The organism is Macrococcus sp. GL_134, assembly GCF_057834705.1.
In genome coordinates this window covers 576,716-634,386 of record NZ_CM174409.1, presented here as the reverse complement: position 1 = coordinate 634,386, position 57,671 = coordinate 576,716, and the positions used below count along the sequence as shown (strand labels likewise).

The 57,671-nt window shown below is 40.3% G+C and carries 57 protein-coding genes and 1 pseudogene (2 of these 58 running past the window's edge); 17 read left to right on the top strand and 41 right to left on the bottom strand.

Annotated elements, in window-relative coordinates; all coding sequences use genetic code 11:
- The 4 genes from pepF to spxA all read right to left on the bottom strand — a co-directional run.
- Positions 1 to 1,319, bottom strand: partial view of an oligoendopeptidase F gene (pepF, locus tag AC3IPL_RS03375; RefSeq protein ID WP_489241759.1) — the 5' portion only. Its footprint begins 490 nt before the window's first position; only the first 1,319 of its 1,809 coding nucleotides appear in the window; it begins with the start codon at positions 1,317 to 1,319; its stop codon lies off the left edge, out of view.
- 47 nt (positions 1,320 to 1,366) lie between these two features.
- Positions 1,367 to 2,347 carry a competence protein CoiA gene (locus AC3IPL_RS03370; protein WP_489241757.1) on the bottom strand — a complete coding sequence of 327 codons (981 nt, stop codon included), beginning with the start codon at positions 2,345 to 2,347 and terminating at the stop codon, positions 1,367 to 1,369.
- A gap of 71 nt (positions 2,348 to 2,418) precedes the next feature.
- A complete protein-coding gene (gene mecA / locus AC3IPL_RS03365; RefSeq protein ID WP_489241755.1) occupies positions 2,419 to 3,096 on the bottom strand; it encodes an adaptor protein MecA in 678 nt (225 codons plus the stop codon).
- 125 nt (positions 3,097 to 3,221) lie between these two features.
- The gene (spxA, locus tag AC3IPL_RS03360) at positions 3,222 to 3,617 is read right to left on the bottom strand and encodes a transcriptional regulator SpxA (RefSeq protein WP_133443350.1); all 396 of its coding nucleotides are present in this window, start codon (positions 3,615 to 3,617) and stop codon (positions 3,222 to 3,224) included.
- Positions 3,618 to 3,925: 308 nt separating this feature from the next.
- Here spxA and trpS point away from each other — a divergent pair, with 308 nt between their 5' ends.
- Positions 3,926 to 4,918 (top strand): tryptophan--tRNA ligase, encoded by a 993-nt coding sequence (gene trpS, locus AC3IPL_RS03355; protein ID WP_489241753.1) that lies wholly within the window; start codon positions 3,926 to 3,928, stop codon positions 4,916 to 4,918.
- 30 nt (positions 4,919 to 4,948) lie between these two features.
- Here trpS and AC3IPL_RS03350 read toward each other — a convergent pair whose 3' ends face one another.
- From AC3IPL_RS03350 to opp3b, 5 genes are all read right to left on the bottom strand, one after another.
- The gene (locus AC3IPL_RS03350) at positions 4,949 to 6,613 is read right to left on the bottom strand and encodes a peptide ABC transporter substrate-binding protein (protein WP_489241751.1); all 1,665 of its coding nucleotides are present in this window, start codon (positions 6,611 to 6,613) and stop codon (positions 4,949 to 4,951) included.
- Between the two features lie 296 nt (positions 6,614 to 6,909).
- Positions 6,910 to 7,875, bottom strand: a complete 966-nt coding sequence (locus tag AC3IPL_RS03345) for an ABC transporter ATP-binding protein (protein WP_489242248.1) — start codon at positions 7,873 to 7,875, stop codon at positions 6,910 to 6,912.
- 269 nt (positions 7,876 to 8,144) lie between these two features.
- Positions 8,145 to 9,218: an ABC transporter ATP-binding protein gene (locus tag AC3IPL_RS03340; RefSeq protein WP_489241749.1), complete on the bottom strand. Its 1,074-nt coding sequence runs from the start codon at positions 9,216 to 9,218 to the stop codon at positions 8,145 to 8,147.
- A 13-nt stretch (positions 9,219 to 9,231) separates the two neighbouring features.
- Positions 9,232 to 10,293, bottom strand: coding sequence for an oligopeptide ABC transporter permease (opp3C, locus tag AC3IPL_RS03335; protein ID WP_489241747.1), 1,062 nt, complete (start codon positions 10,291 to 10,293; stop codon positions 9,232 to 9,234).
- Positions 10,293 to 11,219 carry an oligopeptide ABC transporter permease gene (gene opp3b, locus AC3IPL_RS03330; protein ID WP_489241746.1) on the bottom strand — a complete coding sequence of 309 codons (927 nt, stop codon included), beginning with the start codon at positions 11,217 to 11,219 and terminating at the stop codon, positions 10,293 to 10,295. The genes opp3C and opp3b overlap by 1 nt, the downstream gene beginning before the upstream one ends.
- Before the next feature lie 640 nt (positions 11,220 to 11,859).
- Here opp3b and AC3IPL_RS03325 point away from each other — a divergent pair.
- Positions 11,860 to 12,231 (top strand): DUF3899 domain-containing protein, encoded by a 372-nt coding sequence (locus tag AC3IPL_RS03325; RefSeq protein WP_489241744.1) that lies wholly within the window; start codon positions 11,860 to 11,862, stop codon positions 12,229 to 12,231.
- Between the two features lie 78 nt (positions 12,232 to 12,309).
- Here the strand turns inward: AC3IPL_RS03325 and fabF are convergent, their stop codons facing one another.
- The 3 genes from fabF to AC3IPL_RS03310 form a co-directional block, all read right to left on the bottom strand.
- On the bottom strand, positions 12,310 to 13,548 hold the full coding sequence (gene fabF / locus AC3IPL_RS03320; protein WP_489241742.1) for a beta-ketoacyl-ACP synthase II: 1,239 nt from the start codon (positions 13,546 to 13,548) through the stop codon (positions 12,310 to 12,312).
- A 9-nt stretch (positions 13,549 to 13,557) separates the two neighbouring features.
- Complete coding sequence (locus AC3IPL_RS03315; protein WP_489241740.1) at positions 13,558 to 14,499, bottom strand: beta-ketoacyl-ACP synthase III; 942 nt, start codon at positions 14,497 to 14,499, stop codon at positions 13,558 to 13,560.
- Between the two features lie 81 nt (positions 14,500 to 14,580).
- Positions 14,581 to 15,582: a BMP family ABC transporter substrate-binding protein gene (locus tag AC3IPL_RS03310; protein ID WP_489241738.1), complete on the bottom strand. Its 1,002-nt coding sequence runs from the start codon at positions 15,580 to 15,582 to the stop codon at positions 14,581 to 14,583.
- An 84-nt stretch (positions 15,583 to 15,666) separates the two neighbouring features.
- Here AC3IPL_RS03310 and AC3IPL_RS03305 point away from each other — a divergent pair, with 84 nt between their 5' ends.
- On the top strand, positions 15,667 to 15,861 hold the full coding sequence (locus tag AC3IPL_RS03305; RefSeq protein WP_489241736.1) for a YjzD family protein: 195 nt from the start codon (positions 15,667 to 15,669) through the stop codon (positions 15,859 to 15,861).
- Positions 15,862 to 15,896: 35 nt separating this feature from the next.
- Here AC3IPL_RS03305 and clpB read toward each other — a convergent pair whose 3' ends face one another.
- Both clpB and AC3IPL_RS03295 read right to left on the bottom strand, forming a co-directional pair.
- Entirely contained in the window at positions 15,897 to 18,485 is a 2,589-nt protein-coding gene (gene clpB / locus AC3IPL_RS03300) for an ATP-dependent chaperone ClpB (RefSeq protein WP_489241734.1), read from the bottom strand.
- 153 nt (positions 18,486 to 18,638) lie between these two features.
- Positions 18,639 to 18,950 (bottom strand): metal-sulfur cluster assembly factor, encoded by a 312-nt coding sequence (locus AC3IPL_RS03295; RefSeq protein WP_489241732.1) that lies wholly within the window; start codon positions 18,948 to 18,950, stop codon positions 18,639 to 18,641.
- 97 nt (positions 18,951 to 19,047) lie between these two features.
- Between AC3IPL_RS03295 and AC3IPL_RS03290 the strand changes: the two genes are divergently transcribed.
- Genes AC3IPL_RS03290 through AC3IPL_RS03280 form a run of 3 tightly spaced genes read left to right on the top strand, consistent with a single transcriptional unit; the run spans position 19,048 to position 22,054 of the window.
- Complete coding sequence (locus tag AC3IPL_RS03290; RefSeq protein ID WP_489241730.1) at positions 19,048 to 19,854, top strand: Cof-type HAD-IIB family hydrolase; 807 nt, start codon at positions 19,048 to 19,050, stop codon at positions 19,852 to 19,854.
- 17 nt (positions 19,855 to 19,871) lie between these two features.
- Positions 19,872 to 20,726: a DegV family protein gene (locus AC3IPL_RS03285; protein ID WP_489241728.1), complete on the top strand. Its 855-nt coding sequence runs from the start codon at positions 19,872 to 19,874 to the stop codon at positions 20,724 to 20,726.
- Positions 20,723 to 22,054, top strand: a complete 1,332-nt coding sequence (locus tag AC3IPL_RS03280; protein WP_489241726.1) for a CoA-disulfide reductase — start codon at positions 20,723 to 20,725, stop codon at positions 22,052 to 22,054. The genes AC3IPL_RS03285 and AC3IPL_RS03280 overlap by 4 nt, the downstream gene beginning before the upstream one ends.
- Before the next feature lie 27 nt (positions 22,055 to 22,081).
- Here the strand turns inward: AC3IPL_RS03280 and AC3IPL_RS03275 are convergent, their stop codons facing one another.
- The 18 genes from AC3IPL_RS03275 to AC3IPL_RS03190 form a co-directional block, all read right to left on the bottom strand.
- Positions 22,082 to 23,470 (bottom strand): alpha-amylase family glycosyl hydrolase, encoded by a 1,389-nt coding sequence (locus AC3IPL_RS03275; protein WP_489241724.1) that lies wholly within the window; start codon positions 23,468 to 23,470, stop codon positions 22,082 to 22,084.
- A 121-nt stretch (positions 23,471 to 23,591) separates the two neighbouring features.
- Entirely contained in the window at positions 23,592 to 23,966 is a 375-nt protein-coding gene (locus AC3IPL_RS03270) for a YisL family protein (protein WP_489242246.1), read from the bottom strand.
- A 108-nt stretch (positions 23,967 to 24,074) separates the two neighbouring features.
- Complete coding sequence (locus AC3IPL_RS03265) at positions 24,075 to 24,974, bottom strand: fumarylacetoacetate hydrolase family protein (protein WP_489241722.1); 900 nt, start codon at positions 24,972 to 24,974, stop codon at positions 24,075 to 24,077.
- A gap of 55 nt (positions 24,975 to 25,029) precedes the next feature.
- Positions 25,030 to 26,001: a hypothetical protein gene (locus tag AC3IPL_RS03260; protein ID WP_489241720.1), complete on the bottom strand. Its 972-nt coding sequence runs from the start codon at positions 25,999 to 26,001 to the stop codon at positions 25,030 to 25,032.
- Positions 26,002 to 26,003: 2 nt separating this feature from the next.
- Complete coding sequence (addA, locus tag AC3IPL_RS03255) at positions 26,004 to 29,492, bottom strand: helicase-exonuclease AddAB subunit AddA (protein WP_489241719.1); 3,489 nt, start codon at positions 29,490 to 29,492, stop codon at positions 26,004 to 26,006.
- The gene (gene addB, locus AC3IPL_RS03250; protein WP_489241717.1) at positions 29,446 to 32,847 is read right to left on the bottom strand and encodes a helicase-exonuclease AddAB subunit AddB; all 3,402 of its coding nucleotides are present in this window, start codon (positions 32,845 to 32,847) and stop codon (positions 29,446 to 29,448) included. Before addB ends, addA begins: the two co-directional genes overlap by 47 nt.
- Before the next feature lie 60 nt (positions 32,848 to 32,907).
- A complete protein-coding gene (lepB, locus tag AC3IPL_RS03245) occupies positions 32,908 to 33,477 on the bottom strand; it encodes a signal peptidase I (RefSeq protein ID WP_489241715.1) in 570 nt (189 codons plus the stop codon).
- A 13-nt stretch (positions 33,478 to 33,490) separates the two neighbouring features.
- Positions 33,491 to 33,985: a signal peptidase I gene (lepB, locus tag AC3IPL_RS03240; protein ID WP_489241713.1), complete on the bottom strand. Its 495-nt coding sequence runs from the start codon at positions 33,983 to 33,985 to the stop codon at positions 33,491 to 33,493.
- Positions 33,982 to 34,587, bottom strand: a complete 606-nt coding sequence (locus AC3IPL_RS03235; protein WP_489241711.1) for a TVP38/TMEM64 family protein — start codon at positions 34,585 to 34,587, stop codon at positions 33,982 to 33,984. Before AC3IPL_RS03235 ends, lepB (AC3IPL_RS03240) begins: the two co-directional genes overlap by 4 nt.
- A 101-nt stretch (positions 34,588 to 34,688) precedes the next feature.
- On the bottom strand, positions 34,689 to 36,035 hold the full coding sequence (locus AC3IPL_RS03230; RefSeq protein ID WP_489241709.1) for a glucose-6-phosphate isomerase: 1,347 nt from the start codon (positions 36,033 to 36,035) through the stop codon (positions 34,689 to 34,691).
- A gap of 117 nt (positions 36,036 to 36,152) precedes the next feature.
- Positions 36,153 to 37,313, bottom strand: coding sequence for an iron-containing alcohol dehydrogenase (locus AC3IPL_RS03225; protein WP_489241707.1), 1,161 nt, complete (start codon positions 37,311 to 37,313; stop codon positions 36,153 to 36,155).
- A 154-nt stretch (positions 37,314 to 37,467) separates the two neighbouring features.
- A complete protein-coding gene (locus AC3IPL_RS03220) occupies positions 37,468 to 38,712 on the bottom strand; it encodes a Glu/Leu/Phe/Val family dehydrogenase (protein WP_489241705.1) in 1,245 nt (414 codons plus the stop codon).
- Positions 38,713 to 38,818: 106 nt separating this feature from the next.
- Entirely contained in the window at positions 38,819 to 40,012 is a 1,194-nt protein-coding gene (locus tag AC3IPL_RS03215; RefSeq protein ID WP_489241703.1) for an ornithine--oxo-acid transaminase, read from the bottom strand.
- Between the two features lie 58 nt (positions 40,013 to 40,070).
- Complete coding sequence (gene pruA / locus AC3IPL_RS03210; protein WP_489241701.1) at positions 40,071 to 41,615, bottom strand: L-glutamate gamma-semialdehyde dehydrogenase; 1,545 nt, start codon at positions 41,613 to 41,615, stop codon at positions 40,071 to 40,073.
- A gap of 204 nt (positions 41,616 to 41,819) precedes the next feature.
- The gene (ygs, locus tag AC3IPL_RS03205) at positions 41,820 to 42,191 is read right to left on the bottom strand and encodes a S1 domain-containing post-transcriptional regulator Ygs (protein WP_489242245.1); all 372 of its coding nucleotides are present in this window, start codon (positions 42,189 to 42,191) and stop codon (positions 41,820 to 41,822) included.
- 65 nt (positions 42,192 to 42,256) lie between these two features.
- On the bottom strand, positions 42,257 to 42,511 hold the full coding sequence (locus AC3IPL_RS03200; protein ID WP_489241699.1) for a DUF1871 family protein: 255 nt from the start codon (positions 42,509 to 42,511) through the stop codon (positions 42,257 to 42,259).
- Entirely contained in the window at positions 42,501 to 42,701 is a 201-nt protein-coding gene (locus AC3IPL_RS03195) for a hypothetical protein (RefSeq protein WP_489241697.1), read from the bottom strand. The genes AC3IPL_RS03200 and AC3IPL_RS03195 overlap by 11 nt, the downstream gene beginning before the upstream one ends.
- Before the next feature lie 95 nt (positions 42,702 to 42,796).
- Positions 42,797 to 43,390 carry a peptidylprolyl isomerase gene (locus AC3IPL_RS03190; protein ID WP_489241696.1) on the bottom strand — a complete coding sequence of 198 codons (594 nt, stop codon included), beginning with the start codon at positions 43,388 to 43,390 and terminating at the stop codon, positions 42,797 to 42,799.
- 61 nt (positions 43,391 to 43,451) lie between these two features.
- On the opposite strand from AC3IPL_RS03190, the gene kapB reads away from it, so the two are divergent.
- The 8 genes from kapB (at position 43,452) to mnhG (ending at position 49,633) form a co-directional block, all read left to right on the top strand.
- On the top strand, positions 43,452 to 43,826 hold the full coding sequence (gene kapB / locus AC3IPL_RS03185) for a sporulation phosphorelay system protein KapB (protein ID WP_489241694.1): 375 nt from the start codon (positions 43,452 to 43,454) through the stop codon (positions 43,824 to 43,826).
- A 140-nt stretch (positions 43,827 to 43,966) separates the two neighbouring features.
- Positions 43,967 to 46,336, top strand: a complete 2,370-nt coding sequence (locus AC3IPL_RS03180; protein WP_489241693.1) for a Na+/H+ antiporter subunit A — start codon at positions 43,967 to 43,969, stop codon at positions 46,334 to 46,336.
- Positions 46,317 to 46,745, top strand: coding sequence for a Na(+)/H(+) antiporter subunit B (locus AC3IPL_RS03175; protein ID WP_489241691.1), 429 nt, complete (start codon positions 46,317 to 46,319; stop codon positions 46,743 to 46,745). Before AC3IPL_RS03180 ends, AC3IPL_RS03175 begins: the two co-directional genes overlap by 20 nt.
- Entirely contained in the window at positions 46,745 to 47,086 is a 342-nt protein-coding gene (locus tag AC3IPL_RS03170; protein WP_489241690.1) for a Na(+)/H(+) antiporter subunit C, read from the top strand. The genes AC3IPL_RS03175 and AC3IPL_RS03170 overlap by 1 nt, the downstream gene beginning before the upstream one ends.
- The gene (locus AC3IPL_RS03165; protein WP_489241689.1) at positions 47,079 to 48,551 is read left to right on the top strand and encodes a Na+/H+ antiporter subunit D; all 1,473 of its coding nucleotides are present in this window, start codon (positions 47,079 to 47,081) and stop codon (positions 48,549 to 48,551) included. Before AC3IPL_RS03170 ends, AC3IPL_RS03165 begins: the two co-directional genes overlap by 8 nt.
- Entirely contained in the window at positions 48,551 to 49,030 is a 480-nt protein-coding gene (locus AC3IPL_RS03160) for a Na+/H+ antiporter subunit E (protein WP_489241687.1), read from the top strand. Before AC3IPL_RS03165 ends, AC3IPL_RS03160 begins: the two co-directional genes overlap by 1 nt.
- On the top strand, positions 49,027 to 49,311 hold the full coding sequence (locus AC3IPL_RS03155) for a Na(+)/H(+) antiporter subunit F1 (protein WP_489241685.1): 285 nt from the start codon (positions 49,027 to 49,029) through the stop codon (positions 49,309 to 49,311). Before AC3IPL_RS03160 ends, AC3IPL_RS03155 begins: the two co-directional genes overlap by 4 nt.
- Positions 49,292 to 49,633 (top strand): monovalent cation/H(+) antiporter subunit G, encoded by a 342-nt coding sequence (gene mnhG / locus AC3IPL_RS03150; protein ID WP_489242243.1) that lies wholly within the window; start codon positions 49,292 to 49,294, stop codon positions 49,631 to 49,633. Before AC3IPL_RS03155 ends, mnhG begins: the two co-directional genes overlap by 20 nt.
- Before the next feature lie 79 nt (positions 49,634 to 49,712).
- Here mnhG and AC3IPL_RS03145 read toward each other — a convergent pair whose 3' ends face one another.
- The 8 genes and pseudogenes from AC3IPL_RS03145 to AC3IPL_RS03110 form a co-directional block, all read right to left on the bottom strand.
- The gene (locus AC3IPL_RS03145) at positions 49,713 to 50,111 is read right to left on the bottom strand and encodes a hotdog fold thioesterase (protein ID WP_489241683.1); all 399 of its coding nucleotides are present in this window, start codon (positions 50,109 to 50,111) and stop codon (positions 49,713 to 49,715) included.
- 20 nt (positions 50,112 to 50,131) lie between these two features.
- A complete protein-coding gene (locus AC3IPL_RS03140) occupies positions 50,132 to 51,445 on the bottom strand; it encodes a Na+/H+ antiporter family protein (protein WP_489241682.1) in 1,314 nt (437 codons plus the stop codon).
- Between the two features lie 68 nt (positions 51,446 to 51,513).
- The gene (locus AC3IPL_RS03135) at positions 51,514 to 52,620 is read right to left on the bottom strand and encodes a hypothetical protein (RefSeq protein WP_489241680.1); all 1,107 of its coding nucleotides are present in this window, start codon (positions 52,618 to 52,620) and stop codon (positions 51,514 to 51,516) included.
- Positions 52,621 to 52,630: 10 nt separating this feature from the next.
- Complete coding sequence (locus tag AC3IPL_RS03130; RefSeq protein ID WP_489241678.1) at positions 52,631 to 52,951, bottom strand: YuiB family protein; 321 nt, start codon at positions 52,949 to 52,951, stop codon at positions 52,631 to 52,633.
- 8 nt (positions 52,952 to 52,959) lie between these two features.
- Positions 52,960 to 53,442: an NUDIX domain-containing protein gene (locus AC3IPL_RS03125; protein ID WP_489241677.1), complete on the bottom strand. Its 483-nt coding sequence runs from the start codon at positions 53,440 to 53,442 to the stop codon at positions 52,960 to 52,962.
- A gap of 71 nt (positions 53,443 to 53,513) precedes the next feature.
- Positions 53,514 to 54,732, bottom strand: a pseudogene (locus AC3IPL_RS03120) (NAD(P)/FAD-dependent oxidoreductase).
- 116 nt (positions 54,733 to 54,848) lie between these two features.
- Positions 54,849 to 55,208 carry a HesB/IscA family protein gene (locus tag AC3IPL_RS03115; RefSeq protein WP_489241675.1) on the bottom strand — a complete coding sequence of 120 codons (360 nt, stop codon included), beginning with the start codon at positions 55,206 to 55,208 and terminating at the stop codon, positions 54,849 to 54,851.
- A 10-nt stretch (positions 55,209 to 55,218) separates the two neighbouring features.
- Positions 55,219 to 55,455 (bottom strand): YuzB family protein, encoded by a 237-nt coding sequence (locus AC3IPL_RS03110; RefSeq protein ID WP_489241674.1) that lies wholly within the window; start codon positions 55,453 to 55,455, stop codon positions 55,219 to 55,221.
- Between the two features lie 130 nt (positions 55,456 to 55,585).
- Between AC3IPL_RS03110 and AC3IPL_RS03105 the strand changes: the two genes are divergently transcribed.
- Positions 55,586 to 56,650 (top strand): NAD(P)/FAD-dependent oxidoreductase, encoded by a 1,065-nt coding sequence (locus tag AC3IPL_RS03105; RefSeq protein WP_489241673.1) that lies wholly within the window; start codon positions 55,586 to 55,588, stop codon positions 56,648 to 56,650.
- Positions 56,651 to 56,696: 46 nt separating this feature from the next.
- Here the strand turns inward: AC3IPL_RS03105 and AC3IPL_RS03100 are convergent, their stop codons facing one another.
- Positions 56,697 to 57,014, bottom strand: coding sequence for a YuzD family protein (locus tag AC3IPL_RS03100; protein WP_489241671.1), 318 nt, complete (start codon positions 57,012 to 57,014; stop codon positions 56,697 to 56,699).
- A gap of 80 nt (positions 57,015 to 57,094) precedes the next feature.
- On the opposite strand from AC3IPL_RS03100, the gene AC3IPL_RS03095 reads away from it, so the two are divergent.
- On the top strand, positions 57,095 to 57,337 hold the full coding sequence (locus AC3IPL_RS03095; RefSeq protein WP_489241670.1) for a NifU family protein: 243 nt from the start codon (positions 57,095 to 57,097) through the stop codon (positions 57,335 to 57,337).
- A gap of 139 nt (positions 57,338 to 57,476) precedes the next feature.
- A protein-coding gene (gene fdhF / locus AC3IPL_RS03090) for a formate dehydrogenase subunit alpha (protein WP_489241668.1) crosses the window boundary here: on the top strand, positions 57,477 to 57,671 show its start. 2,772 nt of this gene lie beyond the right edge of the window; the window shows 195 of its 2,967 coding nt (coding positions 1–195); the start codon lies at positions 57,477 to 57,479; its stop codon lies off the right edge, out of view.

Sequence of the window (57,671 nt, the reverse complement as noted above, 5' to 3'; positions counted from 1 at the left end):
TTCTTTTCATCTGTCAATGTATTATACATATGATGCGCCAGCAGTGCTTCATTACAAGTAGAGGCTACTTCTGCCACAAAGATAGAATAACCTGACATATTGGACGGTTGATTCTGTCTTGAAAAATAACTATGTGCTGAATGACCGAATTCGTGAGTCAAAGTGAATGTGTTATTCACATTATCAGTCCAGTTCATCAAAATATATGGATTTGTACCATATGTTCCTGATGAATAAGCACCGCTGCGTTTCCCTTTATTTTCATAGACATCTACCCAGCGATTATTCAATCCTTCTTTGATAACTGATGTATATTCTTCTCCCATCGGCTCAAGAGAATTCAAAACCCATTCTTTTGCTTGATCATAAGTCACTTCAAATGTCTCATCCTGGACAAGCGACGTATACATATCGTACATGTTCATCTCTTCGAGCCCAAGCAGCTCTTTACGCAGTGCTGTATAACGATGTAACAGCGGTAGATAGTCATGAATAGTTGAAATTAAGTTGTCATACACTGATTCCGGAATATCGTTGTTGGACAATGCCTGCTGACGAGGTGAATCATAGCCTCTCATTTTACTTGAGAATACAGCGGCTTTCACTTTCCCTGCCAGTGTCTGTGACAAAGTATTTTTAAACTGGCCATAGTTACGGTATATTTCTTTATAGGCATTTTCTCGCAGTACTCGGTCTGTAGACTCAAGATATTGAATATATGTGCCTTGAGATAGCGGGTGAAGATTGCCGTCTTTATCTTCTATATCATTAAATGTCAGATCAGCATTGTTGAACATGCCAAATACATTGCTCGGAGTGGATAGAGCTTCACCCGCTTCAGCAAGAATTTTTTCCTCTTTGTCAGATAACACGTGCGGTCTTTTCTTGTTGATACGTTCCAGATCAAAAGCGAAGCGTTTCAATCCCTCATTTTCCTCTACAAACTGATTCAGCTGTTTTTCATCGATTGCCATCAGTTCAGGAAGCATGAAGCTCCATGCGCTGCTGAACTGTGCTGCTAACGCCGCAGCACGCTGCTCCATCGCAGTATATTGGTCGTTGGACGTATCCTGATCATGCTTCAGATGGGCATAAACATATACTTTCCCTAATTTTTCATCAATTTCTGAATCAAGTAATAATGCTTTTAATAGATGATCAGCACTTTGGCCGATGGTTCCTTTAACTTCTTTTTCGCGTCCTAGATAGCTTTTGATTTCATTGAACGCCTCTTCAAAAGCTTCGTCGTCAGAAAATATTTTTGTGAGATCCCATGTATTTTCTTCAAGCTGCTGTTCTCTCGTCATCATTTCAGTCATAATTGCCTCCTAAATATATTGATTATTATAATTTTCTCACTTTTCAATCAAATTTGCACGTATAAGTTTCTGACCGCCGAACGGTACTCATTGATCAGCTGAAGCGCTATCGTTTGATGAGTCAATCCGTTTGTATAATAAGTATAAAATTCAAGTTCATCAGCAAAACGCGGCAATGAAAATCTTCCTTTATTGAGAAGTAGTCTTAAGTTGCTCTGCCACTGAATAGGATGTGTCCTGATATAAAACTGACTCGGAACGACGATGCCTATTTCCTTTGGCAGATGCCGCCAGTGAATCCCTAGTTGATACAAAGCACTGAGTGTTGGTTCCAGCACACTTTTCTTGCCAAGACAGCTGCTGATATACTTCGTGCGTTCTGCTTTGCTGATTGTCACAGCTTGAGTCACAGGACTTACTGTCCTCATGCACAGTATATCATCGACCGATTTGACGCATGTTCGTCTATAGCAAAGAGTCAGCCGATCAGTTAAGCCAATGATTTCATAACAGTAAAATTGAGTGGTGTCAGCATCAAACGTCACTAATAGACGTCTTGATGCATCAATCATGCTGCGTTGGAATAACGTCAATTTGAGCTGGCCATCTACTTTTTTTAGAGAAGTCTCAGATGCTATCCAGACGACAGATATTCCTAATGAGTGATAACCATAAGTCCTTGCCATAATGGTCTCTACTGGAATAACGGATAACTGCAGCTCCAGTGCGCTCTTATGATCAACCAGTATATCTGGTATTTGTTCAATTTCATGAATGTAACATTCCATGCTGACATGATGCTGTTGAGACAGCCGGTACAATTCATGTTTGCCGGCTAGATGAGCAGCTGATTCCTGCTTATATATCGATTGATAACAGTCTATGACACGCTGATGAGAAAAATGGGCGATCTTGTACTGTCCTTTCTTTAAAATGACAGGTTTCTGACAGACTGGACATGTAAACAATGACCCTACTGCTTGATCAGCGGACACATATCTCCCTTCATGATTGACTGCAATGAGCATAAAAACACCTCCTACTTAATAATCGTAGAAGGTAATTGTTTTAATTTATTAATTTTAGATAAACTTTGTAATTATATTTTGAAGTACCGCTTGATTTGATGTCGGACATTATGACTCATCACGACCTTACCATATTCTTCGAGCACGGCATGCTTCAGTTTTGTCTGATCGGCATATTCAAAGAGATGCGCAATGTAGCCATCGATGATATCTGATGGAACATTCTTATCAAACTGTACATAATAATAGTACTTACCTTCATACATATAGAGCAGATCTTCAAAATCGACTTGTTCAAATTCATGAGAATGGCTGAACTGTATCACTGTCTCAAGGTCCTTGAACTGAACTAATATGTCATCACTGAACAAATGACCAGCGGGCGCTTTGTCGCCTGTCAATAAATCTGCAAGTTCATGATCATTGTCGATGGCTTTGTTCAAAAACTCGTTGACCTGATATTCCAACTGATCATCTGATTCTTCCTCAGGCAGGTGCATAAATTCATCATTACGAGACTTCGTAACAACAAATTCAATCCCTTTGTCAAAAGCATGAACTTGAATCCATAATGGCCCTTCTATTACAAATTCTTCTTCCTGATTAACTTCTTCCATCATTGACCAGAAAAATTCTTCTCCCTTTTTGCGGTTAGTCCATAAATCATCCTGCTTAAAGCCGCGCTCTTCCAAATCGGTATATGTCAAATAAAATTTGATTGTCATTTCATTGATTCGTTCTATTCTCATTGTGTATCCCTCCATCTCTGAATGAATAGTAATCTCATTGTATTATAACGGGATAAAAAAACATAGTAATATGATTATGAGAACAAACAAAAGCAGCTGCCGGAATCGACAGCTGCAAAATATCATTAGTCTACCATACGTTGTGCTTCAAGCAGCTGGAATGTACGTACTTTACGAGGAAGGAATCGACGAATTTCGTCTTCGTTATAACCCACTTGTAAACGTTTCTCATCTAAAATGATGGGACGACGTAATAATCCTGGATGCTGCTGAATGATTTCGTATAAATCCTGTAATGGCATTGCATCAATATCAATATTTAATTTTTGGAATGTTTTAGAACGTGTAGAAATAATTTCATCCGTTCCATCTTCAGTCATTCTTAAAATCGCTTTAATTTCATCAATTGTTAAGTTATCAGAAAAAATATTGCGCTCCGTATACGGAATATCATGTTCTTGTAACCATGCTTTCGCTTTACGGCAAGATGTGCAACTTGGTGAAGTAAATAATGTTACCATACATCTCACTCTCCTATTTTATATATGTATTATATCGATCAATGTCTCATCAATACGTAATTAATATATTCCCTCTACAGTTAAGTATAAACCAAAAATGTCAAGAAATATGGTTATATCGATAATTATCAACCTGATATTATTATTATAATTTTCGAACATTAAAATTAAATGAGAAACGTCAAAGAAATTGAATATATTTAATTTATTTTTCAAATCGTCTACGACTAATCAATTACGTCCTGCTCCATTTTAACTCTTAATGAAATAGTGTACAATAGTAAATATCTATTCTTGGAGGAAAGACGATGAAAACATTATTCTCAGGCATACAACCGAGTGGTATTCCGACCATCGGAAACTATATCGGTGCATTAAAGCAATTTGTAGAAATCCAAAATGATTATGAGTGCTATTTCTGTATTGTTGATCAGCATGCAATCACAGTCCCTCAAGACAAAATGACATTAAGAAAAAACACACGGTCTCTCGCTGCTCTCTATCTTGCGAGTGGTCTTAATCCTGAAAAGATAACGCTGTTCATTCAATCAGAAGTGCCGGCTCATGCGCAGGCAGGATGGATGTTAACTTCTATTTCAACAATCGGTGAACTGGAGCGGATGACCCAGTTTAAAGACAAAGCAAAAAATAGAAAAGAAGGCATACCTGCCGGCCTGTTGACCTATCCACCTCTGATGGCTGCTGATATTCTCCTGTATGGCACTGACATTGTACCTGTCGGTGAAGATCAGAAGCAGCATATTGAATTGACGCGTGATTTAGCAATACGTTTTAATCAGCGTTACAACGATATCTTTACTTTACCAGAAGTTCAAATGCCTAAAGTCGGTGGTCGCGTGATGAGTCTGCAGGAACCGACAAAAAAAATGAGCAAATCAGATGATAACACTAAAGGATTCATTTCTTTGCTTGATCCTCCAGCTACTGTTGCGAAGAAAATTAAAAGCGCAGTGACGGATTCTGAAGGTACTGTTAAATATGATAAAGAAAATAAACCCGGTGTTTCCAACCTCCTTACCATCTATTCTATTATTACGAATACACCGATTGAGACACTTGAAGACCGCTATCAAGATCAAGGCTACGGCACATTCAAATCAGATTTAGCTGATGTTATGGTCGACTTCATTACACAGTTCCAGGAATCATATAATTACTATATGGCTTCAGATGAACTGGATGTAATTTTAGACCGGGGTGCTGAAAAAGCAGCAATACAAGCAAATAAAATGCTGAAAAAGATGGAAAATGCTATGGGCCTCGGCCGTAAACGAAAATAAAAAGACTCCGGAAATCCGGAGTCTTTAATTTTATTTACCTTCGATGTAAGTTTCTTTTAATGTAGTATCGCCGGCAAATTTGTGAGTGACTAAGTTTTTAACGTAGTCTTGACGCATACGTGAAGTACCACGTTGGTACATCGGGATAATCGGAGCATCTTCTAAGAACATAGTTTCTGCATCCTGTAATGTTTTCCAGCGCTCTTCAGTTTTTTGAAGTAAAGGTCCTTTAGCGTCTTTGATCATCTTATCATATTCGTCATTAGAGTAATCCATTTGGTTATGAGGTCCATCTGTTACGAACATATCTAAGAATGTCATTGGGTCTGGATAGTCAGGGCCCCAACCAGCGAATGATAATTCATAGTCTTTTTTAGACTCTAACGCTAATTTTTGTTTGAAAGGCTGTTGTTTGATTTTTAATTTTACGCCCGGTAAGTTAGTTTCAATTTGCTCTTTTACATACTCTGCATCTTTCTTAGAAGTATCTGCATCGTAAGTCAAGTATTCAAATGTGAATTCGTCTTTACCAAGTTCTTCTTTAGCTTTTTCGTATAGATCTTTTGCTTCTTCTTTATCGTAGTTCAATGGTGATTTAACGCCTTCAATGTAGTCCTTACCATCCGGACCTTTAACGAACTCTTTAGGCATTAATGTATCAACAGCTACAGAACCATTGTTCAGTAAAGTATCAACATATTTTTCTTTATCGATAGATTTAGCTAATGCAAGACGAAGGTTTTTATTTGCTAAGTCTTTGTTTTTAGATTGGTTGATTCTTACGAAGTAAGTAGATGCATCTAATTCAGTCTGGAAATTAGGATCATCTTTGTATTTATCAACGTTTTCTGCTGAAAGACCTACAGAATCAGTTTTACCTGTAGTATACAAGTTTAATGCAGTGTTCGTATCTTTGATGATCTGGTAGTTAACTTCTTTTAATTTAACTTTATCTTTGTCCCAGTACTCATCGTTTTTCTTAAGACTGAATTTCTTTTCAGTTTCCCAAGTATCAAGTACGAAAGGTCCATTTGCTAAAGTATTTTCAGCAGTTGTACCAAATTTGTCGCCTTTTTCTTCAACGAATTTTTCATTTTGAGGCATGAATGTACCGAAAGCAAGTAATTCCTGGAAGTAAGGTACAGCAGTTTCTAATTGAATTTCCAATGTATGATCATCTACTGCTTTAACACCTAATTCTTCAGGTTTCTTTTTGCCTGCGTTCACATCATTTGCATTTTTGATATCTGCCATGATGTAAGCATACTCAGCACCAGTTTTAGGATCTAATGTACGGCGCCACGCATAAACGAAGTCATTAGCAGTAACTGGGTCACCGTTAGACCATTTCGCGTCATCGCGTAATTTAATTGTCCAAGTTTTGCCGTCCTCTGATTTTTCAGGGTCTCCTTCAGCCACACCAGGAACTGCTTTATCATCTTCATCAAGAGTATAAAGACCTTCTAATGTTTGGTTGAATACGTCAAAAGAAACTTGGTCAGTTGCTAATGATGGGTCCATTGATGGAATATCTGAACCAGAAGAAAGATTTAATACTTGCTCATCTCCACCTGATTTGCCAGCTGTGTCAGAACCACCGTCTGATTTTTTATCATCGTTTCCACCAGAACAAGCTGCAGTGAAACCGGATACTGCGATTAATGATGCTAAAAATAATGTACTTTTCTTCTTCATACTATAAATGCCCCCCAACGATTTCTAAAATCACTCTGTAAGAATTTTCAGAAGATTTGTATTAATTATATTTTATATAGTGAACGTTAGCAATAGTTTTTTTATACATTTATCAATTTTTTTGAATATTTTATTTTTTAAATGAATTTAACGAAGAATCACACCTTGATCTATCTTTATTTCTCTACATTTAAATAAAAATAATACTGCTCATTATTCTATTTCAGCAGCCAGCCTTCATCTCTCTATAAAATAAGCTCTGTTTGTCTCAAAAGACAAACAGAGCTTTTAAATTGTTAAGCGTTAATGTAGCTGCGATTGTAATTGGCTTTATGGACTTCATACTCTTTTGGAGAACAGTACACAAAGTGGTCAGGTCCTACTTCACGTAGTTCAAGGGCTTCATCAGCTGTATACGCATGAACATCCGAATTATATGTTCTTCTCACCCGTGTACGTTCAGATTCTGGATCTGGCAGCGGGATTGCAGACAACAATGATTTAGTATATTCATGCAAAGGATTGCTGTAAATCGCATCGGCAGGTCCAATTTCTACAAGCTTACCGAAATACATGACGCCGATACGGTCAGAAATATACTTGACCATTGATAAGTCATGGGCAATGAACAAGAATGTTAGGCCACGTTCTCTTTGTAATTTCAACATTAAGTTGACGACCTGTGCTTGAATAGAGACGTCAAGTGCTGAGATCGGCTCATCAGCGATAATGAATTCAGGTTCCACTGCGAGCGCACGGGCAATACCGATACGCTGTCTTTGACCACCCGAGAATTCGTGCGGGTAACGGTTTGCATGCTCTTTTGACAGCCCAACTGTCTCAAGTAATTCATAGACACGGTTAGCTCGGTCTTCTTTATTTTTAGCAAGCTTATGAATATCGATACCTTCAGCAACAATATCCATAACTTTAAGGCGCGGATTAAGCGAAGCATATGGATCCTGGAAGATCATCTGCATACGTCTATTGAATTGAAGAAGATCTTTTTTATTTTTGATTGATTGAATATCTGTCCCGTCAAATATGACTTTGCCGTCTGTCGCGTTATACAACTTGATCAATGTACGGCCTGTTGTTGACTTACCACAGCCGGATTCTCCTACAAGACCCAGTGTCTCACCGCGATAAATATCAAAGGTAATATCATCAATCGCACGAACTTCATTCGCCTTGCCTTGATTGAAGTATTGTTTGAGATGTTTCACTTCTATTAACTTTTCTTTTCCTTGACCGTAATCAATATGACCACGTTTTTCTTCGGCAGATAACACGGTTTGATTCAATTCGCTTTCTGAGTACTGCGATGCATCTTCAGTAATTTGCGATTCATCAACAACTAACGGCCCATCTTCAATTGTATGAGTGTCGCGGTCATCGACCGATTGAACAGTTCTATTGACAACAGATTGCTGCTCGTTATTTGGAGTTGAATGTTCAACCGACTGATCAGTAACATCAACGACACGGACATTTTTATTATTTGCATTATCGTTTACTCTTTCGTTTCTCATTAGAAACTAACCCCCTCTACTTGTCTTGGCTGATCAAACTGGCCAGGAAGGTCTCGTTGTTTCATTTTTACCATCTCAGGAAGATCAACTTTAGGAGCTTGAGGATCCATCAGCCACGACTTCACAAAATGAGTTTTAGAAACTTGATACCAAGGTGGCTCCTGTTCAAAATCGATCTGCAGAGCATATTCAGAACGGCGCGCAAATGCATCTCCCACTGGTGGTTTGATTAAATCAGGTGGTGTTCCAGGAATCGCGCGAAGCTCTGTATCCTGAGCTGTGTCTAAACTTGGCATGGAAGACAATAGTCCCCATGTATACGGGTGTTTTGGATCATAGAAGATTTCATCTACCGTACCAGTTTCCACTATTTGACCACCATACATTACAGCTACTCGGTCTGCTACGTTTGCTACAACCCCAAGGTCATGAGTAATGAATATAATGGATGTATCAATTTTCTTCTGAAGATCTTTCATCAGCTCAAGAATTTGAGCCTGGATAGTTACATCAAGTGCCGTTGTCGGCTCATCAGCAATCAATATTTTCGGATCGCATGCAAGCGCAGTAGCAATAACAATACGTTGACGCTGACCACCAGAAAACTGGTGAGGATAGTTATTAAAGCGGGCTTCAGGATTAGGTAAGCCAACAAGCTTCAAAATATCGAGTGCTCTTGATTTAGCATCAGCTTTTGATAATCTTTGGTGTTTAATAAGAGGTTCCATGACTTGTTTACCGATTTTCATTGTCGGATTCAAGGAAGTCATTGGATCCTGGAAAATCATCGAAATATCTCTTCCGCGTATTTTCTGCATTTCTTTTTCTGATAGTTTCGCAAGATCTTTACCATCAAATAAAATTTGTCCTTCTTTGATGCGGCTGGGTGGTGTTGGCAAGAGACGCATAATTGCTTTTGTTGTTACTGACTTACCTGAACCTGATTCACCTACAATAGCAAGTGTTTCTGCTTTATCGAGATGGAAATCAACGCCACGAACCGCCTGTACTTCCCCCGCATTGATATCGAAGGAAACTTTAAGGTTTCTTACTTCTAAAATTCTTTCAGCCATTTATATTTCCTCCTTATTTACGCATTTTAGGGTCAAAAGCATCACGGACGCCGTCACCGAACAGATAGAAACAAAGAATCAGAAAACTGAGGACAAATGAAGGGATAAACATTTGATATGGGTGAATCAACAACATTTTACGTCCATCATTAACTAAAGATCCAAGTGAAGCAAATGGTGCCGGGATACCTAAACCGATGAAACTTAAGAACGCTTCGAAGAATATCGCACTTGGAATTGAGAACATTGCTGTAACGATAATCGGTCCTAATGTGTTAGGTAAAATATGTTTAAAGATTAAGCTTGAATTAGATGCGCCTAGTGTTCTAGAAGCCATAACATATTCTTGATTTTTCAGTTTCAAGAACTGACCACGAACGATACGACTCATACCAATCCATCCGGTCAAACTCATCGCCAGGATGATTGTGATGATACTTGCATCGAACACGATAACGAATAAGATCATGATGATCAAGTTTGGAATAGAGGCGATGACTTCAATGATACGCTGCATGAGTGTATCCACCCAGCCGCCGAAGAAACCAGATATGGCACCATATGTAATTCCGAACAGCACATCCAGCAATGCTGCAACTACACCGATCAGAATAGATACCTGAGTCCCTTTCCAGACACGTGTAAACAAGTCACGACCTAGTTCATCAGTACCGAACCAGTAGTTTTCTTTAATATCTTTTGCTTTGTATAAATCAAATCCATCTTTATCTTTACCATCAAAAGGAAGGAAACTTACATTTTTAAGTGCTTCAATTTTGGGAGGTAGGTTTGAATGATCAATGTTTTGTGCACGGTATGTATGGCCGCTGATTGCCGGTCCAAGGAATGCCATAATAAGAAGCAGAATTAAACCAATCAGCCCTGCAACAGCACCTTTATTGGAACGAAGCTGCAACCACGCATCCTGCCAGAAGGTCTTACTTTGACGTTCAATCTTATCTTCAAAGATTTCGTCGCGATTGGCAAGGATAAAAGGTTGAGACCGATTCGTCGACTGCTCCTGATTTACATCAGCATGTGTGTATACTTGATTGCCATTTGTTTCATTAGCCATTAATCTTTACCTCCTTGAACACGGATACGTGGGTCAATGATTCCATAGAGTACATCGACGATAAATAATACGACGATAAACAATAAGCTCAAGAATAATGTCAGAGCCATAATAACAGGATAGTCATTAGTTTGAATAGAACGAACAAATTGGTCACCAAGACCAGGAATACCAAAAATGGTTTCAATAGTTAAGGCCCCTGTTAAGATACCGACAGTCATCGGACCGATTAAAGTGATGATTGGAATCAATGCGTTACGCAGTGCGTGACCGAACAACACGCGGCTAGTTGTATTCCCTTTCGCTTTAGCAAGCGTAATATAATCTGATCCAAGTACTTCAATCATTTCAGAACGAATATAACGAGCAATCGTTGCAATGACACCTGCTGATAATGCAAGCGCCGGTAATACTGCGTAGCTGAATCCTTCCCAACCTGCTACCGGAAAGATTTGGAAGTGTACTGAGAAATAGTATTGCAGCAATACTGCTAATACGAATGATGGGATTGAAATGGCAAATACTGAGAATACTGTTGCCACATAGTCCACCCATGTATTCTGTCTGACCGCAGCGATGACACCTAGTAAAATACCGACGATAACACCAAAGATCAAGGCGTATAGACCGATTTCCACCGATGGTCCTAAACGCGGAACGATGATATCTGTAACTTCTCTATTATCATATTGGAATGAGATACCGAAATCACCAGTCACTACTTTTTTCAAATAATTGACATACTGTACACCTACTGGATCGTTTAATCCATATTTTTCATTAACGATGATTTTCTGTTCTGCAGATAACTTTTCATCGTTATAAGGTGACCCTGGCATCAACTTCATCAAAAAGAAGGTAGCCGTTGCTACGATAAACAAAGTGATGATCATGTAACCAAGACGTCTGAGCGCAAACTTTAACATACTTCTAAATCCTCCTTCTAACCTATACACGCAATTAAATTTATTATACATAACTTATAATAACTAAATTTTCTTATAATTCATACTACTTTTTAAATTTATTTAAAGAGAAGGATATATATATTAATATCCTTCTCCACAAATAGTGACATATTACTACTTATAAGAGGCTGTATATGACTATTCTTGAGTAAAATCCAAGGAAATTCTTATTATATAAGTTATGAAACAGATGCTGTCATTTGAATCGATGGGAGTCATCATTTCTACTGTCCTGTCAGCTAATTGTCGTCATACCTTCTGTATTGTCTCTATCCACCCCAAAGACCATCCATGACAACGTATCTTATTTAACCACGAAAACTCTATGACTATTATAGTTGTTTTATAATTATTTTTGCAATACATTTTTTATTCAGAAATTTTATATTTATAAGATTCTATAGTACTTTTTATTGCTTTAAAGCATTTATTTTTAAGAATTATTCAGTTTTTAGTATAAAAACTAATTTCATTTAAACCGAAACGGTTTTAAACCAACTGTGCGGTCTGCCGTTTATTAAAAAAACTAATATCATATACATTAATAGGCCTTTTCATGTACAATAACTAATGGTCAAAAAAATTTCGGAGGTTTACAGTGAAACGTAATTTTTACTTCATATCATTTGCCGCTCTATTCTTTATGACTATCATATTCGGGCTGATCAATGGATTTAATGGAATAGGAATCATCAATTCATTGTTCATGGCTGCCCTGTTATTATTTTGTATCTCCTTGTTTATTCTATTGCTGTCTCAAGGTGCCTTCAGTATTATGGGTCATTCATTTAGAAGGTTTCAATATATGACTGCACCGAAACGCATGAAAAAAACAATGGAGGATGATGAACTCTATTCAAAGAAACAAGTGGACATTAGACAGCAGCACTATCCAATCACAATGCCACTACTATATGTTTCGTCTGCTGCGATGATCATAACTCTAATCATCTCGTTTATGCAGTCTTAATACGGCTTAATCAAATGACTCATGCCATCAAAAAAAGTCCTGATGATATCATCAGGACCTTTTATTTTAACGATTCACTTATTCGCTGTATTTTTTGAATACCAGTACAGCGTTGTGACCACCGAAACCTAAACTGTTAGACAAAGCATATTCAATCTCCAGTTTCTGAGCCGTTTCCGGTACATAATCAAGATCACATTCTGGGTCTGGTGTTGACTGGTGAATGGTTGGAGGGACAATGCTGTTTTCAATGGCAAGTGACGTAATAATAGCTTCCACTGCACCTGTTGCGCCAAGTAAATGACCTGTCATTGATTTTGTTGAAGATACTTTTAAGTCTTTCACTGCATCTCCAAACACTTGTTTAATGGCCATTGTTTCGTATAAATCACCGATTGGCGTACTCGTACCATGTGCGTTCAAATATTGGACTTGTTCCGGTGAAATACCCGCATCTTTCAAGGCCATTTTCATCGTTCTCACGCCTCCTTCACCATTCGGTGCAGGCGCTGTAATATGATATGCATCGCCGTTATTACCATATCCAACAACTTCAGCGTAGATGTGAGCACCGCGAGCTTTGGCGTGCTCAAGTTCTTCGAGCACGACAATACCTGCCCCTTCACCCATCACGAATCCATCGCGACCTTCCTGAAAAGGACGACATGCAACTTCAGGATCGTTGTTGAATGACAATGCTTTGTTAGCCATAAAGCCCGCAATTCCCATCTTAGTAATAGGCGCTTCAGTGCCTCCCGCAATCATAACATCAGCATCACCATATTGAATGATTCTAAAAGCATCACCAATACAGTTGGTGCCTGTAGCACATGCGGTCACTGTACAGCCATTAGGCCCCTGTGCTCCTAAATCGATGGATACTTGACCAGTTGCCATATCAGGAATCATCATCGGGACAAAGAACGGGCTGACACGATTAGGTCCACGCTGCTGTAATTGGTGATATGAATTTTCAAATGTTTCCATACCACCGATACCAGAACCAATCCACACACCGACACGATCACGGTTGTCATCAGTGATTTCGAGTTTGCTGTCAGCAACTGCCTGTCTTGCTGTAACCATCGCATACTGCGTGAAACGGTCCATCTTTCTCGCATCTTTTCTAGGGATATGATCTTCGATGTTGAAATCTTTTAATTCCCCAGCAATTTTAACACCATAATCAGCTGTATCAATTCGAGTGATATAATCAATCCCGTTCACTCCGGCTACTGCATTATTAAAAGTAGTTCTTGCATCATTACCTAGAGGACTTAGCGCCCCGATTCCTGTAATAACAACTCTTTTCTTCATAGTTTCCTCCTATTTTCCCCACACTAATGTTATTGCACCATAGGTCAGCCCACCACCGAAACCAACCAGCACTAAATTACTTCCTTCTTTTATTTTTCCTTGCTCAAGCTCATACATTATTGACAATGGAATGGACGCCGCTGAAGTATTACCATACTTATCGATAGTCACACTCATTTTTTCACGTGGTATTCCAAGTCTTTCACGGGCAGATTCCATGATTCTGATATTCGCCTGGTGCGGGATGAACATATCAACGTCTTCAGGCTTCAGTCCAGCTTTTGCTACAACTTCAGTAGCCATCTCCCCCATGATACGCACCGCAAACTTAAATACTTCACGTCCGTTCATCACTAGCAGCTGGTCTTCTTTGCGATCGTATAAATGTTTAGCTCCGGAACCATCGCTGCCAAGTTGTGAACTAAGTATACCATGTCCTTCGCTCACTTCGCCTAGAATAACGGCACCTGCACCATCACCAAATAGAATGGCAGTATTCCGGTCTTCCATATTGGCGATTTTAGTCAGTTTCTCTGCTCCGACTACAAGGATATTTCTGCACATGCCCGTCTTAATAAACTGCTGTGCGGTAATCATACTATAAATAAATCCTGTGCATGCAGCCAGCTGATCCATGGATGGTACGGGTCTCAAACCTAAACGTTCCTGTAGCTGATTGGCCACTGCAGGAAACTTATGATCCCCTGTAGCTGTTGCTACGATGACCATATCTATTTCATCTTTGTCAATACCGGCATCTGCAATTGCCTTTTCAGCTGCTATATACGCCATATCACTTGTTTCTTCATCTGCAGCAGCAAAACGACGTTCTTTAATACCCGTCATTTTTGAAATCCATTCATCAGATGTATCTAAAAATTTCTCGAAATCATGATTTGTCATAACTTTTTCAGGGATATATGTGCCAATCCCTTTTATTCCTACGTTCAAATGAGCACCTTCTTATAGTCAGTTATTATAACCAGGTACTAATTTATCATATTATGACTATTTGTTCAACTGTAATGGTTGTTAATTGCTGGTCTTCAAATACGATTCAAAATGGCTCCGTGTCTCTTTTATGCCGTTAGGAAGAACTAATTTTTTTTCGTAGCGGTCAAAATCCTGTTTTATCCGCTTTTGAAACTCCTCATCAATTCGATAAGATATAGGTCCTAGTTCCACCATGTCTTCCTTTACACCTAAATAATAGGTACCACCTCGCAATTGATTATTGCTATACTGATCCGCTGCTTGCGCATAGGCTTTGGACAAGTTCAACTGCAGGCTTGTCAATACTTGTGGCCCATTCATGCTTTGATCGATAATATAACCGATAGTCGATATATCCTGCTCTTTTGCAAGTGACATGACATCAGCATTAATTCCGTCAGCAGCTGGAAAAATAACATCTACGTGGTCGCGTTTAATCATTTGTTCAGCAAGCGCCGCTCCTTTATGATCATAACCGAAAGTGTGGATGTACTTCTCAGTAATCATTACATCGGGATTCTCAAATTTCGCTCCGTCAATGAACCCTTTGATATCGGGCTGAGATTTAAATGCACCGATGACACCTATATGGTTATTGTCCGTGTGATGGCCGGCAATCATTCCACTGAAGAACCCAACAGAATAACCGTCAATATTTATAGCAGTCACATTTTCTGCAGTCGATTTACCATTGAATACGACAAACTGTATATCAGGATATCGAGCTGCCACATCATTGAAGACTTCAGTATATTCTTTACCTTGACCGAATAAAATATTGACATTTCTAGCAGACATCTCGCTTATGGAACGTTCAATCTTCGGACGCGTATTGATATTCTGTTCATAGAAAAAAGCTGTATCGTACGTCTGCACAATGTCCAGCATTCCTTTATAACCCTCAGTTCCCCAAGTCTGGTCGTACATCGAATCCGGAAATAAAAATCCGACGCTGGTCAATTCTTTCCTGCCGCCCCTGAAATATAAGACTGCCGCTGCAATCAATAGCAGTACAGTCACTATCATAATTATTTTTTTCATTATCAACCTCTGAATGTAAGGGTATACTTTTTTATCTATCTCTTTTATAATATAACTATATCAAGATTTATGGAGGATATAAACATGCAATATATCATGACTTTTGTCTGGTCATTCATTTTAGTACATATGATCAATTTCGTATTGATGAGTTTAGGCGGCGGTCAGGACCTTCATCTTGTCACTGCTTCTATTTTATCTGTGATCTTTGCCATTTTTGTTATCCTTATTTCCATGACAATTCCAGATGAGCCGATACCTCATCACCACGAACATTAAAAAAACGATGTAATCGTAAAGATTACATCGTTTTTTTATTCTATGACAAGCTTCGGCTGACCATTATCCATCGTAACAACGACCTTTGCTCCTTCTGCCAGATCATTCTGAATAAGTAATCTGGCAAGCGGCGTTTCAATTTGACGCTGTACAAAACGTTTTAATGGGCGTGCGCCGAACTGCGGTTCATAGGCTTCTTCTGCTACCCATTGTTTGACATCATCAGCTACTTCAACAGACATATGCTGATCTTTAAGACGCACATTCAGCTGGTCAATAATTTTGTCGACAATGTAAGTCATGTCATTAGCACTTAATGGTTTAAACAGGACAATATCATCCATTCTGTTCAAGATTTCTGGTTTAAAGTATTGATGGAGTGCTGTCATTACTTGATTGCGCGCTTCTTCGCTGATTTCACCTTCATTGATACCTTCCAGTAAATATTGTGAACCAATATTACTTGTCATAATAATGATTGTATTTTTAAAATCTACGACACGCCCTTTAGAATCTGTCAATCGTCCTTCATCAAGTAGCTGTAAGAGCACATTGAAGACATCACTATGGGCTTTTTCGATTTCATCGAGCAGTATGACTGAGTACGGTTGACGTCTGACTGCTTCAGTCAGCTGACCCCCTTCTTCATACCCTACATAACCAGGAGGCGCACCGATCAAGCGTGCCACTGCATGTTTTTCCATATATTCACTCATATCGATTCGGATCATATGTTTTTCAGAGTCAAACATTGTACTTGCCAATGTTTTAGCAAGTTCAGTTTTACCGACACCGGTCGGTCCAAGGAATAAGAAGCTGCCGATTGGTCGGTTCGGGTCTTTAATGCCGGCACGTGCTCGGACGACAGCATCTGCCACTAAATCTACTGCCTCATCTTGACCGACTACCCGTTCATGCAGAATATCAGCCAGTTTAAGTAATTTTTCTTTTTCTGTTTCAACTAATTTACTCACAGGGATACCTGTCCATTGAGACACGATATAGCCAATTTCTTCATCGGTCACGACTTCTCGAATCAATCGATCAGTTCCTTTTGTTTCTTCCTGAAATTCTTCTTCAAGTTCAGCCAGCTCTTTTTCAATCTGAGGGATTTTGCCGTACTGCAGTTCTGATGCTTTAGCTAAATCATAGTTGTTTTGAGCATCTTCAAGCTGTTGACGATACTGATCAAGCTCGCTGCGTTTCTCCTGGACAACTTGTATCTGAGCTTTTTCCTTATCAACTTTTGCAGTTAAAATCTGCTGTTTCTCTTTCTCGTCTGCTAATTCTTTCTGCAGTTCTTTTAAGCGGTTCATACTTTGGGTATCCTGCTCATTTTTTAATGCTTTCTCTTCGATTTCGAGTTGCAGCACGCGCCGATTGACCGCATCAAGTTCAGTCGGCTTAGAGCCCATCTCTGTACGGATCGTTGCACATGCCTGGTCCACAAGATCAATAGCTTTGTCTGGCAGGAAGCGATCAGTGATGTAGCGATCAGATAATTCTGCAGCTGCTACTAATGCTCTATCCTGAATTCTCACCCCGTGATGTACTTCGTACCGTTCTTTAAGACCTCGTAATATAGAAATGGTGTCCTCTACATCAGGTTCTGCGACCTGTACTTTCTGAAAGCGCCGTTCAAGCGCAGAATCTTTTTCGATATACTGACGATACTCGTTCAGAGTAGTTGCACCGATACAGTGCAGTTCACCACGCGCAAGCATTGGTTTCAGCATGTTACCTGCGTCCATTGCACCATCTGTCTTACCTGCACCTACCAGCATGTGAATTTCATCGATGAACAGAATGATTTCACCATTGCTTTCTTTTACTTCTTTCAGCACGGCTTTCAGACGTTCTTCAAATTCTCCCCTGAATTTGGCACCTGCCACAAGCGCACTTAAATCAAGTTCAAAAATAGTTTTGTTAAGTAGAGAATCGGGAACGTCTTTACGTACAATACGCTGTGCCAATCCTTCTACAATTGCCGTCTTACCAACGCCGGGTTCACCGATTAAAATCGGATTATTTTTTGTTTTACGGCTTAATATACGAATAGTATTTCTAACTTCTTCATCTCGACCGATGACAGGATCCATTTTGCCGTTTCTCACTTCTTCTACTAAATCTCGTCCATATTTTTTTAATACTTCATATTGGACTTCGGGATTTTGTGTAGTCACATGGTTTCCTCCTCTAATTTGATTGATGATTTCTCTGATGACTTCTGCCTTATTGCCGATAAACTGTGTTGTCAGTTGGTGAACATCCATTGCCGCAACAATGATATGTTCAACGGATAAATAATCATCGTTCATGTCGTTCTTAACAGTGTCAGCTTGTTGCAGAAGTTGATTTAATCCAGCACTCAAGTACTGACCATACTGGACATTGTCACCGCTAATCTGCGGCATAGTTGTTAATTTTTCAGTTAATTGTTTAGTGTAATCTGTCACATTCAAATTTGCTCGTTCAAATACTGTCGACAGCATACTGTCAGTATCATTTGTAAAGGACAGCAGTAAACTTTCAGGTTCAATAGATTGCAGTTGACGTGCTATTGCATCATTCTGAGCAAACTCTACTGCTGATTGTACATTATAAGTCATATTCTCAATGTTCATCTTGTCACCCCTTAATAATTTGACTATATTTGACCTTTAACCAAATTATAATACCATTTGCTCTTTCATACAATTAATTTGCCCTGTTTTTTCATGATTTAATCAAAAAAAGACGAATCCAGAGATTCGTCATCATTACTGTTATTGTCGTTATTAGCCACTGACACCTAATGCAATTTTAGCATAACGGCTCATCATGTCTTTGTTCCACGGTGGATTCCAGACGATGTTGACTTGTGTTTCTTTGATCTCCGGCAATTCACCAAGAGCTGTTTTGACTTGGTCAATAATCTGCGGCCCCATTGGACAGCCCATTGACGTTAATGTCATGTCAACTGTGACAATACCATCTTCATCCATATCGATATTATATACAAGGCCAAGATTGACAACGTCTATTCCTAATTCAGGGTCAATGACATTTTCAAGTGCACCTAAAATGCTATCTTTCATAGCTTCTTCCATTGCTTATCACTCCTCTTCATTCTTACTATATCAAAAAACTTTCATACAGCCAATTAAATGATATGATAATACTATTAGATAGAAAGGAACAGGTACAATGAAAGAAAAGCATTTAATCTGTCTTGATTTAGACGGGACGTTATTGACTGACGAAAAGAAAATTTCTCCTTACACAAAACAAGTGATACAGGCATTAATCAAAGATGGTCATAAAGTAATCATTTCAACTGGGCGTCCTTATAGATCGAGTCAAATTTATTATCAGGAACTGGAACTGACAACACCTATCGTGAATTTTAACGGTGCATTCGTTCATCACCCCGGGGATATGTCTTTTAAACAAGTACATGAAACGCTGGACTTAGCTATTGCGCGGGAAATATTTTCTCAAGTCAAACATTTGAATATTAAAAACATTATTGCAGAAGTTAAAGACAATGTATTCTTTCATTATCACGATGAATATTTGTTTGAAGGATTCACCATGGGTCACCCACTTGTCACGACAGGAGATTTAACAGAGAATTTAACTGAAGGACCGACAAGTATTCTCATTCAAGCGGAAGAGCAGTATGTACCGTCGATTCGTCATCACTTAAATGAAATTTACGCTGAAAGCATTGAACATCGGCGCTGGGGTGCTCCTTATCCAGTCATAGAAATTGTCAAAAAAGGAATCAACAAAGCAGTAGGTGTAGACTATGTGGCAAAATACTTTGATATTAAACGTGAAAACATCATTGCATTTGGCGATGAAGATAATGACAATGAAATGATAGAGTATGTAGGAACAGGAGTTGCTATGGGTAATGCCATCCAGCCACTTAAAGAACTTGCCGATCAAGTGATTGAATCAAACAATGATGATGGAATCGGTAAATTTCTTAATCACTATTTTTATTAATTTTAAGGAGGAATCACATGCGTATTATAGTAGATAGTGGGAGCGATTTGACTCTTGAGGAAATCAGCCGGCACAAACTTGATTTTTTACCGATGGCAGTCGCTATCGGTGAGCATAATTATAAAGACCAATTTGAAATTGATAATCAAACAGTCTATGACGCAATCAACAATGGCAAAAGACCGATGACGAGCCAGGTATCCATCGAACAGATGACTGAATTGTTCACTGAAATCGCGGAAAATCATGAACAAGCAATTTATTATGCGTTCTCCAGTGGACTCAGTGGAACTTATCAGTCTGCAGTCATGGTTAAGGCTCAGATCTGTGAACAGTATCCCGATTTAGACCTTGAAATTATTGATTCTCATTCTGCATCTAGCGGACTCGGTATGCAGATTTTAGATATCGTCAAGATGAGAGATGACGGATTCTCAAAAGATGACATTGTCCATCGCATTCATGAAATGCACGAACGTATTGTCCACCTCTTTACAGTAGAAGATTTGAATTATCTCGCTAAAGGAGGCCGTTTAAGCAGAGGACAGGCATTCTTGGGGTCACTCGTCAATATTAAGCCGCTGCTGCATGTTGAAGAGGGCAAACTCGTACCGATCGGTAAGTATCGCGGTAAAAAGAAAGTATTCAACGAAATGGCTGCTCAGATTAAAAATGACCGTCAGAACCTTACTGCAACTCGCGTATTCATAAGCCATTCCAATGATATGAAAGGTGCAGAGCAGTTGCTGGCTATCATAGAAAAAGAGTGTGGTCCAGTCCACCATGTCATCAAGGAACTGGGACCTACCATTTCATCGCATACAGGTCAAGGAACTATTGCCTTATATTATTATAAGGAGGACATCTCTTGAAAATCATAGTCGTCGGAGCAGTTGCAGGGGGGGCCACTTCAGCTTCGCAGATTAGAAGAATGCTGACGGATGCTCAGATTAATATCTATGAAAAAGACCGTGACATGAGTTTTGCTAATTGTGGTCTTCCCTATTACTTAGGCGAAGTATTTACTGAGCGTGAGCGTCTATTGCAGGCCACTCCTGATTCATTCAATGACCAAAAGAACATTACAGTGAAAACGAAACATGAAGTCACAGCAGTCAATCCACAGCGCCGTACAGTGACAGTCTACAATCATGACAGCGATGAATCATTTGAAGATAACTACGATGCACTGGTATTAAGTCCCGGCTGCCGCCCTATTTCTATGGCAGCGACGCAAGGTTCATCCATCGTATTTCCACTTCGTAACCTTGAAGATACGGATGCCATCGAACAATATATCGACAGTCATCATGTTCAAAAAGCATTGATTATCGGTGCGGGTTATATTGGACTGGAAATGGTCGAAAACTTTAAACACCGCGGTTTGGATGTGACTTTGACCAGCCGCAGCGAACACATTATGAAAGCGATGGATCAGCAGTTCATCCCATTACTCAAAAATATTATTGTCGAACAGCAGGTTCACTTAATACTCGGTGATGAACTGGCTCAATTAAACGGTAATGAAGTGACCTTTAAGTCCGGTCACAAAGAATCGTTTGATATTATCATTGAAGCGATTGGTATAACACCAAATACAGAATTTCTGACTGACAGCGGCATTGAATTGAACGACCGCGGTTATATAAAAGTGAATGACTACTTCGAGACCAGCATTGACGGCATCTATGCGCTAGGTGATGCGATAGAAACATTCTATCGTCATACAAAGGACAAAACGACTGTTGCGCTTGCCTGGGGAGCACATCGCGCCGCCAATTTGATTGCTGGGAATTTAAGCGGCGATAAACAGCCTTTCAAAGGACTTCTCGCAACGAACATCGTTCGTTTCTTCGATTATACGATTGCCAGTGTCGGCATCAGTGAGTCCGCACTGCAATCATACGACTATGAACATATTAACTATCAGCAGAAAAATCATGCCAATTATTTGCCTGATGCACGTGTCACTTCTGTATCTGTCTATTACAGGAAAGATAACAGACAGCTGCTCCGTGCATGTGTCTTTGGACAGGAAGGTGTCGATAAACGGATTGACATTATCGCTACAGCAATGGGACTCGGTGCAACCGTAGATGATTTCAAAGATATTGAAATCGCCTATGCCCCTCCCTATTCTTCACCGAAAGACATCGTCAATATGATCGGATATAGAGCCCATACAGATAAACGGTCCTGATACTTAAGCATCAGGACCGTTTATCTATTATTTACTGGCTTTATTTCTCTTTGAACGTCTTGCGACTGTAATGATGAAGGCTGAAAATAAAATAACAATGGCTCCTGCTGCATAGAGGTATGTATTGTTTAGTCCTCGTTCATCAATGACTGCATACAATTCTGCTTCTTCACGGTTAATAATCAAATGTGACACCCCCTCTTTCGAATGGATGCTGTCGCCAATCAGTAGGCCACTCAGCATTTTGCCGGGCTTCACTACATCTTCACCCAGCTCAATATTAGTTGCTTTACTGGAATCATTGACATTATATACAAAATCAACATCTTCCGTATCATAATAGATCACTTGATTACCATGCTCATTGTGAATCACTTTTGCACTGCCATCAAACAATTCATTATATTTTTTGTAAACAGCAGACGTGTCGGCTAAATAGTCAGTCACTTCTTTTTCTGTTCTGAAGTCCAGCAGTTGATGCATATCCGGCATACTGTCACCGTTCATTGCAATTTCAGTGCCGTAAGTCATGCTGATCGGATGCTGTTGAATCATTAAGTAACTCATCAACTGCTTGATTCTCGTGCCAGGGAACATGTTTTCGTCCGCTGCATATTTTGTCAATCGCGGCATGAAGAACTGATCCGCTGCTAGCAGCTCATTGTCATCATATGTGACAGGAATTTCCTTATCTGTCGTTTTAAAAGCATTCGCGAGCTTATGTGTCGTTTCTTCTTTTTGAATATAATCAAAATGACTAGAAGATACTCCTTCCGGCTGAATCGCGATAGTCAGTATGTCGTCCGGGAATATTTTGTCACTGTCAATAGTCTGCTGCATCACATACATGGACAGACCATCTACATCATAACGCTCAGTGAACTGTTCCATTTTCTTTTTGTACCGATTCTGATTAGTGGGATTTTCTAGATCGATGATCTCTTGATCTTTATAGTATTGCTGCTGTACAGTCGTCATCTCTGTGTCTTCTGCCGCCGTATACCCTTCAGTCACTACTGCCGGCATATCGACAATAATTTTCATATTCTGATCATGAACCGCTGTGATTAATTGTTTGAAGTCTTCTTCTCCGCCGTATATTTCATCAACCGTATCATAATTAGTCACTTTGTAGCCTAAGTAATCCTTTTCCTGATGGTCAAAAACTGGAGATAGATGAATGGTATCAAAGCCCATATTCTTAATGTAATCCAGCTTACCTTTGATTCCTTGAAAGTCACCGCCGTAAGGAAGATCATCATCTCCGTCATTATGAATGTGCAGGTTATTCTTCTCATTGCCGTTCATAAAACGGTCAATCACGAGACTATAAATTCTTGGCGGTACTTGTGTTTCAGCAAATACAGGCTTTGGTACAATAAGGAGCACCAAAAGCAGCATTAATATTTTTTTCATAGCAATCCCTCTTATCAGTTAATACTTCGATTATACTAGAACAGCCATGAGTTGTGTTCAACGTCATAAAATGTTCATAACATTCACACAGAAAACAAACCTGCTCATCTGAGCAGATTTGTTAGTTAAACAATGCGGTAATTGGTCCTAATGGTAAATACGCACCAAGTCCAAACGTAATTAATGCAAAGAGCAGTGTTAAGTAGAAGAAATTTCTAGATGACTTCTTCTTTTTCTTACGTGCTAATGTCATTTCCACAAGGCCGATTGTAATCAATCCTAAAAGGAATTTAATACCGTACAATGCGGCATTGTTATCCGAAGCCTGGAAGAATATATACGCTCCACTGATTAAGGCCAGCAGCAAGAACAGTCTCAGCACCATATGTAACGGTTTGAAATATTTGCTTGGTCCTAGACGGTCTGAAAAGTTTTCGTATGCTGCAAAAAATAAAATTAATACTGCAACCCAGCTTATAATATGCAGATGTAACATTCCTGTGATCATTATTGTCAACTCCTTTTGTTGTAATCTCTTATATTCTACCATACTCCTGACATGTAAAAACAGAGAAGTGATTATTCTTCTCTGTCCTACATGAAACTATTCACTGATTGTATTCACTAATGTCCCAATGCCATCAATCGTTACTTTAATTTCGTCTCCTGCTTTCAGAAATACTGGAGGATTCATTCCTGCTCCTACGCCGCTTGGTGTTCCAGTCGCAATGACATCACCAGGATGCAGGGCGATATATTTAGAAATCTCTGCAATTAAGTCATCGATTTTTAAGATCATTTCACTCGTACTACCGTCCTGACGAATTTCATTATTGACTTTCGTCACAATATTGACATTCTCTGGAGTCGGCAGTTCATCTTTTGTGACGATATAAGGACCTATTGGACAACCACCTAGCAGACTCTTGCTTAAGAAGGCCTGTGCATGTTCTTTCTGCAGGTCACGCGCTGTAATATCGTTGACGATTGTATAGCCATATACATAATCGAGCGCCATACCTTTCGGGATTTTATGACCGTACTTTCCGATGACGACTCCCAGCTCTCCTTCATAATCCAGAGAATTCGTAATGTCGCTATGCAGTGGAATTTCATTGCCATCACCGATCAAGCTGGATGGGGCTTTTGTGAAGACATACAGTCGATCGACACGATTATTTAATTCTTCAGCGTGTTTAGCAAAGTTACGACCAACAGCAATCACATTGTTTGTCGGTATAACGGGTGGTAAAAACTTGATGTCGCTGAAGTTGGCTTTGTATTGTGCTTTCTCATCACTCTGTTCAGCCTGTACCACGACTTTTCGTACAGCTTCCTGAAAATCGATTGATACATTTTGTTCAAGGCCGGCAAGCAGTGTCTCTGGATAATCACCTTCACCGAATGTTTCAAATACTTTCGGTAGAATCCATGCTGCTTCCTCTCGTTTTACTTTGACGCCATAAGTTTTTTGACCTTGATACTCAAATGATAGAAATTTCATATTGGCACAACTCCTTCTGTGTTTGTTCATATTATACAGAATATTTGAATTTTTATCATGTATTTATTGAAGACTTTCTGAAATAACTGAATAATAGTAAACAAATAACAGTGATCATACTAATGATTCCACTTCTGATAAGGACATCACTGAGCGCTATTGATTGATATTGTCCTATTCCTATTCCAGTGAAGCATAACAGCATCATGATGTCTGCTAACAACAAACCCGCTATGACCAGAGAGCTATTCAAGCGATAAGTTTTGACAAATAGCGCTGCCATTATAAATACAGCTAATGCTTGAGAAGTCCCGCCGATCAGTATAATAATATCGAATGCCTGCGTGGATTCTGTCAATCTGACCAACGTTTTAATGATTGTACCGACCGCAAGCACTGCAGACGCTATGAGTACCGCAGACCATCGATAGTATGACACTAAATATGCCACTTTCTCTCCTATCAATAACAGCGGTAGAATCATTAAAATCATGATCGCTATATTTTTCACTGAGCTGGTCATTAAATTCTCTTTAATGTAGCTGATATAGTCATTTGACTGGTAGAGTGCAATGAAATGCTGAAACTGGGCTACATCCATAAATGTTTCACTAAAGAATGTGATCAGTAAGAGCGGCAGACCAACAATCACAAGCCCGGCAATAAGCAGTCCTATTCCTACTAAATAGGAATAGTCACTCCTTTTAATGAACTGAGCCAGCACCACCGCAATCCCTAAATACAGCAACAGACTATATGGATTGATGAAGAATCTGTCGACAACTCCGACAGCTATCATAATAACGATCTGCCGATCTGTCCACTCATCGACCGTTCGACTGAGCAGCAAAGTGAAGAGCGGCAGACCAATTCCAATCACTAGAAATACTATCCATAAGTACTGGTCCTGCTGGTCTTCAGAGAAGAAATCCGTCGGCACGACGGTACGGAGCGGATATGATAATTCAACACTCTCTTCAATGATGATTAACATAACTGCAAGTAACACAAATAATTTATACTTCATTATTAAACCTCAACTTCTTGGTAGTCGAAGAAATACAGATATCCTTTGACCGGCTGACCTACCATTTCTTCAATTGCTTTTTTGTAATAGTGCATCTGAACAGCATAACGCTCTTTCAGTTGAACAGCGACTTCAGCTTTTGTCTGACCTTTCCGCTCAACAAAACGGTCAGTTTTGAAATCGACAAAATAATAATCATTCTGATAGACGAACACGCAGTCAATCATTCCTTGTACCAGCTGTTCCATCGGGGCGTCTTCTAATGCTTCCCCCGTCAAATAAGATTTGCCGATGACAAATGGCAGCTCAGTATACACAGCTGTCGATGTTGATATCATGTGATAGATAGGGGAGTGAGAATAAGTGACAAGCACTGTCACATCAATTTCCTTTAAATCTTCTTGTCTGATGATTTTTTTGACGACTAAACGATCAAGAAATGCTCTGATGTCATTATCAGACAAAGGTCGGCCTTCGTATGGAAAATGCTGCATCACAGTGTGCATCAATGTTCCTCGTTCTGTTGCCGTCCGTTTCTTTTCACTCATGAATTTTGGACGCTCATATGACGCACGCCCGAGCTGATACTGATTAACCAGTGTCCATGTCGTCGCGCCATCATCTACTTCTGTCTGGCGCTTAATATCGGATACTGATTCTTTCGTCGGTAGTTGATTCATCTGAGTATATGGATAATGATAGTTCATCCGTTCATCGAGCCAGGCAGCAGTTGTCTTAGTGACTGTCTCTTCACTCGCCGCCACTGTTGTTTCTGACTGTTCCAAAGATTCCACTAAATTGACTTGGATAGAAGTAAGCGGTGCTGATTCATTAAGAACGCTGGCGATGATCAAGGCAAGCGGGCTGGATGCCCCCCGTCTGAACTGCTCATCAAGTGTGCCGTTCAATTTGACCTGCGACCAGCTTTCGACGTTTTTATGGGTCGCTTTTCCTAGAAGAATCAAGCGTTCCTTTGCTCTCGTAAATGCTACATACATCAGCCGCATTTCTTCTGAGATGATTTCATTACGAGCCTCTCTTTTGAATAGGTGGGTCATCAATGTGGGATAAGTCAAATGTCGCTCAGCATCATAATAATTAATGGCCAGTCCTAAGTTCTGATTAAGCTGCACCATCCCGTTCAGATCCATCATATTGAATTCACGGCCGAGTCCAGCGTAAATCACAAACGGAAATTCAAGCCCTTTACTTGCATGAACCGTCATCATACGTACAACATCCGCTTCCTCAGAAATAATATTGACCTCACCAAAATCCTTGCCCTCACTTAACAAATGGTCAACATAGCGAATAAACTGGTATAAACCACGGTAACTTGAACGTTCAAAATCTTCTGCTTTAGCAAGCAGACCGAGCAAGTTTGCACGGCGCTGGCTGCCTCCAGTTAGAATTGAAAATTTTTCAACTACAAATAATCTGCTGTATATCCCTTCAAGCAGTTGTCTGACACTCATGGTTCTCGCCCATTCGCGGTACAGTGATAAATCGGTGAGGAATTGCCTGATTTTATCGCTGAGACGATCATCGTTGCCTTCGATATAGTCAACTAGGTTGTTGAAGAAATAGACATTTTTATTATTTAATCTTATAGTGACCAATTCTGCTTCATCAAATTGATAGAGCAGTGATCGTAATATGCCTGCCAAATGAATATCCTGCAGCGGGTTATCTATCACTCGGAGCAGGCTCATCACCGTTCGAATTTCATCGGTCTGAAAATATCCTGTTCTGCTGTTGACATGGAACGGGATTTGATGTTTCTTCATTATCGTCTGATGATTGCTCGCCTGACTGAAACTCCGCTCCAGCACAACAATATCTCGATATTCTGCAGGTCTATAAGTCCCTGATTTCATATCGTAGACTTGCTCATTGGCAATGATATCTTTGATTTTAATAGCAATCCATTCACTTTCAGGTGCAGGGGACTCCATTTCATCTTTAATGATGACATTCAGCTCTGTCTTGGCGTGATGATCATCGAACGGTGCACCATAATAGAGCTGTTGTTTGATATCGTAACTTATTTCCCCTACTTGCTCATCCATTATTCGACGAAATACTGCATTTGTATCTTCTATAACCGGCTGTCTCGATCTGAAGTTACGGGATAAATCTATAACAATTCCATCGTCTGATTGATTGAATCGCTGATACTTTTCAAGAAACAGCCCAGGCTCTGCCTGTCTGAATTTATAGATGGACTGCTTAACATCCCCTACCATAAAGAGGTGATGATCATTGATCGACTGGACAATCGTTTCCTGAACTCTGTTCGTGTCCTGATATTCGTCCACAAGAATTTCTTTGTAGCGTGCTTTCAATGATTCAGCAATCGCAGTCGGTTTTTGGTCCTGCACTAGTATTTGAAGCGCAAAATGTTCATAATCACTGAAATCAATTATTTTCCGTTCACGCTTCTTTTGACGGAACTTCTCAATCAATGCCGATGTAATAGCAGTTAACGTCTCGACTTCACCTGTCATGGAGCGAATATCATCAATCATTACTTCAGGTTCAGCATAGAAATAGTCGTTACGAACTCGGTTCAAATGATCTTTTGCCTGACTAAGCAGCAGTTTGATGTAATCTTCAGTCGTTTTATCGTGACGCATATCTTCTACTTTTTTTGAGAATCTGAAGGCCGGAACAGTGAATTCATTCAATGTCATAAACTGTTCATACATCTGCTGAAAATCACCATCCATCTGTTCAAGACTCGTGATGTACGGTGTTACTGCCAGATAATGCTTGTCATAAGCTGGACCATCTAACAATGAACTTGCTTCTTCAAGGAGATGCAGCGCTTCGGTGACAGATTCTTTAACTACTGCTGTCAGCTGAGCGATCAGTGGATGGTCCATGGTCACCTCACTATAGTTAGTCGTTAACTGATTCAACCAACGTACCGGGTCCGGATTGGCTATCGCAAAGTAATAGAGTTGTCTAATGATTTCACGCAGCGATTGATCATTACGGTCACTTGATAGATGCAGTGCGGTGCGCAGAAAATGTTCATCCGGCTCTGCATAATATTGCTCCATCACTTCATCCAGCGACTGCATGAGAAGAAGAGAAACTTCTTCATCACTTGCTGTTCTAAAAGAAGGGTCAAGATCAATAGTATAGTAATACTGCTCAATTAATCTCAGACAGAAGCTGTGTAATGTTGATATTTCAGCAGCGTGTATTTTAACAAGCTGTGCCTTTAAATGGGATGTAGGGTTGTTAATTGTTTCGCGCTGAATCGCCTGGTGAATCCGTTCTTTCATTTCACGGGCACTTGCATTAGTAAATGTGACGACTAACAGCTCATCAATATTCAACTGATCACGAACAATTTTCTGGATGATCCGTTCAACAAGAACTGCTGTCTTACCACTTCCAGCTGCTGCAGCTACTAATACATCTCGACCAACGACATTAATCGCTTCCCACTGAGCTTCTGTCCACTGTTGTTTCTGGCTCATGACCATCCTCCTTTAGTAAATTTTTGACGTCAATACTTTCGTCTACTTTTCTGACGTCATCTGCGTTGATCAATGGATCGATATGACAGACTGATTTGAATGTACAGAACTGACAAGGTAATCTACCATCAAATTCCAGCGGCGCCACTTTCGTATGACCATCCATAATATGTTCAGCTGTCGTCACGAAATTACGACGGTTAATATCGATTAATTGATTGATTTCGTGTTCTGACAGTATTTTTGAATTGCTGTAAAATGATCCGTCTTTTTTAAGTTTTGCAGGAATGACGGCTGATTTGATGCCGACATCGAGTGCTGTATCCAACTTTGATGCAACAGTAAGGTCATCCACGATAAATCCCTGCAGTCTGAACTGTTCTAAATAAGACCATTCATGATCACTAATATCATTGTGATTATTATATTTAATGAACGGTGCCTTAACATGGAAGTAAAGCATCGCAGCCGGTAAGAGAAGTTTATCAGACAATTTTCTGCTATTCTGCAGCACTACATCCATATAAGTTACCATCTGCATCTGTTTACCGTAATAAACTTCCCGTAAATCAAGCTCATGTTTGGATGACTTATAGTCGATAATGCTGACATAGTCCTTATCCTGACCTTCCAGTACATCAATCCGGTCAATCTGACCACGTATGGATATTGGAATACCCCGCTTTGTATAGAGTTTCTGGACGTCAAATTGATTCGGACGAGTCGGTTCCGCATTGAAATTCTGTTCGAATTTGGCCATTTTGAACTGACTGCGCGACTGCTGAAACTGAAGAGCTGTCAATGTCTCTGTCAAAATCTTAGTGATCTGATTAATCATAAACTGATAATAAGCTCTTGAATACAATACTTGGTACTGCACATCAGGCAATAACCCTCTCAACGTCACTTCAACATATTGATGAAGTGACTCTTTTGACATCGTTACAATGGAATCCTTTATTTCCTCGGAAATGATCTTTAAGGCATGATGAAATATATTGCCAAGCTCGAAATTCTGAAATTCAAATGGCGTGCGTTCATTCAACTGTAAGCCGTGCGCTGCAAAATGCTGAAACGGACAGTTATTGTAACTTTCAAATCTCGATACACTGGCTTTGATTTCGTCTCCATATAATTCAACCGCCTGGATTTCACTCAACTGGAGCGCATCATTGGTGTAGTGTGTCAATCTATAGACATCATTAAAAACGGGAATGTGTTTCATCCACTCTGCCACTGATAACCATTGCGGCTCGTTTATATGTTTAATAATATATGGAATCCCGGTTCTGATGGTCTCGACGAGTGCTTCTGGATGCGTTTCTTCAGCAAGCAGATGCGTCTTAAGATCCGGAAATATAGCTTTTAACTGATTGATATATGGCGATGAACGCCGAACACTGCCATCCTCACTCATCAGGCTGTAATAGATATGTAGTTCTGAACTCGCATGAGTAAGTGCCTGATATGCGACAAAACTCTCATCAATCATCAGCGCCGTACTTGATGGTGCAAGCTTCAGCTCACTCATCGACTCAATGAGTACTTTGTCCTGATCAGTAATTAATCCGTTATCTTTGTTCGTTCTCGGCAGTACCTCTTCATTGAATCCACAAATAAAGATGCATGGGATATTTTCGATACGAGCAAGATCTAAGTTAAGCAGCTGAATTTCATCAAGTGCCTGTGGAATCGTATTGAATTCGAGTGATGCAAGACCTACATCAAACATTTCTTTCATCGTCTGGAAATCAAGCGTTGTATCAGCCAGCATATCAACGAAATCATCCATCAGTTCAATCAGTCCATCATAAACCTGTTCATTCTTCAATGCTTCTTCATTCATACCGAGCTGTACAAAACGGTCTTTCTCTGCCATTAAATAATCAGGCAGCTTAACATCAACAAGGAAGTTAAAGAGCCTTTCGGCAAACTGTTCAGCTCGATCAACGGACTTGATTTCTTCCATGAAACCAATGAGCAAAGTCGTCAAGTAATGTCTGAATGTATTCATTGCCTGCCAATCTTCTTCAGCATAAGGCTTTCTTTTGTCGAAGAAGAAACGCTCATCTTCAAGCCAGCGGTTAAATGACAAACCTCGCTCAATAACCGTGTTTTCAAGCATATCCACCAGGATTAAATCTTCTTGAATATTAAAGCGGCGTGACAACAATCCTGTTTTCAATGCCCGGAACAAATGGTCATTCTGCCAAGGCTGTGCTATAAAATCAAGCAATGACCGTATTAGTTCAATTGCTGGATGATGCATCATTGATTCTTTGTCATCAGTAAAAAAGGGCACTTCATATTGATCAAACATCGACTTCAACAGTGGAATATAGGACTCATCTCTATAGAGAACGGCCATATCAGCATATCTGAAAGCACCAGTCCTCGCTTTTTGATGAATTGATCTTACAATGGCCTCTGCTTCTGTTCTCATATGGTCCGCTTCATTAATCGTAATACCACTGACGTCGCTTTGTGCGGGAATTAATGCATCAAACTGCTGTTCAAGCATTTTCAAGCTAGGATTCTTGTAACGTGCTGCATCACGCAGCGTTGTCATTTCAACAGGAATATTCGCATCCTGCAGTGACTGGACAAGTAAATCCAGAGTTTCTCTTGTTTTTCTGAACGTTTCGTTTTCCTTGGCTGGATCAATGGTCAAAGTGATGGTCATAGATTTGGCATACTTTGACAGCTGCTGCAGTACAAGAAATTCAATCGTCGTAAAGTTATGAAATCCATCCACATAAATATCAGCATGGCGTATTGTATGAGATACCGGTATAAGGTCGAACAGAAAATGCATAATATCTTCTGACTGTATATATAAACCGTCGAGACTTTTTTCTAATGCCTCGTAGATGACACCGACATCATGCAATTTGTGCTGTGTTCTTACAGCCATGTCCTGGCTGCTCAGTGCTATCAATGCTTCGGGAGTCACGTTATATTTTTTGAATTCCTTTATAGTTTCTGCAAGTTTTTGGCTGAACCCATAATACTTTGCGGATGTACCATATAATATGAGGTCATCCTGCATCGTCTTCAGCGTTAAAAAAGTCAGCATTTCAATCCCTGCTTTAGAGATCATCTCTTCAGACAGACCACCTTCTTCACTCATAATCCGCCAAGCCAGACGATCAAAACCGTAGACTGATGCTCTCATACTGCCTTTGATATCGATATCTGCTGCAAAACTTTGTTCCAATGAAAATGTTGTCTGTTTCGGTGCAATCAAAATAATAGGATCACCTAGCGGCTGCTGTAATATTTTTGATTTGATGTCGGCAAGCAGCTGGTGCGTTTTTCCGCTTCCTCGTCTACCAAGCAATAATTGAACGGTCATGTTATCCTCCTGACTAAAAAACACCTTTTATACAAGTATAAAAAGTGTTGATTGATGGTCTTATTTTTCGGTGGCGGGGTCAAAGTCATAATGAAATACATTGAACGGCCAGAATCTTAATACGACTTCACCGACCACTTGTTCTTCTTGAATGAGTCCGAAATATCGGCTGTCCTTACTCACTTCTCTGTTATCACCGAGTACAAGCAGCTGCCCATCAGGAATTTTAGCTTTACCACCGGAATTAACCAGATCTTCTACTGAAAAGTTCTCAGTGAGCAGCACGTTGGTTTTAGCGAGCTTATTCTCATCCAGATAAGGTTCTTTTACTTCTTTATCATTGACATAGAGCGTATCACCTTTGTATGAAACAGTATCTCCAGCACGACCGATGACTCGTTTGACATAATCGGATTTTTTATCGGCATGGAAGACAATGACATCTCCATCATCAATGTTACCGAGTGTATAGTTAATTCTGCTGACGATGACTTTTTCACCGTCTTTAAGCGTCGGATACATGGAATCACCTTTGACTGAATAAGTCAGGAATAAAAACTGATGGATTACAAATAGCAGAACTAATGCGATTGCGATGGCTACCAGCCATTCATATATTTCTTTCTTCAAAAAAGCCACCCCGTTATTTTGTTGTTGCGTGCCAGTATATCATGATCACTCTGCCTAAAATCGACGCTTCATCTACACAGCCGAACGCCCTGGAATCCATACTTTCAGACAAATGATCCCCTATTACAATATAACATTTTTCCGGCACAATTTGCTTCTTCATCTCTTCTATCTTTAGCAGACTCTTATAATCAGCTGACTTCTTTGTTGCCTGCTCTCCATTAACAAATAGCTGCTTGTGATGTACAGCAACATAATCACCCGGCGTCGCGACAATGCGTTTGACAAATGTGTCATGCTCATTCAGTCGGAACATAATAACATCACCGGATTCCGGCTTGAAAAAGAGGTCTTCCATTAAATTGACGATGACTCTATCACCTGAATGATACGACGGTTCCATTGATTGTCCTTCTATTACATAAGTCGATATAAGAAATGAACGAATCAATACAATTAGTACTAAACTAAAGATAACAAAACTAACGATTGGACGCCAATTTTTCATGAGTTTTTACCAGTTTTTCTATCATAATATAATTCAAGCCGCTGACCTGCCCACCATAAAAAGATTAACAATAATACGACAAGTGCTGATTTCTGCGGCTGTACGAAAAACGACCGAATATCTGAGCCAATAAAACTTAAAATAATCAGCATCACTGCTTTGCCTACCCCTACAACCACTAAATATTCATGCTGTCTAATCTTTGATAGGGCAGCTACTATATTAATCAGACTTGATGGTGTAAATGGAAAACACAGAAGGATCATCAGCGGTATGGCACCTCTATTATTCACCGATTCTATGAAACGATGAACTTTCGGGCGGCCAGTGATCTTCTTGATCAATCTGGAATCAGCAAAGTGCCTGATTATCAAAAAGACAACATAAGCACCTATCATCGCTCCACTCCAAGTCAGCAGGAATCCTGGAATGATTCCATAAGCATTGGAATTTACAACTGCAAATACAACGATAGGAAGGATGGGCAGGAATGCTTCAAGAAACGGCAGTATAAACGCGATAATGATGCCGAATGATTTAAACTTATCAATCCATCCCATAATGGAATCCTCAGATAAATAATGTTGAATCCATTCTGTCATTGCAAAACCTACTTTAACATAATTTTTTTAGTTCATTGTATATCAGTTTAAACTATCCGGCCTTAAATAAAAAGAAAACCGCTATGCGGTTTTCTTGAGATTTATTGATTGAGACGTTGTTCAAGTTCTGCTTTTTGGTCTTCATAGCCAGGTTTGCCGAGTAAGGCGAACATATTTTGTTTATAGGCTTCGACACCCGGCTGATTGAATGGGTTAACACCGAGTAAGTAACCGCTCATCGCGCAGCTGAGTTCAAAGAAGTAGACCAGGTAACCGAACGTATAAGCATCTTGACGAGGAATCTCTACGACCAAGTTTGGCACGCCACCATCTGTATGTGCAAGCAATGTTCCTTGGAATGCTTTCGTGTTGACGTAGTCCATTGTCTCGCCTGCAAGGAAGTTCAATCCATCCAGATCATTTTCTTCTGCTTCAATCGTAATATCTTCCCGTGGTTCTGCCACTTTAACAACCGTTTCAAACAAGTCACGACGGCCTTCCTGCACATATTGTCCTAATGAGTGAAGATCAGTTGAGAAATTGGCACTTGATGGATAGATACCTTTAAAGTCTTTGCCTTCAGATTCGCCGAACAACTGCTTCCACCATTCATTGAACAGTTGAAGACTAGGTTCATAGTTGATGAGCATCTCAATCGTATAACCTTTGCTATAGAGGATATTACGGATAGCAGCATATTGATAGCTGATGTTGTCATCTAATTCAGATGACGATAAATCTTGACGTGCATCAGCTGCCCCTGTCATCATTTGGTCAATATCAATACCTGCAGCAGCTATTGGTAATAGACCGACCGCTGTAAGTACAGAATAACGACCTCCGACATCATCAGGGACAACGAATGTTTCATATCCTTCAGCATCAGCCAGTGATTTCAGCGCGCCTTTTTCTTTATCAGTCGTTGCGTAAATGCGGGATTTCGCTTCTTCTTTACCATATTTATCCTCAAGTATCTTCTTGAATATTCTGAAAGCAACGGCTGGTTCAGTCGTCGTACCTGATTTAGAAATTACGTTAATAGAAAAATCTTTGCCGTCTAAATATTTGATTAAATCACTTGTATACGAAGAAGATAATTGATGACCCGCGAAGATAATCTGCGGACGGCCTTGCTGCGGGGCAAAGTTATCAAACGAATTTGACAGCATTTCGATAGCAGCACGTGCTCCTAAATAAGAACCCCCGATACCGATGACCACCAGTACTTCTGTATCTGATTTAATTTTTTCAGCTGCTTTTTTAATACGGCTGAATTCTTCTTTATCATAGTTCTCAGGTAAATCAACCCATCCTAAAAAGTCACTACCTGCGCCACTACCTTCATGAATCGTATGGTGGACATTTTTAACTAAATCTCTCACTTGATCCAGTTCATGTTGACCAAAGAATGTAAGTGCTGTGTCATAATCAAATTTAATATGTGTCATGATTACCCTCCTGAATGTCTTATCATCTTTATTCTACTCTATTATGATAAAGTTCTCAATGAAACGGACTATCGCTGTTAAACAATAAAAAGGCTCTGAGTCAGAGCCTTTTTATTGTTATTGAGCTAATTGATAAATCTGTAGGACGTCTTCTTTATCGAGTTTATAGAAATTACCGAAAGGCCCGTTAAATAATGTTTTGTCTGCAAAGACTTCAAAGTCCGTCTCAGGAATATTGAATTCACTGAGGCTTGACGGAGCACCAATGGACTTCCAGTAATCCGCAATGCCTTGAATCCCTGCCTGTACTTTCTCTTCTTGAGATAACGATGGATCAGCATCAAAAACGTCTTCAGCAAATTGTGCAAAACGTTCAGGTGATTTCTGACTGACATAACGCATCCAGGCTGGGAATAATACAGCAAGACCTGCTCCGTGAGCAATATCATGAACCGCACTTACCGCATGCTCAATATTGTGCGTTGCCCAGTCACCGTTATATCCCATGCGCATGAATCCATTTAATGCTACAGTGGCACCCAGCATCAGCGTTTCACGCGCATCATAATTTTCTGGTTCTGTCTGAACAACTTTACCAGCTTTCATGATTTCCTTCATTACACCCGCAATCATAGCATCTCCGACTGCGCTATTATCTGCTTCATTGAAATACTGCTCAAGCAGGTGACTCATGGAATCCACAATACCATTCACTGTCTGATTAGCAGGAAGCGTATAAGTCACTTCGGGATTCAGCAATGAGAATTTAGGAAATACAAGCGGTGTCCCCCAACCTAACTTTTCATTGGTTTCCCAATTTGTGATGACACTGCCTGAATTCATTTCAGAACCTGTTGCTGCAATCGTCAAAATAGTTCCAAAAGGTACAGCAGATGTCGGTACAACTTCACGCTTTACTACTTTCCATGGATCTTCATCAATGGTGCTTGCTGCTGAGATTAACTTTGTTCCATCAATCACGCTGCCTCCACCGATTGCCAGAATAAAATCAATCTGATTGTCTTTTACCAGCTGAACACCTTTTTTTACAGTAGACAGACGAGGATTCGGTTCTATTCCAGCAAGTTCTGTGACTTCGTACCCTTCAAGCAGTGCCATCACACGGTCATATAGACCAGTACGTTTAATGCTGCCTCCACCATAAGTGATCAGTATTTTTTTGCCTGATGTGAATTGTTTGATCATATCCGGTAATTTTTCGATGCTGTCTTTGCCGAAGACCAGCTGTGTTGGATTATAGAATGTAAATGAATTCATAACAAACCTCCTTAGTTGATAGTCATAAGTTTATAACTTCATGGGTCGAGGATAAATCAATATGCTCAAAAACCAATGAATCATTATCATCTCTTACTTAAAAGCAAAAGATGCTGGAACTTCAATCGTTCCAGCATCTTAGTGTTAAATTTTATTACGCCCACCCACGGTAACGTGCTGCTTCTGCAGTACGTTTAATACCGACGATATAAGCGGCAAGTCTCATATCAATTTTGCGATTCTCTGATAATGTATAGATCGTATCAAATGCCTTGACTAACTTTTCACGTAATTTTTCGTTGACTTCTTCTTCAGTCCAGTAGTACCCTTGGTTATTCTGTACCCATTCAAAATATGACACAGTAACACCGCCTGCACTTGCAAGGACGTCCGGAACTAATAGAATACCGCGTTCAGTCAAAATTTTTGTTGCTTCCATTGTCGTCGGACCATTGGCTGCTTCTACAACGATATCTGCCTTTATATCATTGGCATTGTCTTCTGTAATCTGATTAGAGATAGCAGCCGGTACAAGAATATCACAGTCCAATTCAAATAATTCTTTGTTGGTAATCGTATCTTCAAAAAGGTTAGTGACAGTACCGAAGCTATCACGACGGTCAAGTAAGTAATCAATATCTAAGCCGTCAGGATCATGGAGCGCACCATGTGCATCTGAGATACCTACTATTTTTGCACCTGCATCATATAAAAACTTAGCAAGGAAGCTGCCGGCGTTACCGAAACCTTGGATGACTACTCGAGAATCCTTCACTGTTTTGCCACGGCGTTTTGCCGCTTCTTCAATCGCAATGACGACGCCAAGAGCCGTTGAACGGTCACGCCCTTGTGACCCGCCTAAAACAATCGGTTTACCAGTGATGAAGCCTGGTGAGTTGAATTCATCCATCTTGCTGTATTCATCCATCATCCATGCCATGATCTGTGAGTTAGTGAATACGTCAGGAGCCGGAATATCTTTTGTCGGTCCAACAATTTGTGAAATCGCACGCACGTAACCACGTGATAAACGTTCCACTTCGTGAATACTCATCTGACGAGGGTCGCAGACGATACCGCCTTTACCACCACCATAAGGGAGATCAACTATTCCACATTTTAATGTCATCCACATAGAAAGTGCTTTAACTTCATCTTCATCAACATCCGGATGGAAACGAACGCCACCTTTAGTAGGTCCGACAGCGTCATTATGCTGTGCTCTATAACCTGTAAAAGTCTTAACTGTCCCATCATCCATACGTACAGGGATTCTTACAGTTAATAACCGCATCGGTTCTTTAACTAAGTCATACATGCCTTCGTCAAAACCAAGTTTGTCTAATGCATCTTTAATAATTACTTGAGTTGATGATACTAAGTTTAAATGTTCCGTCATTATCCTCTTCGCCTCTTTTTAAAAATAATTATTCGTTATTCATTGTAACACATTAAACAATAAAAGAAGTGGTTTAAATCAAAGTTTTGAAAACGCTATCAAATAATTATTTCGCAAATACTGTCTTTACTTGTTCAATGGCCCAGTCAAGGTCTTCTTTAGAAATAACCAGCGGCGGTGCGAAGCGGATAACTGTATCGTGAGTTTCTTTGCACAACAAGCCTAATTCTTTTAACTGCTCACAGTATGGACGTGCATTCTCAGTTAATTCAACACCAATGAAGAGTCCTTTGCCGCGTACTTCTTTGATGACTGGATTATCGATCTTCTGAAGCTCCGCTTTGAAGTACTCGCCCAGCTCAAGGGAACGTTCAGATAATTTTTCATCGACCAGTACATCAAGAGCTGCGGTAGAGACGGCACAAGCAAGCGGGTTACCGCCGAATGTAGAACCGTGTGATCCTGCATTGAATACTTCAAGAATCTCCTTATCTGCTAATACACATGAAATCGGGAAGACACCACCGCCCAGTGCTTTACCTAAAATATACATATCCGGCTTAACATTATCCCAGTCTGTCGCAAAAAGTTTACCTGAACGGCCTAGACCTGCCTGGATTTCATCAGCGATAAATAGAACATTATTCTCATCACAAACTTCACGGACTTGCTTCAGGAAGCCATCAGCCGGAATATTAATACCTGCTTCACCTTGGATAGGCTCAAGTAATACGGCAGCTGTATTCGGTGTGATGGCTGCTTTGATCTGTTCGATATCACCGAAGTCAACTAGTTTGAAGCCGCCGAGTAATGGACCATAACCCCGCTGATACTCTGCTTCACTTGATAAGGATACTGCTGCCATTGTACGACCGTGGAAGTTACCTTTCATCGCAACGATTTCTGCCTGATCCTTCGCAACGCCCTTGATATCGTATGCCCAGCGTCGAGCCGCTTTAATCGCTGTTTCAACTGCTTCAGCACCTGTATTCATCGGCAGTACCATATCTTTACCCGCTAGTTTACAGATTTTTTCATACCATGGACCGAGCTGATCACTATGGAATGCACGAGAAGTCAATGTAACGCGATCTGCCTGATCTTTCAATGCCTGGATGATCTTCGGATGACGGTGACCTTGGTTAACTGCTGAATAAGCAGATAACATATCCATGTATTGATTGCCTTCAGGATCTTTAACCCATACGCCTTCTGCCTCAGAAATAACGATTGGCAGTGGATGATAGTTCGGTGCACCGTAATGATTCGTCTGTTCGATGATTTCAGTTGATTTAGTCATAATTATCCCCTATTCATTAAAACAGTAGTGCGCGCTGCACTACTGTCATTTTTATATTTTATAGCATTTCAGATGATGTACGACCTTGCATGTGAAGGACTAAGTAATCAGGACCGCCCGCTTTAGAGTCTGTCCCTGACATTTTGAAGCCGCCGAAAGGCTGGTAACCGACGATTGCGCCTGTACAGCCACGGTTGAAGTAAAGGTTACCGACCATAAAGTCACGGCGTGCTTCTTCTAAGTGCTCACGGTTATTCGTGATAACAGCACCTGTTAAACCGTAATCTGTATTGTTCGCAAATTTAATCGCTTCTGTGAAGTCTTTCGCTTTAGCGATACCGACAACAGGTCCGAAGATTTCTTCCTGCATGATGCGGTCATCGTGGTTAAGTCCGACAAAGACTGTCGGATGAACGAAGTGGCCTTTTTCTTCGTCTGTTGTACCACCGACAAGCAGTTCACCTTCCTGCTTACCGATTTCAATATATTCCTTAATTTTGTTCAATGAATTTTCATCGATGACAGGACCCATGAAATATTCATTTGTCTCAGGATTACCAACTGTTAATTTTTCTGTTTTTTCTTTGACTTTAGCGACGACTTCATCGTAAACATCTTCTACGATGATGACACGTGAACATGCTGAACATTTCTGACCAGAGAAACCAAATGCTGATTTGACGATAGATTCAGCTGCGAGTTCAAGGTCTGCTTCTGAGTCAACAACGATAGTATCCTTACCACCCATTTCAGCAATCACACGTTTTAAGTTCAGCTGACCTTCATGTACTTTCGCTGCACGCTCGTAAATATGGACACCGACGTCACGTGAGCCTGTGAATGAGATGAAACGAGTGTCAACATGATCAACGATGAAGTCACCGATGTCACGTGAAGAACCTGGGATGAAGTTCACAACCCCTTTAGGCATACCCGCTTCTTCTAATACTTCCATGAATTTGTAAGCAACAACCAATGTGTTTGAAGATGGTTTAAGAAGAACGGTGTTACCTGTTACTAAAGGCGCTACAGTCGTTCCTGCCATAATAGCAAACGGGAAGTTCCAAGGTGAGATAACAACACCTACACCTAATGGGATGTAGTCATAACGGTTGAATTCACCTGGACGGCTTTCTACTTTAACGCCGTCTTTAAGACGTAACATCTCACGGCCGTAGAACTCAAGGAAGTCGATTGCTTCTGCTGTATCCGCGTCTGCTTCGTTCCAAGGTTTCCCTGCTTCTTTGATGAGAAGTGCTGAGAATTCCCATTTGCGGCGACGGATAATCGCAGCTGCACGGAATAAGATATCTGCGCGGAATTCAGGTGCTGATGTTCTCCAAGTTTCAAATGTTTCTTTAGCAACAGCCATCGCTTTGTCAGCATGTTCCTGTGTCGCCTTAGAAATGTAACCGATTGTTTCATCTTTTTTAGATGGGTTGTATGAACGAACTTTATCCTCTGTCATAATACGTTCGCCACCAATGATCAGTGGATAATCCTGACCTAAGTATCCATTTACTGTTTCAAGACCTTTTTTCATTGCTTCCTGATTTTCTGCTACAGTGAAATCAGTGAATGGTTCATGCTTATATGGAATCATTATAGTACCTCCTTGAAATTGGGTTCTAAGAAAACCCTTACAACCTATATAATGAACAAAAAATGCCTGAAGTTCAACCCTTTACTATTAAATCAACTATAAATTTTTTTATACAGATTACTGAATAATAGAGTATCTCTACTACTTAAAAGTGCATAAAAATAACACAATAAGGAATACCTTGTTAAGACATTCCTTATTGTGTTACTGCATACGTTCCGCCCTTGCTACCCACTCCGGCAATTTCTGCCGTAATGATTCGAACCCGATAGCATTCGACTGATTTAATTCATCCAGCACTGATTTTTTTTCCTTCTTACGCTCCTGCCTTTTAAAATAATCATTATCCTTCAATGATAAATTCAGCTTACCATCTTCTGAAACATCGATGACTTTTGCTTTGACTATTTGGCCGACAGTCAGGAAAAGATTCAAGTTATGAATGTAATCATTCATCACTTCTGAAATATGAATTAACCCTTCAACATGATCGGGCGTTTCTACAAAGGCACCGTATGGCTGAATGCCAGTGATTTTTACTTTGACAAACTGGCCTTTTCGATATTTATGTTTCAATGCCATACGCCTCCTCATCATTAATAAATCCAGTTTATCATAATAAAGAGGAATGGCCTAATGTTCTATAATGCGCACTGCTGGTTCAACGTGTCGACACGATTCAACATTTGCTCAATCTCATCTGAATCAATGTGCTGATCAAAACTAAATGCATATATTTGCTGAATCTGCTGAATCGTTTGCTCGCGGCCGTATTTCTGGTGAATAACGTCCATACAGTCATAAATTTCATGGTCACCCATCGTCGGATCTTCAAAATGCATGGGATTCCATTCCGCAAGGAGTTTGTACAGTTCAATATTAAAATCAGCGTTCATTATGCAGTTCTCCGCTTTCCAGTCTTTTCATAACATCCTGCTCAAATGCTTTCATTTTTGCTTCTTCATTGGCTGAGTGACGTTTAAACAAACGATACACAATATAAGCAAGCAGCATAAAGCATAATAATGAAATGACCGCTGGTATGTATTCCATTTTATTTTCAGGGAAGTATAGAAAATCCATCATATCGCATCACGCTCCTAATCCATCAAATTATAGCATGTTAAAAATACCAAAAAATCAATAAGTCATGAACATTTCATGACTTATTGATTCATCTATTACTTAACGATATTAATTTTTTCGATGATAACATCTTCAACAGGTTTGTCTTGACCGCCTACTTTAACGTCTGCAATCGCTTCCAGTACATCTAACCCCTCGATCACTTGACCAAACACTGTATGCTTCTGATCCAGCCAAGGTGTACCGCCACGTTGTGCATAAGCGTCAACAATCTCCTCCGGCCAGCCGCCCTGCTTTAATTGAGATAACATTTGTGCTGGAACTTGTTTCATCTGAACGATGAAGAATTGTGAACCGTTTGTGTTGGGGCCTGCGTTAGCCATAGAAAGGGCACCGTAAAGGTTAAATGCATTCATAGAAAATTCATCTTCGAATGAATCACCGTAAATACTTTCTCCTCCCATACCTGTTCCTGTAGGATCTCCCCCTTGAATCATAAAATCATTGATGACACGGTGGAATGTGATGCCTTCATAATAACCTTTTTCAGCAAGCTGAATGAAATTGTCGACCGTTTTCGGCGCAATGTCAGGAAACAATTTGATTTTCATTGTTCCTTTTGATGTGACCATGTCAACAACACGTTCATTTTCTGAAATTTCTGTATTTAGTTGTGGAAAATTAGTCATGATAACTGCTCCTTCATGATATGATAAGTACCATAATATATTAACACAAAGGATGAATCATATGTATTATCAACTCTCATTTAAAACAGGACGTTATATTGTAGAACAAGTCAGCGAACACCCAAATGGTGTTGTTGTCAAAGTATTGGCAGTGCTTATCCACCCTAAACAAGGTGACCTGCATCATCCCAATGAGCAGGAAGTCTTTTTCCATGAGCGTAAGGCGCTCGGGCAATATGAAAAAAGAGTGGTCAGCCCAAACTTACTCAAACCTTATGATAGAGAACTGCCATCCTATAACGATTCATTGTCAGCAGCAGTCACAGCTATGGAACAGAAATTGGCTGATGATGATTCCGACTATGCTCGGCTGGCACTTAAAAACATGCAGTCATTAAAAGAAGAATATCAGCATTATTTCGGCATTCAATTTTGACAACTTTTTGAACAATGCGATGATTCATTAATCATTTCTTCTTATTTAACAACACAATAAATATATGATAAGGTGACAATCCATCTCATTTTACGGACTCAATATTTTCTGTATACTTAACTTATTAAAGGAGGTCTATAATGAGTTTATTACATTTTGCTGTGAGCCTTCCGTTTATCGGAGCCATTATTATACCGCTGATTTATTACTATAGGAAAAATATTCATCCAGGTTATCTGGCATTAATTGTCCCCGTCGTTGCAGCACTATTATTTATCACTACACAACTTAACGGGCAAATCAGCCGTTCCATACAGTGGATGCCGAGTATCGGTTTAAATCTGAATTTCAGAATGGACGGTATTAGTTTCCTATTCTGTCTGCTGATTACTGTAATCGGGGCGCTCGTGATCTTCTATTCCATTCAATATTTAAATCGCTATGAACAGCTGGGTCATTTCTATACATACTTATTGCTATTTATGGGAGCAATGCTCGGTTTGGTACTCAGTGATAACGTTCTTTCTCTTTATTTGTTCTGGGAGCTGACCAGTATATCGAGCTTCCTGTTGATTGCATTCTGGAATAATAAGCAGAAGTCTCTGGACGGTGCATTAAAATCCATGCTGATTACTGTATTCGGCGGCTTAATGCTGCTGGGCGGTTTATTGACATTAGTCAGTATCACCGGTACTTTCAGTATTCATCAAATGACAATGGATGCAGACAAAATTGTGGAATCGCCCTTATTTATTATTGCAATGGTGTTCATTCTCCTTGCTGCATTTACAAAGTCTGCTCAATTCCCATTTCATATTTGGCTGCCGGATGCAATGGAAGCACCGACACCCGTCAGTGCTTATCTGCACTCTGCCACAATGGTTAAAGCAGGGGTCTATTTAATAGCTCGCTTTACACCTATATTTGCACTGTCGGCCGGATGGATCTATGCTGTGACCTTTGTCGGTGCTATTACACTGTTCTGGGCATCTTTTAACGCAGTTAAACAACGTGATTTAAAGGGAGTGCTTGCGTATAGTACAATCAGTCAGCTTGGTCTGATGATGACGCTGCTCGGTGTAGGAGGACTCGGGGTATATCATGATAATCAGCGCGTCTTCTATGCCGCTATTGCCGCTTGTGTGTTTCATATCTTCAACCACGCTTCATTTAAAGGAGCGCTGTTCATGGTCGTCGGCATCATCGATCACGAAACAGGAACACGTGACTTAAAGAAATTATCAGGTCTGATGCAGCTCATGCCTATTACCTTCACAGCGGCAACGATCGGGGCGCTCAGCATGGCAGGTGTTCCACCGTTCAACGGCTTTTTGTCAAAAGAAATGTTTCTAACCAGCATGTTTGACAGTCAGTCAAGTCAGCTGTTCAGCGGCCCGGTCCTGTGGCTGCTGCTGGCATTGGTAATCATCGGAAGTTTATTCACCTTCATCTATTCAGTGAAATTCATCAAAGATGTATTTTTCGGTGATTCACCAGCAGTCGATAGACAAGTGCAAGAAGCACCTATTGCACTTCTATTAGCACCGCTGATCATGGTAAGTATTGTGGTCGTGACAGGATTATTCCCTAATGTTCTGGCCGGAGTGATAGAGTCAGCTGGTAACAGCATATTAAACAAGGATATCGGCCATATACATATTGCCTACTGGCACGGAATTAATCCCGCCCTGTTAACGACATTACTGATATTTGGCCTAGGTCTTATATTGGTATTCAGCTATAACTACTGGCAATCTATTTATTCTGTACAGCGGTCTACCTGGACATTGAACCATGTGTATCAGCAGCTGCTGTCACTTAGTGAATCCTTATCATATAAGATCAACAACAGCATCATCGCATCAGGCATCCGTTCACACATGATGATTATTTTCGCTGCACTTGTCGTGATGCTGCTCGTCTACCTCATACAATCACCTATTGATTTCGGCAGCTTCAAGTTTGCACCTATCCGCTCATTTGAAGTTATTCTTGTCATTTTAATACTGGTGGCAACCTATATGATCATCGTTGCTCAGTCCCGGATTTTCAGCATTATTATGCTGAGTGCAATCGGCTATTCAGTCGGTCTGTTCTTTGTCTTCTTCAATGCGCCTGACCTGGCACTGACACAGCTGACCATCGAAACGATATCAACTGCATTGTTCTTAATGTGCTTCTATCATCTGCCGAAGCTTTCGCGCTATGAAGAAACATTAAAATTCAAATTATCAAATGCCGTCATTTCAGTAGGTGTCGGCCTTGTTGTCACAGTGATTGCACTGATTGCCTACAGCCATCGATTAACACCGTCGATTGCTGAGTATTACATTAAAAATGTCTATGACAAAGCGGCCGGTAAAAATATGGTCAACGTCATACTCGTTGACTTCCGTGGATTTGATACATTATTTGAATCGACGGTACTCGGAATTGCCGGTATAGGTATTTATACGCTCATCAAATTACGTAACAAAAAGGAGGTAGAACATGAACAAACAGAGAAATGATGTCATATTTCAGTTTTGTACACTTGTCATCTTCTTCATCATCCTCATGTTCAGTTTCTCCATCTTTCTCGGTGGGCATTATACTCCTGGCGGTGGATTTGTCGGCGGGTTACTCGTGTCAGGTGCACTGTTACTCATCTTAATTGCCTATGATATAAGAACACTAGAAAGAATACTGCCGTTAGATTTTAAGAAAGTCATCGCAATAGGTCTCGCCTTTTGTTACGGTACACCACTCATATCGTTAGCAATGAGCAAGCCGTTCTTTACTCATTTTTTCGGAGAGCTGCACGTCCCATTGTTCGGCGCCATCCACTGGCATACAGCCATGTTGTTTGACTTAGGTGTCATGCTTGCAGTAATCGGTACGACGATGACTATTATTCTGACGATAGGAGAGAACGAATAATGGAAATGATTATGATTATATTAAGTGGCATATTGATCTCAGCTAGTGTCTACCTCATCCTGTCAAAAAGTCTGCTCAGAGTCATTATTGGTACTTCAGTTTTGACTCATGCAGTTAACTTGCTGCTATTGACAATGGGTGGACTTAAAGAAGGTGCGATACCGATTTACGACAAACAGATTGCGCGCTATGTGGATCCCATTCCTCAAGCGCTGATTTTAACAGCGATTGTCATTAGTTTTGCCGTGACAGCCTTTTTCCTTGTACTGGCTTTTAGAAGTTACAAAGAACTAGGGACTGATAATTTAGCGATGATGAAAGGAGTGCCGGACGATGAGTAACTTGTTAGTATTTCCGATTATCATCCCTGTCATCTTCTCCATCATACTGATATTTATCGGTAAGAAACCTATATTAAAAAGAATGATTGTGTTATGTGGGGCTGTCATCACTACTATCATTGCAGGAATTAATTTATGGAATGTCATTCAGCATGGCATCCAGTTTCTTGAACTCGGTAACTGGCCGGTGCCTTACAGCATTACATTGACAGTAGATCACTTGTCTGCTGCTTTTGTCTTTACAACATCACTCGTTACCACCTTGATCATTGTCTATTCTTACCAGTCCATTGGTATAGAGCGTGAACGTTATTATTACTATGCTTCTTTGATGTTCATGCTTGCGGGGCTGAACGGCGCCTTCTCAACAGGAGATATATTCAACTTGTTTGTCTTCTTTGAAGTCTTCTTGATGAGTTCATATGTACTGATGATTATCGGCGGTACTAAGATCCAGCTGCAGGAAAGTATCAAGTATATTTTAGTGAACGTCGTATCTTCCTCTTTCTTTGTGCTGGCAATAGCGATGCTGTATTCAGTTGTCGGTTCATTGAATATGGCTGATATCAGCGTCAAGCTCGGAGAATACGGCAATTCTTCGATCATCACTATATGTGCCTTATTATTTATCTTTGTCTTTGCGACAAAAGCAGGCATGTTCCCATTTTATTTCTGGCTGCCTAATGCGTACTATGCACCGCCGATCCCAATTCTTGCATTGTTTGGTGCACTGCTGACAAAGGCCGGTGTTTATGCCATCATGAGAACTTATGCATTGTTTTTCCCTACTGAGGTCGTCGGCAATTTCATTATGGTCATCTCTCTTTTGACTATCATATTCGGGTGTATTGGTGCTCTTGCCTACAAAGATATGAAGAAAATTATCATCTATAACATTATGATTGCTGTCGGAGTAATTTTGACAGGCGTCAGCCTGCTGACGCCTGATGGTATGCTGGGTGCTGTATATTATGTCTTCAATGATATATTGGTAAAAGCTGCCTTATTCATGCTGGTCGGTGTTATCATCCATCTAACAGGTGAAACACAATTCAACAAACTCGGTGGCATGATCAAAGATTTTCCTGTACTCGGCTGGACATTTTTCGTTGCGTGCTTGTCACTTGCCGGCATCCCACCGCTCAGCGGCTTCTTCGGAAAATATTATATCGTCAAAGCGGCGATAGCTGAGGGACATCCACTAGCAGCGATTGTCATCTTAGTAAGCAGTCTTATTGTCCTTTATTCGGTCATCAGAATATTCATCCATGTATTCTGGGGTCAGTCTAAAACTATTCAATATTCAAAACAGCCCTACAACAAACTACTTGTGATCAGCGTTATCACAACATTTCTTGCAGTCGCGTTCGGTCTGTATGCCGAGCAGTTGTATCCATTGTTCTACCAAGCTGCGATGACTTTGACAGATCCATCAAACTATACGCAAATACTGGAGGTGAAATAATGGCCGTTCAGTTTCTGATTAACGTAGCACTCACGATACTGTGGTGTATCATCACGATGAGCTTTTCGTTCGGTAATCTCGTCCTTGGTTTTTTGTTCGGGACTTTTGCAGTATTCATCATGCGCCCGTTCCTTCCCGGTCGTTTCTATTTACGGCCATTGTTCAAAAGTATTAGTCTCGCCTTTATTTTTATTATCGAGCTGATAAAGGCCAATATCCACGTCTTTAAAATTGTCATTTCTAAGGAAATCAATATAACACCGGCATTTTTTGCCTACCCTACTGAATTGACTAAAGCCTGGGAAATTTCACTGCTGTCACAGATGATTACATTGACTCCCGGTACTGTTGTAGTAGCCGTGAGTGATGACCAGAAAACACTCTATATTCACGCCATAGATTTTTCTAATCTGGAAGATGAGATTGAAGGAATTCGCTCGTCATTTGAAGCAGCGATTAAGGAGGTTAGTATACGATGACTATAGTTGTAGTAGTTGCACTGATTATTGTAGCTGTCAGTATGCTTGGGTTTTTGTATCGTGCAATCAAAGGACCAAGTGTGGCTGACCGAGTTGTCGCACTGGATGCACTCGGCATTTCATTGATGGGAATCATTGCGTTGTTCTCAATTTTATTAAATACAACCCATAACATAAGCATTATCATGCTGCTTGCCATACTGTCATTCCTAGGTACCGCTTCATTTGCAAAATTTATGGATAAGGGAGAGATTATTGAATATGATAGACATGATCATTAACATAATGGCAATGATACTCATACTCTTAGGCGCTGTTATGAGCTTTGTGAGTGCACTTGGTTTGTATAGACTACCTGATGTCTACACGCGTGCTCATGCTGCGAGTAAAGCATCAACGCTTGGTGTCATGTTCATTATGACGGGTGTCCTGTTATTTTTCATCGGCAGCGATCATCAATTTCAACCGTCACTGCTGCTTGCTATTCTTTTCATTTTCTTAACTGGGCCGATCGGCGGCCATTTAATCATGCGGAGTTCATATTACAGCGGCATCCTGTATACTAAGAAAACAGTACGCGATGATTTAAAGGATGCCAAATAACTGAAGCCTATCAAAAAAGGAAATCACTGATGTCATCGCATAGTGATTTCCTTTTTTGTTTGTAAGATAAATCATTTCTCTATCGCAATGATTTCACTGCGACTGTACATCTTGCTGCTGACAGCAGTTTCTGCTGCTCATCATACACTTTGACATCCCATACATGGGTAGACTTGCCTTGATGTAGAATTTCTCCGACAGCTGTCACTCTGCCGGACCGTACTGAAGCAATATGGTTGGCATTGATTTCAAGACCAAGTCCGATCTCTTTATCAAGGTCAATCAGATCGGCCGTTCCCATCGAAGCAACTGTTTCACTTAAAGCGACGCTGGCACCTCCATGAAGATAGCCAAACGGCTGCTTGACTCTATCAGTTACAGGCATGCTCATGACAAGTCTACCTGATGCTCTTTCTTCCACTTTCATATCAAAATGCGAGAGAAGACTTTCTGTTTGCAGTAAATATGTAAAATCCATCTCATATTCCCCTTTTTTAATTATAATACCATAGCTGCGATATAACCGAATATGATGAGAGGAATATTGAACAACAGAAATGTCGGTACACATGTGTCCCAAATGTGATTGTGCTGTCCGTCCATGTTTAGTCCGGCAGTCGGTCCAAGAGTAGAATCGCTTGCCGGGCTGCCTGCGTCACCTAAGGCACCCGCAGTACCGATAATACTAATAATAGCAAGACTTGATAAGCCCAGGGCAGCACCAAACGGTATAAAGAGTGCTGCAATAATAGGGATTGTAGCAAATGATGAACCGATCCCGATCGTCACTATCAATCCAACAATCAGCATCAAGATCACTCCAACAGATTTGCTGCCGCCAGTCAGATCAACCATCCCTTTCACAAGGGTGTTCACTTCTCCGGATTCTGTCATGACGTGAGCAAATCCGTTGGCTGTCAACATGACAATTCCGATGTAAGCCATAATTTTGATGCCTGAAGTCAATTCCTCATCCATCGTGCGCCAGTTGAATACTCCTGATATAAAGAAAATTAAAATACCTGACAGTGCCCCGAAGATCATTGATTCTGTCGTCATCTGAACAATAAATGTACTGAGAATCGCCGCAATCGTTACTGTAACTGTATAGGGCTTGATGGCTTTAGCAACAAACTTGTCGTCAGCTGCCACTGCTTTATAGGTTCTCGGCTTTCTGTAAATAATCAAACCAAGTATAAGACCTACAAGCAACCCTAGTGACGGGATGACCATAGCTTTCCATATATCACTGAATTGAATGGCATAATCCGCCTGATCAAACCCTTTTTTAATAATCTCGTGGAAAATGTGGCCGAAACCAAATGGGAATAATACATACGGGAAACATAGACCGAATGTCAACACGACTGCTATCATTCTTCTGTCCATTTTCAGTTCATTGAATAAGCTGAGTAGTGGTGGAACAATAATAGGAATGAAAGCGATGTGCACAGGGATAATATTTTGAGACATACACGCGATAACAAGCAATGAAATAATAATCGCGACTTTAGTCACTGTTCTTGTTTTCACTGTACTGTCGACTCGAATCATATTGATGATTTTTCCGACGAAGAAATCTGTAATACCACTATAGGAAATCAATGCAGCAAAACCACCTAGTAACGCATAGCTGAGCGCAACTTCCGCACCCTCACCGATCCCCGCTGTAAAGAACCTAATTGTCTCATTGACTCCGAGACCTGCCGCTAATCCGCCGACAAGTGCACCGACGAATAGTGCAAGAACGACGTTCAGACGACATAAACTTAAAATAACCATGACTAATACTGCGACTAATACTGCATTCATATAAAAACTCCAATCCTTTAGTTTGATAAAGTGTTACCATAATAAAGTATCTGAAAGAGATTTAAGTGTCAACCCTTTTGAACTAAAAATTTGTATAATGCGGCCATATAATATAATGGACGACTGGCTTGGACTTCTACGATACTGAAAGGTTTGCTGTAATAATCGGCAAATGATTCATATTGTCCAGCGTTCAGCTGAACAAGCTGTGCGCTGATCAACTTAGAATGAATTCGTTCTGACGGAAACAGTTCAAACTCAGGCGTCTGCACGTGAATACGGGTTGCTTGTTGATGAAGCTGCAATGGTTTGCCATACGTACTTATGCGCTGTTCTTGAGAATCGCGGATGAGCAGAATGATGGGATCTACGCGGTACTGAAATCCATAATGAAGCGTATCAAACAGCACCGGCTGTGTCCGGTCATTGGCAGCCACTGAAATACCTGCCCTGCCGATTCTATTGATTGGTCCAGCTTGAGGGTCATACAGCACAAATAATACACTGACATCTGCTGTTTCGTGAATCGCTATTAACAGCGGCATCAACAATGAGACCACGACATCATTATGAAGCGGTATTAAGAGCACCTGTTTAACAGCTTCTCCTGTCCGCCATTCTATCGCTGACAAGTCTTCAGCGGGATAAGCGGGCACTAGCTGGTCAAGCTCGTGGCGACTAAAATCAGTTACGGTCCCATCCAACTCATCAAGCAGCGCTCTCAATCTGATATGGGCTGATTGGTTTGACGGTTCTTTCATCGCTCTGATTCGATAGAATACGTCAGAAATTTGAGCATCGTAACCGACAATACTGTGCGGTGCTTCTGCTTCAATGGTCCATGCTAAAGCGTCAAGAGTAGACCCGTCGAAATATTTGACGAGGACCGTGAAATCAACCGTTACTTTGACATCATCCACTGACTCGAGTACTGCAGCCGCTGTCTCGTGCAGCGTCAATATCTGTTCCATCGAGTAGCGTTTAGGATTACCTAGCGCAATTCCCATTATCCTTAACCCATTGTCCACAGTATCAAGTTCCTGCTGTTTATTATGATAAAATTCAGCCACATGCTGGTTGACTCTTTCATCATCTGTATCCACCCATTGATTGTACTGAAAAGGCAAAAAACACACATAGACATTGTCTACATGTGTTTGTGAATGTTTTGTCATCGAATCACTCCTAAAACATAGTATAGCCACTTTTACGTAACCCTTTAATGACGAATCCTGCGACTAGTGCGCCGACAAGCCCACCGGACAACATGATGATGTCAGCAGGTAATAAATGGGTCAAACCATGCCATAGCTTCTGAAATGCATGCTTAGGTTTCAGAAGATACTCCGCTGTCGAAATTTTATCAACGATCGCACAGACGACGAATGGATAGAATCCAGCCATAATCCATGTGGATTTCAGCAGCATGTTCAGAATAAATGCAATCCCAAAAAATAAAACAAAGAACAATAATACACTAAGAATCAACTGTACTAAAGCAGTCATTATTCCTCCTAAAAAAATAAATGATAAGTTGAGTAATTAAATTGCGGTCCTGGTGAAGTCGTACTTCTTAATGGCAGCGGACTGGATAAATGTTCAATGAATTCATGGATCATAGGTGAACATTTGTCATCAGAAAGTAGATGAGCAGTCGACTCCCATTTGACATTTTTTATTTCATCATTAGGCAGTTCGATCGTAATAGCAGTAGTCATCGGTTTAACTAGGAAAATAATCATATTATCAGAAATAATTTCCTTAATCACACCACTTCTGACTCCGATGACGCCTATGACTTCTCCTATTATACCAGTTTCTTCTGCTAATTCACGTACAATCGCCTGATCCGCACTTTCACCTGCTTCAACAAAACCTGCACACATGGACCACATATCTTTTAATCCACCGTACTGTTTCTGTACGACCAGCCATTCCCCCTGGTCATTAACCACTACAGCAGATGCGCCAAGCCATACATTCCCCCGTTTAGTCATTCTGTACCCCCTGATAAGAAAAAGAGACTTGTGAATCACAAGTCTCTTAAATCAATATTAAGACAGGCGTATTACAGGAATTTGCCTTTTTTGAAAGCAACACCTGTACCACCGATTTTAAATAGTGCACGAGTATCGATTACTTTCTTCATAAATGCAGCTTTTTTACCAGTAATTTCTTTACCGAATACCACACCTACACCATCATGTGAACCAAGTGATGCTACAGTACCTTTGTCGTCATATGTGAATGTATCAAGCTTGTCATTGTTTAGTAATTTGACGATGGCCCGAGCAGTGAATTCACCTTGCTGCATTGCAATTTGAGCAGTCGTCGGCAGTGGACGTTTGTTATCTCCTTCACCAGCCATCACTGCAGAACAATCCCCGATGACAAAAATATCGTCATAGCCGTCAATACGTAGATCTTCACGAACAACGATACGTCCACGCTTAACGCCTTCAAATGATTCTTCCATCAAGTGGCTGCCGCGTACACCTGCTGCCCAGATGACTGTATTAGCATATAACTGTTCTTCCTGTTCACCGTTCTTAACAACGAAACCATTTTCGTTAGCTGCAACGATCGGTGTTGCGATTTTGAATTCTACACCGCGTGCTTCAAGATAATCAACGACATAATTCACTAATTTGTCAGAGAACATCGGAAGCATTTTTGGTGCCGCTTCAACACATGTTAATTTGACTTTTGATGAATCTATACCGTATTTCTTGCTTAATTCTTGAACGCGTTCAGTTAATTCGCCCAATAATTCGATACCTGTAAATCCAGCACCACCTACTAAAATAGCAAGGTCTTTGTCATCTTTTTCAGTGCTTTGTGCGTAATTTGCAAAGCGTTCTTCAATATGCGCTGCAATACGTCTCGCTGTATTGATATTCTCGATTTGGAAGGCATGTTCTTTCATACCTGAAATACCGAACGTTTCAGATTCAAAGCCTAGCGCAACAACTAAAATATCAAACTTGAATGTTCCATTCGTTGTTTCAACTGTTTTGTCATCACGGTTGATCTTTGTCACTTCAGTAGCAACGAAATCCACTTTTGATGCATCTACAACACTGGCAATCGGATATAAGCAGTCCTTATATTCCCGAGAATCCAGCAGAAGCTTCGTGTAACCAAGTCGCTTCATAGTGATATTCATTCTTGTTGATTAATGTGATGTCGCAATCCTGCGCTGATACTAATTTCTGTAATTTAGCGATTGTTTGCAGACCGGCATAACCGGCACCCAATACAACAACCTTTTTTCTTTCGAAGCTCATCATATTCACCTGTCTTTAAAGTTATAATATTGTGATTTTAGTCACATAAGCAATTAATAGATTCCTTCATCATCATAACTTGAATAGTTATTTTATTCAAGCTAATAACGTTAATTTTAACAATTCTCAGGTGTTCCTGCTACCTCTTTAGTGCGGAATGAACTACCGCAGCCGCAAGCGGCGATGGCATTCGGATTTTCGATGGCAAATCCACCACCCATCAATGATTGCTTAAAGTCTATCGTCGTTCCATTCAATATGGGACTGTCTGCCTTATCAACCAATACATTGACGCCGTAGAAGTTGATCAGTTCATCATTCTCACCAGGCGCTTCTTCAGCACTCATGCCATATGACAGCCCCGTACAACCGCCACCTTTGACCGATATTTTCAGATACCCATCAGGCATTCCGTTTTTTGCCATCATCTCTTTGACCTCATAAGCTGCAGCCTCTGTTAAAATTACAGTACTCATCTGTTACCTCCTAAAATAACCAGTTTTCTTCAATATGCTTATAGATGTTCTTAAGAAGACCATCTGCAGTTTCCCCTGTTACAACATCACCATTGACAAGTGCGTATAGACTTTCATTGCATAGTCCGCAATATGTGAGACAGCCATATTCAAGACAATCAATAGTCGGATCTTCACATAAGGTATCATACACTTCCTGACTACCAGCTGCCATATTAGAAATACAGAACTCTACGATTGGATTCATGTTTCACCTCAGAACAAGCACTTTTTGTTCAACTAATGACTAAAGCGCTATAAATAAACTATAATCTATATTATAATTTATGATAGTTGAAAAAAGTAGAAATTTGACTTCATCAGAAAAGGGGATCATTATGAAAAATCTAGTACTGCTCGGCGGCGGGTATGGAAATATGCGTGTGATGCAGCGTCTACTGCCTTCTGCACTTCCTGAAGAATACAACATCACATTAATCGACAAAATTCCTTTTCAAGGATTAAAAACTGAGTATTATGCTCTTGCTGCTGGAACGGAATCCGATAAAGACATCAGACTCGAGTTTCCGAAAGATCAGCGTTTAAACCAGACATTCGGTGAGATTACAGCGATTGACCTCGACCAGCAGATTATCTCTGTCGGAGACTCTCAAGTAGATTATGATGAACTGATTATCGGCCTTGGCTGTGAAGATAAATATCATAACGTACCGGGTGCCGATATTCATACTTACAGCATTCAGACAATTACACAGGCGAGAAAGACCTATCAGGCCATCGCCAACTTACCAGCGGGTAGTACGGTAGGCATCGTCGGCGCAGGACTAAGCGGGATTGAACTGGCAAGTGAACTACGCGAATCCCGATCTGATTTAAAAATAAAATTATTTGACCGCGGTGAGCGTATTTTGCCGGCTTTTCCTGAGAAGCTCAGTAAATATGTGAAGAAATGGTTCGATAAACACCACGTCGAAGTCATTCCGAACTCTAATGTTGTCCGAGTAGATCCTGGACTGCTCTATAATAATAATGAAACTCATGAAGTGGATATATGCGTATGGACCGCCGGCATTCAACCGGTGGAAATCGTGCGTAATCTGCCCGTTGAATTTGGCGAAGGCAACCGTGTTCGTGTGAATCAATATCACCAAATTCCGACGCATCCGAACGTCTATGTCGTCGGTGACTGTGCGTTACTTCCGCACGCCCCAAGTGCACAACTTGCAGAAGTTCAAGCTGAGCAGATTGTAGATATACTGAAAATGCAGTGGGACGGGAAACCTCTTCCGGATAAGATGCCTGACTTAAAACTTCAAGGTTTTGTCGGTTCATTAGGTGACAAAGAAGGATTCGCCTATTTGCTGGACCGGACTGTGACAGGACGCATCGCAAGAATCATGAAGTCAGGTATCCTCTGGTTATACAAATACCATAATGGTTAGATACAAAGAGAACACCACCTTAAGTATAAGGTGGTGTTCTCTTTAGCTATTTCATGAAAGTCTGCTCCACGTATTTTGTCAGTTGTGGGAGCTGTATATAACCATCTGCCACAACTTCATCATTCATTGTAATAAGTGGATAGAACAGTTCATCATTCTCGATTTGTTCAATCAGCGACTGATCATAATCGGACTTGCCTTCTGTATCCATAATATCAATATAATTGAACGTGAAATCAAGATTATCAAACTTACGTTTCAAATTCGGTTGAATCCAGTCGTAAATATCTTTCGAAGTTGGCGCATTGACACAACTGGCACAGACGACATCTGCACCATATACATTAACTTTAATAGAATTCACATGCATCCCCCTTAACCATTCCGATAAAATATGATATAGTAATTATACTATTAGCTAGACTACAATGAAAGGAGTCTCTCATGACTACAGAACAACAAACAATGTTTGATGAAGTGAATGACGTACTTGAAAAACTTCGTCCTTTCCTGTTACGTGATGGTGGTGACTGTGAATTAGTCGATGTTGAAGATGGAATTGTTAAATTGCGTCTTCTTGGTGCCTGCGGTACTTGTCCTTCTTCTACTATCACATTGAAAGCAGGTATTGAACGTGCCCTTCTAGAAGAAGTACCAGGAGTTGTAGAAGTAGAACAAGTTTTTTAATAGTTTTTGACCACGTTTCGTGGTCTTTTTTTTATACTTTTTAACCTGTCAGTCGGCAATGATTTGTAATAATTCTCAGAAAACTTATAATTAGTAATAGGCATAAAGTTTTCTATTCTGATTGAAAGAGGGGTTAAAAATGAAAGAAACAACTACTCAAGCTGTCAGTATTATTCTTAACGGTAAACCCATGGATGTCCCCCGGTGCAACTTACTGGATTATTTAAAATGGCAAGGTATTGAAGTACCTGCACTGTGCTATCATCCGGATCTCGGTGCTATTGAAACGTGTGACGCCTGTATCATTGAAGTCAACGGGGAACTTGTGCGCGCA

Excerpts from the sequence above, each read along its gene's own strand:
- AC3IPL_RS03180 (WP_489241693.1), top strand. The coding sequence starts at position 43,967 with ATGAGTTTATTACATTTTGCTGTGAGCCTTCCGTTTATCGGAGCCATT.
- AC3IPL_RS03215 (WP_489241703.1), bottom strand. The coding sequence starts at position 40,012 with ATGACTAAATCAACTGAAATCATCGAACAGACGAATCATTACGGTGCA.
- AC3IPL_RS03190 (WP_489241696.1), bottom strand. The coding sequence starts at position 43,390 with ATGACTAATTTTCCACAACTAAATACAGAAATTTCAGAAAATGAACGT.
- lepB (WP_489241713.1), bottom strand. The coding sequence starts at position 33,985 with ATGAAAAATTGGCGTCCAATCGTTAGTTTTGTTATCTTTAGTTTAGTA.
- mecA (WP_489241755.1), bottom strand. The coding sequence starts at position 3,096 with ATGAGAATAGAACGAATCAATGAAATGACAATCAAATTTTATTTGACA.
- AC3IPL_RS03105 (WP_489241673.1), top strand. The coding sequence starts at position 55,586 with ATGAAAAATCTAGTACTGCTCGGCGGCGGGTATGGAAATATGCGTGTG.
- AC3IPL_RS03175 (WP_489241691.1), top strand. The coding sequence starts at position 46,317 with ATGAACAAACAGAGAAATGATGTCATATTTCAGTTTTGTACACTTGTC.
- AC3IPL_RS03115 (WP_489241675.1), bottom strand. The coding sequence starts at position 55,208 with ATGAGTACTGTAATTTTAACAGAGGCTGCAGCTTATGAGGTCAAAGAG.
- AC3IPL_RS03260 (WP_489241720.1), bottom strand. The coding sequence starts at position 26,001 with ATGAAGTATAAATTATTTGTGTTACTTGCAGTTATGTTAATCATCATT.
- AC3IPL_RS03225 (WP_489241707.1), bottom strand. The coding sequence starts at position 37,313 with ATGAATTCATTTACATTCTATAATCCAACACAGCTGGTCTTCGGCAAA.
- fabF (WP_489241742.1), bottom strand. The coding sequence starts at position 13,548 with ATGAAGAAAAGAGTTGTTATTACAGGAATCGGGGCGCTAAGTCCTCTA.
- AC3IPL_RS03275 (WP_489241724.1), bottom strand. The coding sequence starts at position 23,470 with ATGAAAAAAATATTAATGCTGCTTTTGGTGCTCCTTATTGTACCAAAG.
- spxA (WP_133443350.1), bottom strand. The coding sequence starts at position 3,617 with ATGGTAACATTATTTACTTCACCAAGTTGCACATCTTGCCGTAAAGCG.
- opp3b (WP_489241746.1), bottom strand. The coding sequence starts at position 11,219 with ATGTTAAAGTTTGCGCTCAGACGTCTTGGTTACATGATCATCACTTTG.
- clpB (WP_489241734.1), bottom strand. The coding sequence starts at position 18,485 with ATGAACATTGAGAATATGACTTATAATGTACAATCAGCAGTAGAGTTT.
- AC3IPL_RS03350 (WP_489241751.1), bottom strand. The coding sequence starts at position 6,613 with ATGAAGAAGAAAAGTACATTATTTTTAGCATCATTAATCGCAGTATCC.
- AC3IPL_RS03310 (WP_489241738.1), bottom strand. The coding sequence starts at position 15,582 with ATGAAAAAAATAATTATGATAGTGACTGTACTGCTATTGATTGCAGCG.
- addB (WP_489241717.1), bottom strand. The coding sequence starts at position 32,847 with ATGACCGTTCAATTATTGCTTGGTAGACGAGGAAGCGGAAAAACGCAC.
- AC3IPL_RS03165 (WP_489241689.1), top strand. The coding sequence starts at position 47,079 with ATGAGTAACTTGTTAGTATTTCCGATTATCATCCCTGTCATCTTCTCC.
- AC3IPL_RS03235 (WP_489241711.1), bottom strand. The coding sequence starts at position 34,587 with ATGACAGAATGGATTCAACATTATTTATCTGAGGATTCCATTATGGGA.
- AC3IPL_RS03125 (WP_489241677.1), bottom strand. The coding sequence starts at position 53,442 with ATGACTAAACGGGGGAATGTATGGCTTGGCGCATCTGCTGTAGTGGTT.
- AC3IPL_RS03340 (WP_489241749.1), bottom strand. The coding sequence starts at position 9,218 with ATGGCTGAAAGAATTTTAGAAGTAAGAAACCTTAAAGTTTCCTTCGAT.
- AC3IPL_RS03230 (WP_489241709.1), bottom strand. The coding sequence starts at position 36,035 with ATGACACATATTAAATTTGATTATGACACAGCACTTACATTCTTTGGT.
- AC3IPL_RS03170 (WP_489241690.1), top strand. The coding sequence starts at position 46,745 with ATGGAAATGATTATGATTATATTAAGTGGCATATTGATCTCAGCTAGT.
- AC3IPL_RS03160 (WP_489241687.1), top strand. The coding sequence starts at position 48,551 with ATGGCCGTTCAGTTTCTGATTAACGTAGCACTCACGATACTGTGGTGT.
- AC3IPL_RS03145 (WP_489241683.1), bottom strand. The coding sequence starts at position 50,111 with ATGGATTTTACATATTTACTGCAAACAGAAAGTCTTCTCTCGCATTTT.
- AC3IPL_RS03095 (WP_489241670.1), top strand. The coding sequence starts at position 57,095 with ATGACTACAGAACAACAAACAATGTTTGATGAAGTGAATGACGTACTT.
- AC3IPL_RS03290 (WP_489241730.1), top strand. The coding sequence starts at position 19,048 with ATGAAAGAAAAGCATTTAATCTGTCTTGATTTAGACGGGACGTTATTG.
- mnhG (WP_489242243.1), top strand. The coding sequence starts at position 49,292 with ATGATAGACATGATCATTAACATAATGGCAATGATACTCATACTCTTA.
- opp3C (WP_489241747.1), bottom strand. The coding sequence starts at position 10,293 with ATGGCTAATGAAACAAATGGCAATCAAGTATACACACATGCTGATGTA.
- AC3IPL_RS03155 (WP_489241685.1), top strand. The coding sequence starts at position 49,027 with ATGACTATAGTTGTAGTAGTTGCACTGATTATTGTAGCTGTCAGTATG.
- trpS (WP_489241753.1), top strand. The coding sequence starts at position 3,926 with ATGAAAACATTATTCTCAGGCATACAACCGAGTGGTATTCCGACCATC.
- AC3IPL_RS03135 (WP_489241680.1), bottom strand. The coding sequence starts at position 52,620 with ATGACAAAACATTCACAAACACATGTAGACAATGTCTATGTGTGTTTT.
- AC3IPL_RS03195 (WP_489241697.1), bottom strand. The coding sequence starts at position 42,701 with ATGATGGATTTTCTATACTTCCCTGAAAATAAAATGGAATACATACCA.
- AC3IPL_RS03265 (WP_489241722.1), bottom strand. The coding sequence starts at position 24,974 with ATGAAATTTCTATCATTTGAGTATCAAGGTCAAAAAACTTATGGCGTC.
- AC3IPL_RS03200 (WP_489241699.1), bottom strand. The coding sequence starts at position 42,511 with ATGAACGCTGATTTTAATATTGAACTGTACAAACTCCTTGCGGAATGG.
- AC3IPL_RS03220 (WP_489241705.1), bottom strand. The coding sequence starts at position 38,712 with ATGACGGAACATTTAAACTTAGTATCATCAACTCAAGTAATTATTAAA.
- AC3IPL_RS03370 (WP_489241757.1), bottom strand. The coding sequence starts at position 2,347 with ATGCTCATTGCAGTCAATCATGAAGGGAGATATGTGTCCGCTGATCAA.
- AC3IPL_RS03305 (WP_489241736.1), top strand. The coding sequence starts at position 15,667 with ATGCAATATATCATGACTTTTGTCTGGTCATTCATTTTAGTACATATG.
- AC3IPL_RS03130 (WP_489241678.1), bottom strand. The coding sequence starts at position 52,951 with ATGACTGCTTTAGTACAGTTGATTCTTAGTGTATTATTGTTCTTTGTT.
- AC3IPL_RS03285 (WP_489241728.1), top strand. The coding sequence starts at position 19,872 with ATGCGTATTATAGTAGATAGTGGGAGCGATTTGACTCTTGAGGAAATC.
- addA (WP_489241719.1), bottom strand. The coding sequence starts at position 29,492 with ATGAGCCAGAAACAACAGTGGACAGAAGCTCAGTGGGAAGCGATTAAT.
- AC3IPL_RS03110 (WP_489241674.1), bottom strand. The coding sequence starts at position 55,455 with ATGAATCCAATCGTAGAGTTCTGTATTTCTAATATGGCAGCTGGTAGT.
- AC3IPL_RS03295 (WP_489241732.1), bottom strand. The coding sequence starts at position 18,950 with ATGGAAGAAGCTATGAAAGATAGCATTTTAGGTGCACTTGAAAATGTC.
- AC3IPL_RS03140 (WP_489241682.1), bottom strand. The coding sequence starts at position 51,445 with ATGAATGCAGTATTAGTCGCAGTATTAGTCATGGTTATTTTAAGTTTA.
- kapB (WP_489241694.1), top strand. The coding sequence starts at position 43,452 with ATGTATTATCAACTCTCATTTAAAACAGGACGTTATATTGTAGAACAA.
- AC3IPL_RS03270 (WP_489242246.1), bottom strand. The coding sequence starts at position 23,966 with ATGTTACATCTGCATATTATAAGCTGGGTTGCAGTATTAATTTTATTT.
- pruA (WP_489241701.1), bottom strand. The coding sequence starts at position 41,615 with ATGATTCCATATAAGCATGAACCATTCACTGATTTCACTGTAGCAGAA.